51 protein-coding genes (2 of these 51 running past the window's edge) are annotated in these 57671 nt (G+C 61.3%); 37 read left to right on the top strand and 14 right to left on the bottom strand.

Annotated elements, in window-relative coordinates; translation table 11 throughout:
- On the bottom strand, positions 1–502 hold the beginning of the coding sequence (locus BM079_RS12465; RefSeq protein ID WP_245743030.1) for a pyridoxal phosphate-dependent decarboxylase family protein. 1121 nt of this gene lie to the left of the window's left edge; the window shows 502 of its 1623 coding nt (coding positions 1–502); the start codon lies at positions 500–502; the stop codon falls past the left edge of the window.
- Between the two features lie 346 nt (positions 503–848).
- Between BM079_RS12465 and BM079_RS12470 the strand changes: the two genes are divergently transcribed.
- From BM079_RS12470 to BM079_RS12540, 15 genes are all read left to right on the top strand, one after another.
- Entirely contained in the window at positions 849–3059 is a 2211-nt protein-coding gene (locus BM079_RS12470; RefSeq protein ID WP_090134598.1) for a TonB-dependent siderophore receptor, read from the top strand.
- Positions 3060–3264: 205 nt separating this feature from the next.
- On the top strand, positions 3265–4434 hold the full coding sequence (locus tag BM079_RS12475; protein ID WP_245743032.1) for a hypothetical protein: 1170 nt from the start codon (positions 3265–3267) through the stop codon (positions 4432–4434).
- 147 nt (positions 4435–4581) lie between these two features.
- Positions 4582–5541: a TRAP transporter substrate-binding protein gene (locus tag BM079_RS12480; protein ID WP_090135011.1), complete on the top strand. Its 960-nt coding sequence runs from the start codon at positions 4582–4584 to the stop codon at positions 5539–5541.
- Between the two features lie 27 nt (positions 5542–5568).
- Complete coding sequence (locus BM079_RS12485) at positions 5569–6219, top strand: TRAP transporter small permease (RefSeq protein ID WP_090134600.1); 651 nt, start codon at positions 5569–5571, stop codon at positions 6217–6219.
- A complete protein-coding gene (locus tag BM079_RS12490) occupies positions 6216–7496 on the top strand; it encodes a TRAP transporter large permease (protein ID WP_090134601.1) in 1281 nt (426 codons plus the stop codon). Before BM079_RS12485 ends, BM079_RS12490 begins: the two co-directional genes overlap by 4 nt.
- Before the next feature lie 161 nt (positions 7497–7657).
- The gene (locus tag BM079_RS12495; RefSeq protein ID WP_090134603.1) at positions 7658–9160 is read left to right on the top strand and encodes a fumarate hydratase; all 1503 of its coding nucleotides are present in this window, start codon (positions 7658–7660) and stop codon (positions 9158–9160) included.
- Positions 9161–9266: 106 nt separating this feature from the next.
- Complete coding sequence (locus tag BM079_RS12500; protein ID WP_090134605.1) at positions 9267–9611, top strand: hypothetical protein; 345 nt, start codon at positions 9267–9269, stop codon at positions 9609–9611.
- On the top strand, positions 9608–10069 hold the full coding sequence (locus tag BM079_RS12505; protein ID WP_090134608.1) for a hypothetical protein: 462 nt from the start codon (positions 9608–9610) through the stop codon (positions 10067–10069). The genes BM079_RS12500 and BM079_RS12505 overlap by 4 nt, the downstream gene beginning before the upstream one ends.
- A gap of 137 nt (positions 10070–10206) precedes the next feature.
- Positions 10207–10623, top strand: a complete 417-nt coding sequence (locus tag BM079_RS12510; protein ID WP_090134611.1) for a hypothetical protein — start codon at positions 10207–10209, stop codon at positions 10621–10623.
- A gap of 159 nt (positions 10624–10782) precedes the next feature.
- Positions 10783–12141 (top strand): GntP family permease, encoded by a 1359-nt coding sequence (locus BM079_RS12515; RefSeq protein WP_217639690.1) that lies wholly within the window; start codon positions 10783–10785, stop codon positions 12139–12141.
- Between the two features lie 11 nt (positions 12142–12152).
- On the top strand, positions 12153–12923 hold the full coding sequence (locus BM079_RS12520; protein ID WP_090134615.1) for a glucose 1-dehydrogenase: 771 nt from the start codon (positions 12153–12155) through the stop codon (positions 12921–12923).
- Positions 12924–13000: 77 nt separating this feature from the next.
- Positions 13001–14017, top strand: a complete 1017-nt coding sequence (locus tag BM079_RS12525; protein WP_090134617.1) for an L-idonate 5-dehydrogenase — start codon at positions 13001–13003, stop codon at positions 14015–14017.
- A gap of 39 nt (positions 14018–14056) precedes the next feature.
- Positions 14057–15022: a C-terminal binding protein gene (locus tag BM079_RS12530; protein WP_090134619.1), complete on the top strand. Its 966-nt coding sequence runs from the start codon at positions 14057–14059 to the stop codon at positions 15020–15022.
- Positions 15023–15263: 241 nt separating this feature from the next.
- Complete coding sequence (locus tag BM079_RS12535) at positions 15264–16250, top strand: aldo/keto reductase (protein ID WP_090134622.1); 987 nt, start codon at positions 15264–15266, stop codon at positions 16248–16250.
- Between the two features lie 210 nt (positions 16251–16460).
- Positions 16461–17843 carry a GntP family permease gene (locus tag BM079_RS12540; RefSeq protein WP_090134624.1) on the top strand — a complete coding sequence of 461 codons (1383 nt, stop codon included), beginning with the start codon at positions 16461–16463 and terminating at the stop codon, positions 17841–17843.
- Positions 17844–17913: 70 nt separating this feature from the next.
- Here the strand turns inward: BM079_RS12540 and BM079_RS12545 are convergent, their stop codons facing one another.
- The 4 genes from BM079_RS12545 to BM079_RS12560 all read right to left on the bottom strand — a co-directional run bounded on the left by BM079_RS12545 (position 17914) and on the right by BM079_RS12560 (position 20947).
- Entirely contained in the window at positions 17914–18933 is a 1020-nt protein-coding gene (locus BM079_RS12545; protein ID WP_090134627.1) for a DUF3618 domain-containing protein, read from the bottom strand.
- Positions 18933–19403, bottom strand: a complete 471-nt coding sequence (locus BM079_RS12550) for a phage holin family protein (protein WP_090134630.1) — start codon at positions 19401–19403, stop codon at positions 18933–18935. Before BM079_RS12550 ends, BM079_RS12545 begins: the two co-directional genes overlap by 1 nt.
- A gap of 89 nt (positions 19404–19492) precedes the next feature.
- A complete protein-coding gene (locus BM079_RS12555; RefSeq protein WP_090134632.1) occupies positions 19493–19975 on the bottom strand; it encodes a hypothetical protein in 483 nt (160 codons plus the stop codon).
- A 324-nt stretch (positions 19976–20299) separates the two neighbouring features.
- The gene (locus BM079_RS12560) at positions 20300–20947 is read right to left on the bottom strand and encodes a TetR family transcriptional regulator (RefSeq protein ID WP_090134635.1); all 648 of its coding nucleotides are present in this window, start codon (positions 20945–20947) and stop codon (positions 20300–20302) included.
- 482 nt (positions 20948–21429) lie between these two features.
- Here BM079_RS12560 and BM079_RS12565 point away from each other — a divergent pair, with 482 nt between their 5' ends.
- From BM079_RS12565 to BM079_RS12595, 7 genes are all read left to right on the top strand, one after another.
- A complete protein-coding gene (locus BM079_RS12565; protein ID WP_090134637.1) occupies positions 21430–22023 on the top strand; it encodes a (2Fe-2S)-binding protein in 594 nt (197 codons plus the stop codon).
- Position 22024: 1 nt separating this feature from the next.
- Complete coding sequence (locus tag BM079_RS12570; RefSeq protein ID WP_090134640.1) at positions 22025–23014, top strand: FAD binding domain-containing protein; 990 nt, start codon at positions 22025–22027, stop codon at positions 23012–23014.
- Positions 23015–23029: 15 nt separating this feature from the next.
- Entirely contained in the window at positions 23030–25261 is a 2232-nt protein-coding gene (locus BM079_RS12575; RefSeq protein ID WP_090134642.1) for a xanthine dehydrogenase family protein molybdopterin-binding subunit, read from the top strand.
- A 310-nt stretch (positions 25262–25571) separates the two neighbouring features.
- Positions 25572–26249: a (2Fe-2S)-binding protein gene (locus BM079_RS12580; RefSeq protein WP_090134644.1), complete on the top strand. Its 678-nt coding sequence runs from the start codon at positions 25572–25574 to the stop codon at positions 26247–26249.
- Positions 26249–27232, top strand: coding sequence for an FAD binding domain-containing protein (locus BM079_RS12585; RefSeq protein WP_090134646.1), 984 nt, complete (start codon positions 26249–26251; stop codon positions 27230–27232). Before BM079_RS12580 ends, BM079_RS12585 begins: the two co-directional genes overlap by 1 nt.
- 25 nt (positions 27233–27257) lie before the next feature.
- Positions 27258–29489 (top strand): xanthine dehydrogenase family protein molybdopterin-binding subunit, encoded by a 2232-nt coding sequence (locus BM079_RS12590; protein WP_090134648.1) that lies wholly within the window; start codon positions 27258–27260, stop codon positions 29487–29489.
- A 113-nt stretch (positions 29490–29602) separates the two neighbouring features.
- Complete coding sequence (locus tag BM079_RS12595; protein ID WP_090134650.1) at positions 29603–30499, top strand: polysaccharide deacetylase family protein; 897 nt, start codon at positions 29603–29605, stop codon at positions 30497–30499.
- 8 nt (positions 30500–30507) lie between these two features.
- On the opposite strand, the gene BM079_RS12600 is transcribed toward BM079_RS12595, so the two are convergent.
- The gene (locus BM079_RS12600) at positions 30508–31434 is read right to left on the bottom strand and encodes an alpha/beta fold hydrolase (RefSeq protein WP_322787943.1); all 927 of its coding nucleotides are present in this window, start codon (positions 31432–31434) and stop codon (positions 30508–30510) included.
- Between the two features lie 38 nt (positions 31435–31472).
- A complete protein-coding gene (locus BM079_RS12605; RefSeq protein WP_090134654.1) occupies positions 31473–32075 on the bottom strand; it encodes a TetR/AcrR family transcriptional regulator in 603 nt (200 codons plus the stop codon).
- Positions 32076–32307: 232 nt separating this feature from the next.
- On the opposite strand from BM079_RS12605, the gene BM079_RS12610 reads away from it, so the two are divergent.
- The 6 genes from BM079_RS12610 (at position 32308) to copD (ending at position 37153) form a co-directional block, all read left to right on the top strand.
- A complete protein-coding gene (locus BM079_RS12610; protein WP_217639691.1) occupies positions 32308–33024 on the top strand; it encodes an SDR family NAD(P)-dependent oxidoreductase in 717 nt (238 codons plus the stop codon).
- Between the two features lie 181 nt (positions 33025–33205).
- On the top strand, positions 33206–33607 hold the full coding sequence (locus BM079_RS12615; RefSeq protein WP_090134656.1) for a DUF2946 domain-containing protein: 402 nt from the start codon (positions 33206–33208) through the stop codon (positions 33605–33607).
- A 91-nt stretch (positions 33608–33698) separates the two neighbouring features.
- Positions 33699–34565 carry a TonB-dependent receptor plug domain-containing protein gene (locus BM079_RS16780; RefSeq protein WP_217639692.1) on the top strand — a complete coding sequence of 289 codons (867 nt, stop codon included), beginning with the start codon at positions 33699–33701 and terminating at the stop codon, positions 34563–34565.
- 30 nt (positions 34566–34595) lie between these two features.
- Positions 34596–35855: a TonB-dependent receptor domain-containing protein gene (locus BM079_RS16785; protein ID WP_217639693.1), complete on the top strand. Its 1260-nt coding sequence runs from the start codon at positions 34596–34598 to the stop codon at positions 35853–35855.
- Positions 35856–35903: 48 nt separating this feature from the next.
- Positions 35904–36266: a copper homeostasis periplasmic binding protein CopC gene (copC, locus tag BM079_RS12625; protein WP_217639694.1), complete on the top strand. Its 363-nt coding sequence runs from the start codon at positions 35904–35906 to the stop codon at positions 36264–36266.
- Entirely contained in the window at positions 36263–37153 is an 891-nt protein-coding gene (gene copD / locus BM079_RS12630) for a copper homeostasis membrane protein CopD (protein ID WP_090134658.1), read from the top strand. Before copC ends, copD begins: the two co-directional genes overlap by 4 nt.
- 50 nt (positions 37154–37203) lie before the next feature.
- Here the strand turns inward: copD and BM079_RS12635 are convergent, their stop codons facing one another.
- The 3 genes from BM079_RS12635 to BM079_RS12645 all read right to left on the bottom strand — a co-directional run bounded on the left by BM079_RS12635 (position 37204) and on the right by BM079_RS12645 (position 40190).
- On the bottom strand, positions 37204–38421 hold the full coding sequence (locus BM079_RS12635; protein ID WP_090134660.1) for a GTP-binding protein: 1218 nt from the start codon (positions 38419–38421) through the stop codon (positions 37204–37206).
- 97 nt (positions 38422–38518) lie between these two features.
- Complete coding sequence (locus BM079_RS12640; protein ID WP_090134662.1) at positions 38519–39637, bottom strand: CobW family GTP-binding protein; 1119 nt, start codon at positions 39635–39637, stop codon at positions 38519–38521.
- A 109-nt stretch (positions 39638–39746) separates the two neighbouring features.
- Positions 39747–40190, bottom strand: a complete 444-nt coding sequence (locus BM079_RS12645; RefSeq protein WP_090135017.1) for a PACE efflux transporter — start codon at positions 40188–40190, stop codon at positions 39747–39749.
- Between the two features lie 120 nt (positions 40191–40310).
- Here BM079_RS12645 and BM079_RS12650 point away from each other — a divergent pair, with 120 nt between their 5' ends.
- The gene (locus BM079_RS12650) at positions 40311–41213 is read left to right on the top strand and encodes a LysR family transcriptional regulator (RefSeq protein WP_090134664.1); all 903 of its coding nucleotides are present in this window, start codon (positions 40311–40313) and stop codon (positions 41211–41213) included.
- A 5-nt stretch (positions 41214–41218) separates the two neighbouring features.
- Here the strand turns inward: BM079_RS12650 and BM079_RS12655 are convergent, their stop codons facing one another.
- Positions 41219–42940: an HD domain-containing phosphohydrolase gene (locus BM079_RS12655; RefSeq protein ID WP_090134666.1), complete on the bottom strand. Its 1722-nt coding sequence runs from the start codon at positions 42938–42940 to the stop codon at positions 41219–41221.
- A gap of 311 nt (positions 42941–43251) precedes the next feature.
- Between BM079_RS12655 and BM079_RS12660 the strand changes: the two genes are divergently transcribed.
- Together BM079_RS12660 and fauA are read left to right on the top strand one after the other, a co-directional pair.
- The gene (locus BM079_RS12660; RefSeq protein WP_090134668.1) at positions 43252–44190 is read left to right on the top strand and encodes a helix-turn-helix transcriptional regulator; all 939 of its coding nucleotides are present in this window, start codon (positions 43252–43254) and stop codon (positions 44188–44190) included.
- A 129-nt stretch (positions 44191–44319) separates the two neighbouring features.
- Positions 44320–46455 (top strand): TonB-dependent alcaligin siderophore receptor FauA, encoded by a 2136-nt coding sequence (fauA, locus tag BM079_RS12665; protein ID WP_090134670.1) that lies wholly within the window; start codon positions 44320–44322, stop codon positions 46453–46455.
- 185 nt (positions 46456–46640) lie between these two features.
- Here fauA and sstT read toward each other — a convergent pair whose 3' ends face one another.
- The 3 genes from sstT to BM079_RS12680 all read right to left on the bottom strand — a co-directional run bounded on the left by sstT (position 46641) and on the right by BM079_RS12680 (position 49297).
- On the bottom strand, positions 46641–47900 hold the full coding sequence (gene sstT, locus BM079_RS12670; protein WP_090134672.1) for a serine/threonine transporter SstT: 1260 nt from the start codon (positions 47898–47900) through the stop codon (positions 46641–46643).
- Positions 47901–48137: 237 nt separating this feature from the next.
- Complete coding sequence (locus BM079_RS12675; protein WP_090134674.1) at positions 48138–48587, bottom strand: hypothetical protein; 450 nt, start codon at positions 48585–48587, stop codon at positions 48138–48140.
- 86 nt (positions 48588–48673) lie between these two features.
- On the bottom strand, positions 48674–49297 hold the full coding sequence (locus BM079_RS12680; protein ID WP_090134676.1) for a VTT domain-containing protein: 624 nt from the start codon (positions 49295–49297) through the stop codon (positions 48674–48676).
- 154 nt (positions 49298–49451) lie between these two features.
- Between BM079_RS12680 and BM079_RS12685 the strand changes: the two genes are divergently transcribed.
- The 6 genes from BM079_RS12685 to BM079_RS12710 all read left to right on the top strand — a co-directional run.
- The gene (locus BM079_RS12685; protein WP_175489688.1) at positions 49452–51674 is read left to right on the top strand and encodes a tRNA(Met) cytidine acetyltransferase TmcA; all 2223 of its coding nucleotides are present in this window, start codon (positions 49452–49454) and stop codon (positions 51672–51674) included.
- A gap of 80 nt (positions 51675–51754) precedes the next feature.
- A complete protein-coding gene (locus BM079_RS12690; RefSeq protein WP_090134682.1) occupies positions 51755–53209 on the top strand; it encodes an aminoacyl-histidine dipeptidase in 1455 nt (484 codons plus the stop codon).
- A 324-nt stretch (positions 53210–53533) separates the two neighbouring features.
- Positions 53534–55645: a TonB-dependent receptor gene (locus BM079_RS12695; protein WP_245743034.1), complete on the top strand. Its 2112-nt coding sequence runs from the start codon at positions 53534–53536 to the stop codon at positions 55643–55645.
- A 21-nt stretch (positions 55646–55666) separates the two neighbouring features.
- Positions 55667–56605: an ABC transporter substrate-binding protein gene (locus tag BM079_RS12700; RefSeq protein WP_217639695.1), complete on the top strand. Its 939-nt coding sequence runs from the start codon at positions 55667–55669 to the stop codon at positions 56603–56605.
- Positions 56602–57621 carry a FecCD family ABC transporter permease gene (locus tag BM079_RS12705; protein WP_090134686.1) on the top strand — a complete coding sequence of 340 codons (1020 nt, stop codon included), beginning with the start codon at positions 56602–56604 and terminating at the stop codon, positions 57619–57621. The genes BM079_RS12700 and BM079_RS12705 overlap by 4 nt, the downstream gene beginning before the upstream one ends.
- Positions 57614–57671, top strand: partial view of a FecCD family ABC transporter permease gene (locus BM079_RS12710; protein WP_090134688.1) — the beginning only. Its footprint extends 968 nt past the window's final position; only the first 58 of its 1026 coding nucleotides appear in the window; it begins with the start codon at positions 57614–57616; the stop codon falls past the right edge of the window. The genes BM079_RS12705 and BM079_RS12710 overlap by 8 nt, the downstream gene beginning before the upstream one ends.

Raw genomic sequence — 57671 nt, forward strand, 5'->3', positions numbered from 1 at the left:
CGCCGCTGGTGAAGACGCCATCGGCGGCGTCACCAAGGCCGATGCGCGCCGTGGTCCAGTCGATCAGCTTCTGCTCGATCAGCGTGGCACCGGCGCTCTGGTCCCAGGTCTCCACTGCAGTGTTGAGCGGTGTGGCGATCGCTTCAGCGAGAATCGAGGGCAGGGTGACCGGGCAGTTGAGATGAGCGACGTAGCTCGGGTTGTGAAAATGGACCGCGTGATCAAGATAGAGCCGCTGAATCTCTTCGAGCCCCGCTTCGACATTCGGGAGTGGACGGTCGAGATCAATGGCGTCGAATTCGGGCTGCAGCTCGTCGGGCTCGACGCCGCTGAAGGGGCGCTGGTGTCGGCTCAGTGAGTGGTGTACCAGTGACACGCAGCGCTGCATGCCCAGGCGGTAGGCATCGAGAGAGTGATCGCCGAACAGGGTCAGCAGGTTTTCCGGCGCCGCCTCGAGGCGGCGCAAGGGTATGGCTGTGGCAAGCTCCGTGTCGTAGCGCACGACGTATCCTCCTGAAGTTGGGGTGGCGGCGTGACGCAGTCAGTCAATGAGATGGCCGCGTCGGCATAATCAATGAGAATGAAAATCATTAAATTAAGGCGCCGGTCAGGAAGACGCGCAAGTGCCTGTTTTCTGAACCGGATTGACAATTCTTTGCAAAACAACGCCCTAAAGAATTAAGTAAACGCTGAAGAAAGGCGTAATCATGCGGCTGAAAGGGGAAAAGGCAATTGCAAACGCTTGTTAATGAGAATTATTATTTTGTGCGGATGCGCTAAATAAAGACCAAAAGCTGACGCCGTAGTGGCGACGTATTTTTGTCGAGTCAGGGGGAGTTGTCTTACCAATGTTGTCAATCAAGTACTTCAAGGGATCCTTGAAATATCTTTCTCAGGCGCCGCTGCTTGCAGGCGTTGTACTGGGTGGATGGAGCGTCAATACCCTGGCCCAGCCCGATGATCAGGGCACGGACACGATGGTCATCACCGGCCAGAATCTGTCGGACGTCGATGGTCCGACACAGGGGTATTCCGTGCAGGGCAGTGATGCCGGCACCAAGACCGCCACGCCGCTGGCCGAAACCGCACGCACGATCAACGTGGTGACGCGCCAGCAGCTCGATGATCAGGGCATTACCAATATCAACGATGCGCTGCTCTACACGCCGGGTGCCTTCACCGGTCTGGCGGGCGCTTCCAAGCGTTCGGACGTGGTCTCGCTACGCGGCTTCCACGGGGGGGATGTCGACAATACCTTCCTGGATGGCATGCGGCTGCAATCGGACCCCGGTGCCTACTCGGCGATGCAGATCGATCCGTTCTTTCTCGAGCGTGTTGATGTGGTCAAGGGCCCGGCCTCTTCGCTGTACGGTCGGACCATGCCGGGGGGCATGGTGTCAATGACCACCAAAAAACCGCAGTCCGAGCAGCAGGGGCTCTTCCGGCTGTACGGCGGCAGTTTCGACACCTACGGCGCCGGGATCGATGTGACCGGCCCCTTGAGCGACCCCTCTCTTGGTGCTTATCGAATCACGGCACTGGGCAGCAGTTCGGATACCCAGTTTGATGTCGCAAAGCGCGAGCGCTACGCGATCATGCCGCAGATAACGCTGACGCCGACCGAGGACACCGACCTCACCCTGCAGGCCTATCTACAGCATGACCCCGCCGGCGACTATCACGGGGCGGTGCCCTATGACCTGAGCGTCAGTGGTTCACGCTTTGGCGGCACCGTTGATTCTTCCTGGTCGGACGCCGACCCGGCCAACGACGTTTTCAGGCGCAATCAGCGTATCTTCTCGTATCAACTGCAGCACCGCTTCAGCGACAACCTGACGTTCAACTCGCGCGCTCGCTATACCAACATGGATGTGGAGGTCGGGCAGGTCTATCAGGTCGGGTTCACCGGCAACGGCGCCGAGCTGGCTCGCGGTTATTCGGGATCGAATGAAGATCTGCAGGCCTTCTCGACGGACAATAACCTGCAATACGAGATCATGACCGGCGAGGTAGAGCACACCCTGCTGGCAGGGTTTGATTACCAGCGCCGTAAAAATGACGCTAAATTCTCTTCTGCACCGACACAGCAGGGTGCCAGCGTCAGGCCGCTGGATCCTTTCAACCCTGATTACTCCGGTAATTCGCTCTCTGGAGAACCAGGCGTGTACGCTGACGACACCCGCAAGGTGCAGCAGGGCGGCATCTATCTACAGGACCAGATGCGCTGGAACCGCTGGAACCTGACGCTTGGCGGGCGCCAGGATTTTCTGGATCGCGAATATCACTCGCACCTTTATGGCAACACCGATAGCCGCAACGACAAGTCGTTTTCAGGCAGTGCGTCCCTGCTGTATCGCTTCGATTCAGGCATCGCGCCTTATTACTCCTATAGCGAGGCCTTCAACCCCAGTCCCGATTCGTCGGTCGATGGCCTAGTGCCGGAGCCGGTCGATAGCCAGCAGCACGAAATCGGCGTCAAGTATCAGCCGCCCGGCACCGATGATCTTTATCAGATCGCGTTCTATGACCTGACCCAGGAAAACGTGCAGCAGCGCACGACTGTCAGCCCGGTGTCCTATATCAGTGCCGGCGATATTCGCTCACGCGGGGTTGAACTGTCCGCCAATGCAGCGCTCACTGACCGGCTGCGCGCGATCGCTGGCTACAGCTACAACGATATCGAATATCGTGACAGCGTCAGTCAGGACGGCGTCAATATCGAATCCGGCAATACCCCGGTGCTCTCGCCCGAACAGACCGCATCTCTGTGGATGCAGTACGACTTTCCGCGTGGTGTTCGTGGCGGCGTCGGCGGTCGCTACGTCAAGGGCAGCTACGCCAATGCCGACAATACGCGCAAGACCGGTGACTATACGCTGGCCGATGCCTTTGTCAGTGTTGATCTGGGCGAGTTCTCCAACGAACTCAACGGGGCAACGCTCAAGCTGAACGCGACCAATCTGTTTGACAAGAAGCATGTGACGGGCTGTTTCAGCGAAAACTATTGCTACTTCGGTGATGAGCGTCAGGTAACGGCCACGCTGGACTACCGCTTCTAGGCCACACGTATTCCGCTCATCGGTGTCATTGGCCCGGGCCAGCGGTATGACAGGGGAGGCAACGTGATATTGGCGTTGCCTCCTTTCGTTGGATCGGGCTCTGAACGGTTGCTTATGGGAGCGCTGTGTTCATTACCCGGGTTCTCCCTGACGCGAAAATGCCATACTGGAGACTTTATGTTATCCACACCCGGTAGGGCATTCGATGACCCGTTTTCTTGTGCTGGTGCTGACGGCCGCTCTGGTTGCCGGCGCGCTTTCGGCTGCCGCGACGGCCACGCCGTTTGAATCCCGTTTTCTGCGCGCCTCGGCTTCTGACGCGCTGCCCAAGACGGTGGCGCACTCGCTGACCCACGAATCCGAGGCGCTCAATACGCTTTTTCTGTCCTGGTCCGATGATCCGTCGCTGGTCTTCAACGGCGCGCTGGCGTTGTCGCGTCACGGCGATGCCGCCCGTCGGGTGCTCACCGAATACGGCTTCGATCCCGGCTTTCAGGACGTGCTCTCGCGCTTCGGGCCGGACGCTGTGTTGCCGGTGGTCTGGTTCCATGACAATACGATGCCCACCCTGAGCGCGCGCCACTGGGCCACACAGCGATATCGCAACGCCCGTGGCGCCATCGCTGGCTGGTGGAACGAAGAAAGCACGAGCAATGATGCCAGGGACGATTCCGTTGAGAACGACGCCGTTGAGAACGATGCCGCCGACTCAAAAACGGATGATGTGCGCGGCCTGACGCCTTACCAGCGTGGCCTCTACGCCGTCGCCTTCCTGCAGGAGGAGGGCTACGGCTTTCTCGATCAATTCATGGTGGATGAGCATGACGGCGTGCACTGGCTACAGGGCGAGCGGCTGGTTGCTGGCGTAAGCGATTTCTTCACCGGTGGCCTGCGCGATCTGGAGCGAACGATACAGGGCCCTGATGATGTCGGCCCGGCGGACATCGCCTGGGCGGGGGTTGATGTCGTCATGATGGCCGGAGCGGTCAAGTGGCTGCGGGCAGGCCGGGCGATGCGTGCCGGCGCTGTGGAGAGCCGGGTGGCGGCAGGGGCCAGCGGCGAGCTTCGAAGCAGTCGGGCGCTGGTGCCGGCCGGGCTTCGCTTTGGTCGGTTGTCGCGGCCGGCAAAACTGGCCGCCGTGGGTGCTACGGCCTGGGTGGTGGTGCGTCATCCGGATCTGATCAACGGGCTCGGCGCCAATCTGGCCCGCTGGCTGGGCTGGCCGGTGAAGCTGGGACAGTTCGTGCTGTGGTTTTCGATCGCGCTGCCGTTTTTGTGGCTGAGCAATCTGCTCTGGCGCTGGTTGATTCGACCCCTTTTGTGGATGTTGCTCACCGTGAGGCGAGGGTCCAGGCGGGTGGATACCAAGGTCTAATACGCTTTCTCCGCGAATGGCCGTATATGCACTCATGCCGGGCATCAGCTCCCACCGGGCCCGGCCCCTTCCTGGTCTGTTGCGGAGAGCACCACCATGTTTCATATCTCACTGGGTCGTTCACTGGGCCTGCTCGGCGCGGCCTGCATGCTCGCCATCGGTAGCCATGCCATGGCGGCTGATTCGCCGATCGTGATCAAGTTTTCACATGTGGTGGCGGACAGCACGCCCAAGGGCCAGGGGGCCTTGATGTTCCAGAAGCTGGTCAAGGAGCGTCTGGGCGATAAGGTAAAAGTGGAGGTGTACCCGAACTCGTCACTTTATGGTGATGGCAAGGAGATGGAAGCCCTGCTGTTGGGCGATGTGCAGATGCTGGCGCCTTCGCTTGCCAAATTCGACAAGTACAACGAATCCCTGCAGATCTTTGATCTGCCGTTTCTCTTTGATGATCTGGCCGCTGTCGACCGCTTCCAGGCAAGCGATGAGGGCAAAAAGCTTCTCACCTCGATGGAAGACAAGGGCATCATCGGGCTGGGCTACTGGCACAACGGCATGAAGCAGCTCTCGGCCAACAAGGCACTGCATGAGCCGAAGGACGCGCGTGGCCTCAAGTTCCGTGTACAGGCCTCCAACGTACTGGAAGAGCAGTTCAAGCAGCTGCGCGCCGTACCGCGCAAGATGAGCTTTGCCGAGGTGTATCAGGGACTGCAGACCGGTGTGGTCAATGGGGCCGAAAACCCCTGGTCCAACATCTACAGCCAGAAGTTCTACGAGGTGCAGGACTACATCACCGAGTCCAATCATGGCGTACTGGACTACATGCTGATCACCAATGCGAAATTCTGGAACGGTCTGCCCGACGATGTGCGCAGTGAGCTGACCGACATTCTCGATGAAGTGACCACCGAGGTGAACAACCAGGCGCGTGCCATCAATGATCATGACCGTCAGGCGATCATCGATGCCGGCACCAGTGACATCATCGAGCTGACACCCGAGCAGCGTGAAGAGTGGCGCGAGGCGCTGCGTCCGGTCTGGAAGAAGTTTGAAGGCCAGATCGGTGCCGACCTGATCAAGTCTGCTGAAAACGCCAACAGTGCGGGCTGACAGGGCGACGCCACGGGAGTCATGGCAATGAAGACACTGCTCAATCTCTGGAACCATCTCGAAGAGGGCCTGGTGGCCCTCTTTTTAACCGCCATGACGCTGATCACGTTTGTCTACGTGATGTTCAATAATCTCTACGTGGTGTTCTACGCCGGTGCCGATGCCTTTCCGGCGCTGGAAGGCCCCATGTTTGCCATCGGTGATGTGCTGCTCGATATCGCACAAAAGATGACCTGGAGTTCGGCGCTGACCCGTGCCTGCTTTGGCTGGCTGATCTTTCTGGGGATTTCCTATGGCATCCGTACCGGTGCCCATATCGGGGTCGATCTGCTGGTGCGCACCTTCAGTGCGCCTCTGCGGCGGCTCTGTTCGATCATCGTGCTGCTGGTCGTGCTGGGTTATGCGGTGCTGATGATGGTATCGAGCTATGACTGGGTCGCGGCACTGCATGGGGCCGGGCTCGGTGCGGAAGACCTCGACGAGTTTCACGTCATGCAGTGGCATATTGCGCTGATCGTGCCGCTCGGATTTGCGCTGGTAATTGCGCGTCTGGTAGAGGCCTTCGTGCTGACCCTACGCGGCGAACAAAACGGTCTGCAGATGGCGGATGAAGCCGCCGATGCGCTCAAGCTGGCGACCGATGTCCATCCGGACATCTCGAAGGAATCAAGGTCATGACCATCGCCTTTTTGTTTGTTGCCCTGTTTGTGCTGCTGTTTTTAAGCGTGCCGATTGCGGTGTCTCTGGGGCTCTCGGGGGCGTTGACGATTCTGCTGTTCAGTCAGGACTCGATCCGCTCGCTGGCGATCAAGCTGTTTGAGACTTCAGAACACTACACGCTGCTGGCCATCCCCTTTTTCCTGCTCTCTGGCGCCTTCATGACCAGCGGTGGTGTGGCGCGGCGATTGATTGATTTCGCCAATGCCTGTGTGGGGCATTTCCGCGGCGGTCTGCCGATTGCCTCGGTCATGGCCTGCGTGCTCTTTGCCGCGCTCTCCGGTTCCTCACCGGCGACTGTGGCGGCCGTCGGCTCGGTAGTGATCGCCGGCATGGTGCGCTCTGGCTATACGCAGTCGTTTGCGACCGGCATTGTCTGTAACGCCGGCACGCTGGGCATTCTGATTCCGCCGTCGATCGTGATGGTGGTCTATGGGGCGGCGACCGAAACCTCGGTAGGCAAGCTGTTCATGGCGGGTGTGGTGCCGGGACTGATGCTGGGCCTTCTGTTGATGATCGCGATCTACATCATTGCACGCATCAAGAACATGCCGGCCCTGCCGCGAGTGCCCTTGAAGGAGACGCTGGTGCTGGCGCGCAAGTCCTTCTGGGGACTGCTGCTGATCGTGATCATCCTGGGTGGTATTTATACCGGTATGTTTACACCGACCGAGGCCGCTGCGGTGGCCGCCGTCTATGCCGCCTTCGTGGCGCTGGTGGTTTATCGCGATATCAGCTGGCGCGAGTGCCCGAAGGTGATTCTGGAGGCGGCGAAACTGAGCATCGTCCTGATGTTCATCATTGCCAATGCCATGCTCTTTGCCCATGTGCTGACGACCGAGCAGATCCCGCAGGTCATCACCCAGTGGGTCGTGGATCAGCAGTTCTCGCCGATCGCTTTTTTGCTGGTGGTCAACATTATCCTGCTGGTGGCCGGCAGTTTCATGGAGCCTTCGGCGATCATCCTGATTCTGGCGCCGATCCTGTTCCCGATCGCCATGCAATTGGGCATTGATCCGGTGCATCTGGGCATCATCATGGTGGTCAACATGGAGATCGGCATGCTGACGCCGCCGACCGGACTCAACCTGTTTGTCGCCTCGGCCGTCACCGGCCAGCCGCTGACGCAGGTCATTCGCGCCTCGAGCCCGTGGCTGCTGTTGTTGATCAGCTTCCTGCTGCTGATTACCTACGTGCCCTTTATTTCGCTGGGACTGCCGGAGCTTCTGGGTATGTAGTCATCACTGCGTTTCCTTGATCCTCGCCCTGCCGGCTGCGTCGACTCGTCGCAGCCGGCAGACAGGCGTATGATGCTGACCGCCGAGGGCGCACTTCGACCGGGTGGCGCCTTCCTGACCGGCGCTGCATGAGAATCGAAAGGAACAAGGAAAACCGTGTCATGACCGTGATTCGCCAGAATGACCTGATCGACAGCGTGACCGACGCGCTGCAATACATCTCCTACTACCACCCGAAAGACTTCATCGATGCCATGCATCAGGCGTATCAGCGTGAGGAAAACCCCGCGGCGCGTGATGCCATCTCCCAGATCCTGATCAATTCGCGCATGTGTGCTACCGGCCATCGTCCCATCTGTCAGGACACCGGCATCGTGACCGTGTTTGTCAACGTGGGCATGAACGTGCAGTGGGACGCCGACATGAGCCTGGATGACATGATCAATGAAGGCGTGCGCCGCGCCTACAACCATCCGGACAACATCCTGCGCGCCTCGATTCTCGAAGATCCGGACGGTGCGCGGCGCAATACGAAGGATAATACGCCGGCGATCATTCACCACCGGCTGGTGCCGGGGGATCAGGTCGAGATCCATGTGGCCGCCAAGGGCGGCGGCAGCGAGGCGAAATCCAAGTTTGCCATGCTCAATCCCTCCGACAGCGTGGTGGACTGGGTGCTCGAGCAGGTGCCAAAGATGGGCGCCGGCTGGTGCCCGCCGGGCATGCTGGGCATCGGTATTGGCGGCACCGCCGAGCAGGCGATGAAAATGGCCAAGGAGTCGTTGCTTGATCCGATCGATATTCAGGATCTGCAGGCGCGCGGGTCATCAAACCGTGCCGAGGAGCTGCGCCTGGAGCTGTTCGAGAAGGTCAATCGCCTTGGTATCGGCGCTCAGGGGCTGGGCGGGCTGACCACGGTACTGGACATCAAGGTCAGGGACTGCCCGACCCATGCGGCCAACAAGCCGGTGGCGATCATTCCCAACTGTGCGGCTACTCGCCACGTGCACTTTCATCTTGACGGCAGCGGCCCGGCGGTTCTGCCGGTACCGGAAATCGACGATTGGCCGGAAATTGCCTGGGAAGCGGGCGAGGGCGTCAAGCGCGTCAATCTGGATGACATCACTCCCGAAGAGGTCGCGACCTGGTCGCCCGGTGACACGCTGCTGCTCTCCGGCAAGCTGCTGACCGGCCGTGACGCCGCGCACAAGCGCATGGTCGACATGATCTCGAAGGGCGAGCCGCTGCCGGTCGATCTCAAGGGCCGCTTTATCTATTACGTCGGCCCGGTTGATCCGATGGATGGCGAGGTCGTCGGCCCGGCTGGACCGACCACGGCCACACGTATGGACAAGTTTACCCGCACCATTCTGGAGGAGACCGGTCTTCTGGGCATGGTAGGCAAATCCGAGCGCGGACCGAGCGCTATCGAGGCAATCCGGGATAACGGTGCGGCCTACCTGATGGCCGTCGGCGGGGCCGCCTACCTGGTTGCGCAGGCGATCAAGGCGTCGAAGGTGCTGGCCTTTGAAGATCTTGGCATGGAAGCGATCTATGAGTTCGAGGTCAGCGACATGCCGGTGACGGTCGCGGTCGACAGTCGCGGCGACAGCGTTCATACGCTGGGGCCGGCCAAATGGCAGGAGATCATCGCTCGGCGTTGAGCCTGCTTTCGGAGGGATGTCGGTACCGCATCATAATATTTAATTTGATTAATGTTGTTGTATCTAATAAAAAGTGCTCCCTTCAGTCATGAGGGGAGCTTTCATTATGGGCATGGCGATATCGGGTATCGTGCTCAACTTTCTGTACATTCTTTATGTCAACGGAGTCATGCGTCATGACCCTTCCACAGGGAATATGCCGGATGGGGTCTGGCAGGTCCTGGTGGGCGTGTTGCTCATCAGCTGGCTGATCTCTCTTTCAGGGCTTGTCATGATGTGGCTGGGTAAAAAGCGCCCGGGCGGTATCGCTGCCATCGTGGGGGCCGTGATCTTCGTGCCTCTGGGGCTGGTCGCCATCATCGGTGCCCGTCGCGTCATGTCGAGCAATGACAGCGATACTCTGGCAGACCGTCGCGTCGCGGCCGGTCGGTCAACGGAGGAGAGGACATGACGATGTCTGCTGAGGGTCAGTCCACCACGGTTCATCAGTTTCGTGCCAATCGCTTTGGCCTGCTGATGAGTCTGGCCGGCATCATTTTGCTGGTGCTGAATGTCATGATGAGTGTCTCCCGACCCTATGTGGACATGCCTGTCTCCACCCTGACCCTGCCGCTTATCCTGATCGCTGTCGGTATCTGGCGTCATTTCACCCTTTACGCCGATATGCAGCCCGATCACATGAAGGTCAAACTGGCCCCTGCTCTGGGCTGGCACACTTTCCTGTACACCGAGATTGTTGAGGTTCGGCGCAAGGGGAATCTCTGTCGGATCTATTATCGTCGCCATGACAAGCCCGATGCCTCTCCGCGGCAGGTGAAGATGAAACTGATCGAGATGTCTTCTTCAGAGAGGGAACGGTTCATGTATGTCTTGAAACAGCGTCTGCCGGAAGGCGTGACCGTCAGCTGACGATGACATCAAACCCGGCATCCGAAGCGCCGCCTGCTGTCAGGCGGCGCGTTTGCGTGAGGCGTGCGGACTTAACGCGCCTGGAGGACGATGGTCTAATAAGCCCTCTTCACTCTTATCGTTCAAGCGAGGCAGTCATGGCCGGTCAGCACGGCAACAATGAGGAACCCGGGGACGCCCTGGGGTTCATGGCAAGGCTCAGCGGTGCCATGGTCGCGCCGGTTGCGGTCTATATGCTGCTGTGGCAGTTCGGGCTGGGGCTGGTCAACGAATACGCAGGCACTACCCATCAGGCCGCAAGGATCAGCATCCTGTCGGTGGCCATCCCGGCACTGGGAGTGCTGGCTTCGATCGTCATTGCCGGTCGTCGCTCCGGCGCCCTGGTGGGCGGTGCGGTCATGATGCTCTTTTTCCTGTATCTCTATCTCTCCTCGGCTGCGACGCTTGAATGGGGGCCGCCGCTCAAGACGCTTTTAGGGGTTGCCATCGCTGCCGCAGCAGGTCGCTGGTGCCCAACGATGGGCGAGGAGCTTTTTAAAACCTTCAAGCGCTGAGCGGATCGGATCTGTGCCGCTGTGATATTCCCCTTCCGTCTATAGACTTAAGTCTGATTCCGGGGGAAGTCCCCTCCTGTAATATGCCTCGGGATTGGCTCTCGCGGCCGTTACAAGAATGATTCAAGGGGATGTCGCATGGATGGTTGGACACAGACGATGACAGCAGGACCTCTGCTGGGGATTGCCGCGGCGGCCATAGCGGCGCTGCTGATATTGGTCATTCGATTCAAGCTGCACGCCTTTCTGGCGTTGATTCTGGTGAGTTTGATCACGGCTTTTGCCACCGGTATTCCGGTCGATCAGATCGTGCCGACGCTGGTCAACAACTTCGGCAAGACGCTGGGCGCGGTGGCGCTGCTGGTGGGCCTCGGGGCCATGCTGGGCCGGCTGGTCGAAAACTCTGGTGGCGCCCGGGTGCTGGCTGATCGCATGATCGAGCTGTTCGGTGAAAAGCGCGCTCCGCTGGCACTCGGTGTGGCGTCGCTTTTGATGGGCTTCCCGATCTTTTTCGATGCCGGCCTGATCGTGATGCTGCCGATCGTTTTTGCCGTGGCGCGCCGCCTGGGCGGGCCGATCCTTTTGTACGCCATTCCAACGGCGGCGGCTTTCTCCGTCATGCACGTGTTTGTACCGCCGCATCCCGGTCCGGTGACCGCATCGGAACTTTACGGGGCCAATCTGGGCATTCTGATGCTGGCCGGTCTCGTGATCGTGTTGCCCATGTGGTATGTCTCCGGTTACCTGTGGGGCAAGTTCTGCGCGAAACATTACAGCTTTCAGCTGGCCGAAAGCCTCTTTGGCAAGGTCGATAACGACGAGATCAAAAATCCGCCAACGGTAGGCACTGTCATCGGCATGCTGCTGCTGCCGCTGGTGCTGATCTTCATGAACACCGGGCTGGATTTTCTGCGCGCGGCCGGCATGGCCGATGCCGATCAGACCTGGTTTCAGGTGCTCACGACGCTGGGCAGCACGCCGATTGCACTGCTGATTTCGGTGCTGGTGGCCGCCATCGTGCTGGGCACACGTCGCGGTGAAAACGGCAGTGCCATCGAGAAGATTCTTGAAAGTTCGCTGGGTCCGATCTGTTCGGTCGTGCTGATCACCGGCGCCGGCGGCATGTTCGGCGGCGTGCTGCGCGCTTCGGGCATTGGTGATGCACTGGCGGATTCGCTGGGCGATCTCGGACTGCCGGTCATCGTGGCGGCTTATGTGGTGGCCGTTGTCATGCGTCTGGCCCAGGGGTCGGCGACCGTAGCGCTGGTCACGGCGGCCGGTCTCATGGCGCCTGCCGTTGCAACCGGTGATTACAGCACCATGCAGGTCATCGCGGTAACGCTGGCTACGGCGGCAGGCTCGGTCTTTGCCGGCCACGTCAACGACTCCGGCTTCTGGCTGGTGGGGCGTCTGCTGGGCATGGACGTACGTACCACGCTCAAGACCTGGACCGTTCAGCAGACCATTGAGTCCGTGGTCGGTTTCATCCTGGCCTATCTCATGTTCATTATTTTCTAAAGGACGTTTTCATGGCGGTGAACCCGTTTGACATCAGGGGAAGGCTGGCGCTGATTACCGGTTCTTCGCGCGGGCTGGGCTTTGCACTCGCTCAGGGCCTTGCCGAGCAGGGCGCCCGCGTCATCATTCACGGGCGCAGTGAAGACACGGTCAACCATGCGGTGCAGGCCATTATCGAGGCTACCGGCAGCGAAGCGTTCGGTGTGACCTTTGACGTTACGCAAAGCGAGGATGTCAGGGCGGCGTTGAACAGCGTGGTCGAGACGCACGGCGTACCGGACATTCTGGTCAATAATGCCGGGCTTCAGCGCCGCGCACCGTTTACCGAGTTCGATCCGGCCGACTGGGACGCGGTGCTGGCGACCAACCTTTCCAGCGCGTTCTATGTCTCCAATGCGCTGGGGCGCCACATGGCCGAGCGTGGCCACGGCAAGATCGTCAATATCGGCTCGGTGCAGTCGATGCTGGCACGTCAGACCATCGTGCCCTATTCGGCCTCCAAGGGCGGTGTCGCGATGCTGACCAAGGGCATGGCGGCGGATCTGGCGCGCTTTGATATCCAGGTCAACTGCATCTCGCCGGGCTATTTCAAGACCGATATGAACACGGCCCTGTGGCAGGACGAGGCGTTCAACAGCTGGGTCGAGAATCGTACGCCGGCCCAGCGCTGGGGCAATGTCCAGGAGCTGGTGGGCACGCTGGTCTATCTCTGCTCGGACGCCTCGAGCTTTGTCTCGGGGCAGAACATCTTCGTGGATGGTGGCATGACCTCGGTGGTCTGAGGGTTTACGCCAGGGGCCTTCGGGCCCCTGCGCTGTCTTTACCCCCTTGATTTTTGAGTGTGTAACGGAGCATGACGATGAAAGCACTGGTCATTCATGGCAAACAGGATCTGCGCGAGCAGGACTGGACCACGCCCGAGCCACAGGAAGGACAGGTGCGCGTGCGTATTGCCTGGGGCGGTATCTGTGGCTCCGATCTGCACTACTACCACGACGGGGCCAACGGCGCCTTTGTAGTGCGTGAGCCCCTGATTCCGGGCCACGAGCTTTCCGGTACCGTCGATCTGGACCCCTCCGGTGAGCTGGCGCCGGGCACACCGGTGACCTTCCACCCGGCGACCTTCGGCGAATGTCAGCCGGGTCTTGAAGAGCTGCCTCACCTGTGGCCGAAGGGCGCCTATCTGGGCTCGGCCTCTACCACGCCTCACACCCAGGGCGGCATGAGCGAATATCTGGTAGTGACGCGCGGCATGATTCGCGTTCTGCCTGAAGGCCTCTCGCTCAAACGGGCCGCGCTGACCGAGCCGCTGGCGGTGGCGCTGCACGGTATCAACGTGGCCGGCGGCGTCGAGGGCAAGCGGGTACTGGTCTGCGGCAGTGGCCCGATCGGGCTTCTGACGGCCGCCGCCGCGCTGGCGAAGGGCGCGCTTGAAGTGACCGCCACGGACGTTTTTGAAGGGCCACTCGAGCGTGCCCGCGCCCTTGGCGTGCACCACACCATCCGCATTGGCGAGCAGACGCCGGATGCCGAGGCCTATGATGTGGCGCTGGAGTGCTCCGGTGTGCCGGCCTCGATCGATACCGCCATTCGCGCCGTGCGTCGGGCCGGGGTCATCGCTCAGATCGGCATGATGGGCGCTGGCCCCCAGCCGCTGGAGCTGGCCACGCTGATCTCGAAGGAGGTTCAGCTTCGTGGCTGCTTCCGGTTCAATCAGGAAGTGGACGAGGCCATCGAACTGCTGGCCCGCGATGATCGATTTGACCAGGTCATTACCCATGAGGTGCCGGCCGGTCAGGCCGTGGAAGCCTTTGCCACGGCGAAGGATGCCCAGGTCTCCGGCAAGGTACTGGTGCGTCTCTGGCCACAGGACTGACGACACCGACGCAGGCAGGTGGCCCACGGGGGAGCTCGGATGCACATTGTCATTACTGATTGTGATCATGCTGGTGTCGACATCGAACGCGAGTGTGTCGAGGCCGCCGACGGCGGCCTGACGTGGTGCCAGGACACCACGCCCGATGGCATTATCGCTAACGCCGGTGATGCTCAGGGGCTGATCGTGCAGTACGGGCAGATCACTGCCGAGGTGCTGGCAGCGCTGCCCGGGCTGAGGGTGGTATCTCGCTACGGGGTTGGGGTCGATACCGTCGATGTCGAGGCGGCCACCCGCCACGGTGTGGCGGTGTGCAACGTGCCGGATTACGGCACCGAAGCCGTATCCGATCATGCGATCACCTTGGCCCTGGCCGTGCTGCGCGACGTCACCGGTCTGGACCGGCGCCTGCGCGAAGGCGCGCCGTCGCTGGAGCCGGCACAGCCGATCTTTCAGCTGCGCGGCCGTCGTTTTGGCGTGATCGGCGCCGGAGCCATCGGGATGGCGACGGCGCGCAAGGCGGCCGGTCTCGGGTTTGAGGTCGTGCTGACGGACCCGCGCCTGACCCCGGGAGACACCACGCCCGAAGGCTGGGCAGTGGTGTCGTTTGATACCCTGGTGTCGAGTGCGCAGGTCATCTCCCTGCACCTGCCGCTGACCGAGCAGACCCATCATCTGATCGATGTCGCCGCACTGGCTGCCATGCGTGACGATGCCATCCTGATCAACACCGCCCGCGGTGGTGTGGTGGATACCGACGCGCTGGTCGAGGCGCTGGCATCAGGGCAGATCTTCGGGGCCGGGCTGGATGTGCTGGAAGAAGAACCGCTGGCCGTGGGCCATCCGCTGACCCGGTTTGAACGCGTCATCCTCACGCCGCATGCCGGGTTTTATACCGAGGAGTCCTACGCTGAGCTCAAGGCGCGCACCGCGCAAAACGCGATTGATGTGATTGCCGGTCGGCGACCGCGCAATATTCTCAATCCGGAAGTGCTGGACGGATAAGATCTCATTGAAGTCGATACCAAAATCGTGGAGAAGCACATGGCGCTTCTCCACTTTTTTATGTCGGTCATTCCCTTGCTGTCAGTCATTCCTTCTACGTCGATCCTTCCCTTGCTGTTGGTCATCAATACCATCAGAGACTTGCCAAGCCCACCATCTTTGCCATGCTGTTAGCCGGCTAACTTGAATGTTAAATGGTGACTGAAACTGTTGGTCGCCATTCAGGCGGGGAGAACACTTCATGGACTATCGCAATCTGGGTCGTACCGGACTCAAGGTATCACCGCTGTGTCTGGGCACCATGACCTATGGCACGCCACAGTGGCGCGACTGGGTACTGGACGACCGACAGAGTCGACCCTTCATCGAGCAGGCGCTCGATGCAGGCATCAACTTCTTTGATACTGCCGACATGTACTCTGACGGCGCCTCCGAAGAGGTCGTGGGACGCGCACTGCGCGATTTCGCCCGCCGAGAGGAGGTGGTGCTGGCCACCAAGGTGTATAACCCGACCGGCAACAAGACCCCCAACGAGCGGGGGCTGTCGCGCAAGCACATTCATCATGCCATCAATGCTTCGCTGACCCGATTGGGCATGGATTATGTCGATCTCTATCAGACTCATCGCTGGGATTACGACACGCCCATCGAGGAGACCATGGAGGCACTGCATGAAGTCGTGAAGGCCGGCAAGGCACGCTATATCGGCGCCTCCAGCATGCACGCCTGGCAGTTTGCGAAAGCCCAGCACGTGGCGGAGAAAAACGGCTGGACGAAATTCTCCACCATGCAGCCGATGGTCAATCTCATCTATCGCGAGGAAGAGCGCGAGATGATCCCGCAGTGTATCGATCAGGGCGTGGGCGTGATCCCCTGGAGTCCGCTGGCACGCGGGGTGCTGGCCGGCAGCAAGCCGGTGGGCGGTGAAGGTCAGACCACCCGCGCCAAAAGCGATGCGCAGATGCGGGCCTGGAATCTCGGCCTTGAGCGCGACGTGCCGGTGATCGAGGCACTTCATGAGGTGGCCGGGGCGCGAGGCGTCTCGCCGGCTCAGATCGCGCTGGCCTGGCTTCTGCAAAAGCCGGGTATTACGGCGCCGATCGTGGGGGCCAGTAAATCCCATCACATGGATCAGGCTCTGGGAGCACTCGAGATCGCGCTGAGCCAGGCCGAAATCGACCAGCTTGAAGCCCCCTATGTACCCCATGAGGTCGTCGGGTTTGTCTAGGTCACCCTTTCAGCCAACGGTCGTTTGAATTAAAAGAGCCCCGGCGTCTGTCGGGGCTTTTGCGTAAAAGACATTTTGAATCAATAAAATACGCAAAAGGGTTTGGCATCATCTGAATGCATCCCTAGACTTTTTGCCGGCTGAAGGGCCTGCACCTGTCATCAAAACATTGAACCGCGCGCCCCGGCCGGGCAGCCATCAGGAGAGAGGATGGAAAACTGGAGTCAGACCATGTCGGCAGGGCCGCTGCTGGGGATTGCAGCGGGCGCCATTGCCGTGCTGTTGCTCATGGTCATCAAGTTCAGGGTGCATGCCTTTGTCACCCTGATTCTCGTCAGTCTGTTAACCGCTTTTGCCGCCGGTATTCCCGTCGATCAGATCGTGCCGACACTGGTCAGCAATTTCGGCAGTACGCTGGGTTCGGTAGCTCTGCTGATTGGACTCGGGGCCATGCTGGGCAAGCTGGTGGAGTCTTCCGGCGGGGCGAAGGTGCTGGCCGATCGCATGATTGCCATCTTCGGTGAGAAGCGCGCGCCCTTTGCACTTGGTGTGGCATCGCTGCTGATGGGGTTTCCCATCTTCATGGACGCCGGTCTGATCGTGATGCTGCCGGTTATCTTTGCCATCGCCAGACGCCTTGATGGACCCATCATCCCCTTTGCGCTGCCCGCCGCCGCGGCGTTTTCGGTCATGCACGTCTTTGTGCCGCCACATCCCGGGCCAGTCGCGGCCTCCGAGCTCTATGGCGCCAACCTGGGGCTGGTGATGCTGACCGGCGTGGTGATCGCCTTTCCGCTCTGGTATCTGTCGGGCCATCTCTGGAGTCGTTTTGCCGCCTCGCGCATCACGCTCGAGCAGGTGGCCGGCGGCATGTTCGGCGACAGCAACGAAGAAGAGGTGAGCAATCCGCCATCGATCGGGGCCGTGCTCGGCATGCTGCTGCTGCCGATGGCGCTGATCTTCATGAATACCGGGCTGGATTTCCTGCGCGCCGCCGGCATGGTCGATAGTGACGCCGGCTGGTACAAGCTCTGCTCGGCGCTGGGTGAGACGCCGATTGCGCTTTTGATCTCGGTGCTGGTGGCACTGTGGGTGCTGGGCGGCCGCCGCGGCCAATCGGGTACGGCGCTCGAGAAGGTGCTGGATTCTGCGCTGGGTCCGATCTGTTCGGTGGTGCTCATTACCGGTGCCGGCGGCATGTTTGGCGGTGTGCTGCGCGCCTCGGGCATTGGCGATGCGCTGTCGGGCTCGCTCGAAAATCTGGGCCTGTCGGTGATCATGGCTGCCTATGTGGTGGCGGTGCTGATGCGCGTCGCCCAGGGGTCGGCCACGGTAGCGCTGGTGACGGCGGCGGGGCTGATGGCACCTGCCGTGGAAGCAGGAGACTTCTCGACCATGCAGGTGGTCGCCATTACGCTGGCCACCGCGGCCGGTTCGGTATTTGCCAGCCACGTCAACGATTCAGGCTTCTGGCTGGTCGGCCGGCTGATGGGCATGGACGTGAAGACCACGCTCAAGGTCTGGACCACTCAGCAGACGCTGGAGTCGATGCTGGGCTTTGCCATGGCGTGGATCGTTTTCATGATCTTCTGAGACTCGATTCGCAAGGGGATCAAAAAAACGACGCTCTCGGGCGTCGTTTTCTATGGGCGAAGACCAGGGATCAGTTGCCGGGGCGCGTGCTGCCCGGAACGTGGTCCGTGGACAGCGTGCTGTCAAAGTGCGGTTCGCTGTCACTGTCATCGGTTGAGAAGGGCCTGCCTCTGTTCGATGACGTGTTGCGCTGCGGGTGGTCGCTATCATCGGAGGTATGCCTGTCGGTGGCTTCCTGAGCCTTGTCACTGGCGCGATCAAGCTGTTCGGAGCCCACTTCGCTGGCCCGATCCACCAGATGGTCACGGGTATCGCCCATGGCGCGCTGTTCGGCGCGCGAGGCGGGCAGCAGCGAGCCCAGCAGAGCGCCGGCTGCCAGACCCAGAGCGCCGGCGGCCACCGGGTTGTCATGGGCCATGTCACTCAGCCACGAGCCGGTATCACGCGCTTTTGAAGAGGCGTTATGCAAACGGTCGCTGGACCCCTGCTTCATGCGATGCATTCGGTCTCCGGCACCGCTTTTGAAGTTGTGCGCCCGTTCTCCAGCGCCATCCTTCACACTGCGTGCCTTGTCACCGGCGCCGTGCATGGCGTCACTGGCGCGCTGGCGCAGGCCGCCATCATCGTGCTGGCTCGATCGGCTCGAATAGTACTGATCGACCGACTCACCCTCACTATAGAGTGGCTCATCAAAGAGCGGCTCGTCGTAAAGTTCGTCATATTCATGCGTCTGCGGCGTGGTGTCCGCGGCCGCGTGACGCGCCTGCTTCTGGCGCTTGTCGTTGAACCGGGTCGGCACATCGCTACGGCTCGAACCCGAGCTCTGGGAATAGATCAGCCAGCCAATGCCCACGCCGATCATGGCCGCTGGCATCGGGTTGTCACGGATCGAGCGGCCCAGATTGGAGAAGTAGTCTCTGGCCGAGTCGCTTTTTACGTATTCCATGGCGCTGTGCATCATGTGGTCGGAGGAAAAGCGCTCCTGAAAGTCACTGAGCGTGTCATCCAGATGAGAGCGGGTCCTGTTGATATCGGCTTCGATCTCTTCGGGGCTGCGGGTATCCTGCTGATCCTGATTATGGTCGCTCATTATCTTGTCTCCTCATCCTTCTGGCGGCTGGCGTGTTCCTTGAGCATGGACTGATCCTGCTGCAGGTTGTCCACGGTGCGGTCCGGCGTCATGGCCTGAGTGCTCAGCGTGTCTCTGGCCTTTTTCATCATGCTCATGCCGATCAGGGCGACAACAGCGCCCACGATCAGGGCCGAAAGCCAGGGGGCCAGCACGTTGCTCAGACCCAGTACGACAGCGGCCAGCAGCACCAGAAGGCCTGCGTTGAGGACGGCACCGGCCACTACCATGGAGGCGATGGCCGCGCCGGCGCGCTTGATGTTCTGCTGCATCTCGGCCTTGCCAAGCGCAATTTCCTGACGGACCAGCGAGGTAACGTCGTTGAGCAGCGAGGAGAGCATCCCCACCATGCCGCGAGGGGTTTCACCGCTGTGCTCGTCGTGTCGACGCTCTTCGGGATTCGGGTCCTTTTGATCTGAAGGTTGTGTCATGATCGAACGCTCCCTGTTGATTGAAACACTATGGTGCTGGATGCCTGTTGAACGGGCCGGTTCTGTTGAACGAGCCGGTCAGGGGCAGCTCAACGATTGGAGCTTTTCAGAAAGCGCGACAGCAGAAAACCGCCGGCCACCATGCCACCGATAAACAGCGCCGGCTCGCGGCGAGAGAAGTCCTGAGCCTGTTTCAACAGGGATTCGCTGTTTTCATCGCGCAGGTGGTCCGCCAGCGTGTCGGTTCTATCGGCCAGACGATACGTGTAGTCCGCCAGCGATACCTGGTCCTGATCCTTGAACTGCATCGCCATGCTGCGCACGGCCTCGGAGAAGTTCGAGATATAGTCGGCCACGAAGCCCTTCTGGGCATCGGCGCGGCGCAGGGCTTCCTGGCGAGCCTGATCAGCGGTTTCCTTTGCTTTCTGCTGCGCCTGCTCACGATTCTGACGCGCCTGGCCATCGTCCTGGCGACCATTGCTCTGATGGGCATTGTCCTGAGCGCCATTGCTTCCTGCGCTGCCTTGCTGGCGGTTATCGCCATGCATGAAACGTTCATCCGTGTCGTTCATGAGGTGCACCCTGAAGCCGGTAAATTTAACCTGAATCAACCCTGCCAAAACCTCTGAATATCCTTTTTGATATCCACTTTGAAACAGTAGATTGAGCCGCCACTGCGTCAAGACAAAAAAAGACAATAAGTCAGTAAAAGGCAGAAGAAATTGTTATAAATGGTTTAAACATGATTCATGTTAAAAACGGTGTTGAGGCAGGGCATGACAGGAGCGGTCATCGCGTCACAGGACAAAAAAGGCGCTCGACAGTAAAAAAAGATGAAGGCCGGAAATTATTGAGGTTGATGGAAAAAATAAGCGTTGTCGCCAGGAAAAGCCCTGTCAGGAAACAGGGCCACGCTGCCAGATCACGATGCCTTCGATCAGGGTATTGACGACCATCTCACTGTCTCGGGCCAGCTCGAAGAGCGTCTGCTTCAATAGCCAGTCGGTAGCAGTGCCCTTGATGCAGGAGAGCAGCAGAGAGGCGGCCATATCTGCATCGAGCTCGCCTCTCAGGGTGATTTCGCCACAGCTCAGGCCACGCTCGAGAATATGACTGATGATGTCGCGACACTCACGCATGTGCAGGTCGAGTTTCTCGTTGACCCAGGCAAACTCCCCGATGAACTCGTTGCGCGAGTTGGTCAGCAACAGAATGCGTTGAAGCTGCTCATCACGTGACAGGGATTGCAGATCCTGAATCAGGGTCAGGCGCATGATGGACACCGGCGCCTGGGCACCCAGCTCGCACTGGGCCAGATGGTTGGCAAGGCGCTCCGGCATCTGGCGCTTGCGTTCGAGCAGGGCCGAAAGGATGCCGCTTTTCCCTTCGGGGAAATGCCAGTTCAGTGCCCCGCGAGTCACGCCGGCACGGGTGGCAATGTCATTGTGTGTTGTGCGGCTGAGTCCCTTTTCGATAAAGAGGTGTTCGGCGGCATTGATCAAAGCCTGGCGCGTCAGCTCTGCTTCTTCCTTGGTCTTTCTCATGGACGTCTTCTTGACGTAGACCCTGTCTCACGAAATGAGTAAACACGACTGCGTGGACAGGGCGTTTCACACAGGCGATCGCACAATAATGCATACATGCGCGATTGTATATTTGCAGTGTGTGATCATGAATAGATCATTGGTCTTTACCACGGATTTCAGCGTTTGAGCACGATGGTCCGGCCGGGTGGAGGTCTGCCCGGCAGTGGCCGGCTTGATGGTCTGAAATTCGTTACCTACCTTATTAACTCCTGACCGCATCCATAAGGCCCGTGACAACGCATCATGGCGCCATCCGCCGCCCTCCGTGACGGGCGACACGCAATACGAATCACCGATCCGATAGCCATAGCGCATGATCCGGTGCCCGACACGTCGGGTATCGCGGCCTTCGGACGATGCAGTGACCGTACTGCAGACAACAAGCAGTGACCGTACAAACAAGTAGTGATCGTACAAGACGACTGATGAGGATCTGACCTATGGCATCTGTTAACCGTCATTCGACGGGCGTGGGGTTTTGTACCCCCGGCGCCCAGGCAGAAATCGCCGAACGCCCCAGAGCCGCTTCCGGCAAAACGTCCGATACCCGCCGTATCACTCTGACCGTCAATGGGCAGCAGCACGCACTGCAGGTCGCGCCCAATGCCGTACTGCTGGATGTGCTGCGTGATGAGCTGAATCTTTTCGGCACCAAGAAGGGCTGTGACCACGGCCAGTGCGGCGCCTGCACCGTTCACGTCAACGGTCGCAGCGTCAACAGCTGCCTGATGCTGGCCTGCATGCAGGAAGGTGCCGAGATCGTCACCATCGAAGGACTGGCCGAAAGCGCCGGCTTCGAACAGGGTCACCATCCGGTACAGGAAGCCTTTCTCGAGCACGATGCCTACCAGTGCGGCTACTGCACGGCAGGGCAGATGATGACCGCCTCGGCCATCATCAGCGATGACAGCATCGACGGCGACGAAGCCTCGCTGCGCGAGGCCATGAGCGGCAACATCTGCCGCTGCGGCGCCTACAAGAACATTCTCGAGGCGGTACAGCAGGCACGCGGCAAGATGCGGGGAGGCCAGTAACATGCGCACGTTTGAACTTGAAAGTGTCGAGGCCATCGATCAGGCCGTTCGCCATCGCAGCGTTCATGACGGTCAGGCCTTTATCGCCGGGGGCACCACGTTGCTGGACCTGGTCAAACTCGATGTGATGCAGCCCGAAAAGGTGGTCGATGTCACCCGACTGCCGCTCAAGCGTATCGAGCTGCTTGATGACGGGCGTCTCAAGGTAGGCGCGCTGGTCTCCAATACCGAGCTGGCCCGACACGACATCGTGATGCGTGACTACCCGGTGCTCAGCGAGGCGCTGCTCTCCGGGGCCTCTACCGGTCTGCGCAACATGGCCACCACCGGGGGCAACGTCATGCAGCGCACGCGCTGCCCCTATTTCCGCGATCCCGATATGCCCTGCAACAAGCGCGAGCCCGGATCGGGCTGCTCGGCCATTGACGGCATCAACCGTAACCACGCCGTGCTGGGCACCAGCGATCAGTGCATCGCCACGCACCCCTCCGACATGTGTGTCGGCATGGTCGCCGCCGGCGCTACCCTGGTGCTGGAAGGCCCCGAGGGCCAGCGTGAAGTGGCTTTCGAGGACTATCACCTGCTGCCGGGGAACACGCCCGAGCGCGAGCACGACCTGAAGCCGGGCGAGCTGATCACCCATGTGATTCTCGACGCGCCGCGCGGCGGCGGTCAGCACTACCTCAAACTGCGCGACCGCGCCTCCTATGAATTTGCGCTCGCCTCCTGTGCCGCCATCGTTACCCTCGATGGCGACAGCGTCAGTGACGTGCGCCTGGCACTTGGTGGTGTCGCGACCAGACCCTGGCGCGCCACGGCTGCAGAAGAGGTCCTGAAGGGGCAGCCGGCCACGCAGGAGAATTTCGAGCGCGCTGCCGAGGCCGCCTTTACGGATGCTGTGGCCTACAGCCACAACGGCTACAAGATCACGCTGGGCAAGCAGGCGATTGCGCGTGCGCTCAGGGATGCCACCGCCGCCGCTCGCGTCTGATCACGGAGAGATCACATGACCACCGATACCGGAAAGACCCGCGAACACAATTTAAGCGCCGAGAAGCCGCGCATTGACGGCACGCTCAAGCTGACCGGTGGCGCCGACTACGCCGCCGACCGTAACCTGCCCAACCAGACCTGGGGGTATCCGGTCACCAGTACGATTACCAGCGGTAAGCTGGTGTCGCTGGAACTCGACGAGGCGCTGGCGATGCCGGGCGTGCTGGATATTTTCCATCACGACAATTTCGACCGGCTCAGCCGTTCACCCAATAGCTTCGCTGAAGAAAACCTGACCAGCGAACCGCGCCTGCCGTTCGAGGACAACGAGATCCACTATCAGGGCCAGTACATTGCCCTGGTGGTGGCCGACACCCTGAACCACGCCCGCGCGGCGGCCAGAAAAGTCAGGGCCAACTACGAGCGCAGCGATGATTTTCTGACCGATATCAGGACGCTGGATCGCGGCGAAGGCGACCTGCCCGGCGAAGAACAGTCAGGCGATGCCTCCTCGCTGGGGGATGCCGACTCGGCGCTCGAATCGGCCAGCGTCAGGCTCGATCAGCGCTACACGATCGCCCAGGAAAACCACAGCGTCATGGAGATGCATGCCTCGGTGGCGCAGTGGGAAAACGACATGCTGACCATCTACGAGTCCTCTCAGGGAGTGGTCTTCCAGCGCAACGCGCTGGCCAAAATCTTCGGCATTCCGCCCGAGAAGGTCACGGTCATTTCGCATTTCATCGGCTCGGGCTTTGGCAGCAAGCTTTTCATGTGGCCGCACGCCATCATGACCGCCGTCGCGGCGCGTCGTCTGGGCCGCCCGGTCAAGACGGTGCTGTCGCGACAGCAGGAGTATCTGGCCACCGGCTATCGCCCGACCTCGCTGCAGCGCGTGCGTCTGGGCGCCGACGACAGCGGCCGACTGCTCTCCATCCATCACGACGGCTGCAACGAAAGCTCGCCGGCCGGCAAGCACGATGACACCGTCAGCGGCGCCACGCCCAAGATGTATGACTGTGGCAATGTCGCTGTCACCAATCGGCTGGTCACGGTCAACAAGTGCCCGCCGTGCCCGATGCGCGCTCCCGGAGAGTCCTCCGGTAACTTTGCACTGGAAACCGCGCTTGATGAGCTTGCGGTCCAGCTCGACATGGACCCGCTGGAGCTCAGAAAGAAAAATTTTGCCGACAAGGACCCGGCTTCCGGCCTGCCTTGGTCGAGCAATCATCTCAGAGAGTGCTGGGACAATGCGGCCAGCCGCTTTGGCTGGGACAAGCGCAATGCCACGCCCGGTGCGATGAAAGACGGTGACGAGATCATCGGCTATGGCATGGCGACCCAGAGCTGGGAAGCGATGCGCCAGCACTGCAGTGCACGCTTCGGATTCCGCGCCGACGGTTCGCTGCTGGTCGCCTGTGGTACTCAGGACATCGGCACCGGCACCTATACCATCGTGGCACAGACGGCCAGCAAGCTGACCGGTATCCCCATCGAGATGATCGATGTGCGCCTCGGGGATTCCTCGCTGCCCTCCGGACCGCTGTCGGGGGGCTCGTTTGCCACGTCCACCGTGTTGCCGGCGGTTTCGGCGGCCTTTGACGAAGCGGTGTCGCAGCTCAAGACGCTGGCCACGGCCGAAGGCGGCGCGTTTGAAAATGCTGACACGGATGCCATCGAGTTCCAGGACGGCAGGCTCGTGCACGGCGGTCAAAGCGTTGACGTCACGCAGCTGCTCAAGGACAACCAGCTGGGGCTGGTGGATGCCGTGGGGTCTGCTCAGCCCGGCGACGAGCAGAGTCAGTACAGCTTCCGCTCCTTCGGCGCCGTGTTCGTGGAAATTCGCTGGGATCCGGGCATCTCGCGTCTGCGCGTGGCGCGCGTGGTCTCGACCATCGATATCGGCCGCGCCATCAATCCGATGACGGCACGCAACCAGGTCGAGGGCGGCATTGTCATGGGCATGGGGATGGGCCTGTTCGAGCAGGCCGAGTTCGATCACAGCGGCTATCCCTACAATAACAACCTGGCGGACTACATCCTGCCGGTGAATGCCGACATGCCGGAGGTGGACGTCGAGCTGCTCGACTATCCCGACTATCACCACAATGCCTTCGGCGCGCGCGGCGTCGGCGAAATCGGGCTGACCGGTGTGGCAGCCGCCATTTCCAACGCCGTTTATAACGCCACCGGCAAGCGCATTCGCGATATGCCGATCTCGATCGAGAAAATGCTGGCGTCCTGATCCCGAGCCAGATTTTTGTGTCAAAAGGCCGACCCCCGCAAGGGGCCGGCTTTTTGGGATCGATTTTTCCTGCTCCGAATAAATTGTCTGAACAATGACTGAAAGGTGCTTACTGGCAATCTCTTCACGCTCGGTCCAGGCTTGAATCGTTTGCCGGCAAACGAGTTGACCGGTCATCACTGATATTCCCAAGATTTCAGAGCGCCTCGAGGCGCCATCGCTGGCAGCTGGCACTGCCAGGACTCATATCGACCGTGACGAGACAGGGCGCGATACAACACCAATGCCCTGATGCAATGAGGAGTAACTCATGAGTGATCACCACAAGGGTGATGGATCGGGCGTCGAGACCTTCGATGCCCGCTCGCCGTCAAGGCGACGTTTTCTCAAATCCATGGGGGCCTCGGGGCTGGCAGCGGCCACGGCACCGGCCTGGGCGCAGATCGCTCAGGCGGGACAGTCGCAGGCCGAGCCCGTTGAACCGCGTGATGATGGCGCGCCCGCCGAAGGCGAGCAGCAGATCCGGCTCACCGTCAACGGTGTCGAGCACACCCTGAACGTCACCCCTAACGCCGTACTGCTCGATGTGCTGCGTGATCGTCTTGAATTGACCGGCACCAAAAAGGGCTGTGACCAGGGCCAGTGCGGCGCCTGCACGCTGCTGGTCAACGATACGGCGATCAACTCCTGCCTGTCGCTGGCCGTGTCACATGACGGTGACGAGATCACCACCATCGAAGGGCTTTCCAACGGGGACGATCTGCATCCGGTGCAGGCGGCCTTCTGGGAACACGACGCCTACCAGTGCGGCTACTGCACTTCGGGGCAGATCATGAGCGCCGTCGCCATTCTCAACGATGACAATATCGGCAGCGATGATGCCTCGGTACGCGAGGCGATGAGCGGCAACATCTGTCGCTGTGGCGCCTACAAGAACATTCTCGCGGCCGTGCAGGATGCCCGCGGCAGGATGAAGGGAGCGAGCTGATGCACAATTTTGACTATGCGCGGGCCGACAGTACGCGCCAGGCGGTCTCTTCCCACGGTCCCGATAAACAGGCGGCCTATCTGGCCGGCGGCACCACGCTACTGGATCTGGTCAAGATCGACATCATGCGCCCGGAGCAGGTGGTCGACATCAACCGGCTCGATCTCAAAAGGATCGAAACCCTGAATGACGGCCGTACCCGGATCGGGGCACTGGTGACCAACACGGCACTCGCTCGCGATGAGCGCATCGCAAGTGACTATGCCGTGCTCAGTGAGGCGCTGCTGTCAGGGGCCACTACGCAGCTGCGCAACAAGGCGACCACTGCCGGCAATGTGATGCAGCGCGTACGCTGCCCGTACTTCCGCGACGGGGTGTCAAACTGCAACAAGCGCGAACCGGGCTCGGGCTGTGCCGCCATCGAGGGCCATAACCGCAGCGTGCACGCCGTGCTCGGCACCAGCGAGCACTGCATCGCCACGCACCCCTCCGACATGTGCGTGGCGATGGCCGCCATTGGCGCCACGATCACCGTCGAGGGCCCGGAAGGGCAGCGCGAGATCGACTTTCTCGACTTTCACCTGCTGCCGGGGGATACCCCCGAGCGCGAGCACGCTCTGAAACCGGGGGAGCTGATCACTCACGTCACGCTGGATGCCCCGCTCGACAACAGCCGCTCTCACTATCTCAAGCTGCGCGATCGCGCCTCCTATCAGTTCGCGCTGGCCTCGAGCGCCGTGATCGTCACCCTTGAGGGCGACACCATTACGGATGCCCGTGTGGCGCTGGGCGGGGTGGGCACCAGACCCTGGCGTGCCCATGAGGCAGAGGCCGCCCTCAAGGGGCAGAAAGCGACCGAGGCGACCTTTCAAAAGGCCGCCGGCATTGCGTTCAAGAGCGCCACGCCCTATGCCCATAACGCCTTCAAGATTCCGCTCGGCCAGCAGGCCATCGTGCGCAATCTCACCACCCTGACCGCCTGAAGGCGCGACCAGACAGGAGAACGTCATGAGTGACAGCATCATTGGCGCCGGTGCTATTGGTTCCGGACCAAAGCGCATTGATGGCCAGCGCAAGGTCACGGGTGCAGCGCCCTATGCCGCCGATCATCATCCCGATAACGTGGCTTATGGCTACGGGGTCTTCAGCACCATCGCCAGCGGCACCGTTGCCGGGCTCGACCTGGACGCCGCGCGTCAGTCCCCCGGGGTGATCGACATCTTTCATCACGAGCATTTCCCCGAGTTGCACCGCTCGCCATCCTCCATGGCCCAGGGCAACAAGGTCGAGGAGACCCGCCTGCCGTTCGAGGACAACAAGGTGTATTACGAAGGCCAGTTCGTGGCGCTGGTCGTGGCCGACACCTTTGAAAACGCCCGTGCCGCGGCGCGTAAGGTCGGTGTGAATTACAAAAGTGACCAAGCGATTGCCAATCTGGATCAGGGCGTGACGGCGCACGGCACCCAGAAGGGGCAGGGCAATCATGAACGCGGTGATGCGGCGGGTAACTTTGACGGCGCCGCCCACAGCATCGATGTGACCTATACCACGCCGGTCGAAACCCACAACCCGATGGAGATGCATGCCTCGGTCGCGAGCTGGGAGGGCGATCGCCTGACCATTTTCGAGTCCTCCCAGGGGGTAGTGCAGCAGCAGGGGGCGCTTGCAAAGATCTTTGGCATCCCGCCGGAACACATTCGGGTAGAGTCGCCGTTTATCGGCTCGGGCTTTGGTGCCAAGCTCTGGATGTGGCCCCATGCGGTCGCAGCGTCCGCCGCGGCGCGGGAAATCGGCCGTCCGGTGCAGCTGGTCGTACCGCGCCAGCAGATGTTCACGACCACCGGGCATCGTCCTGAAACGTGCCAGCGCATGAGGCTTGCCACGGATGAGAACGGTAAGCTGGTGTCGCTGCGTCATGAGTCGATCAACACGACCTCGTTTACCGATCAGTATGTTGAAACCTGCGGCAGCGTGACCAAAAGCCTCTACTCGTGTCCGAATCTGACGGTCAGTCATGAGACCACGCAGGTCAATCGTGGCACGCCGACCTCGATGCGGGCACCCGGTGCGGCGCCCGGGCTCTTTGCACTGGAATCGGCCATTGACGAGATGGCCCTTGAAGCCGGCGTTGACCCGCTCGAATTTCGCATGAACAACTATGCGGAACGCGACGAGAGTCTGGATCTCGACTTCTCCAGTAACCACATCCGCGAGGCGACCGAGCGGGCTGCAGAGAAGTTTGGCTGGCATGATCGCAATCCGGACGTCGGCTCGATGCGCGATGGCCATGAAATCATTGGTTACGGCATGGCGGCCTGTAACTGGGAGGCCCTCAAGCGGGAATGTGAGGCGCGGGTGTCGCTGCGTGCCGACGGCACGGCGTATGTCACCTGTGCCACCCAGGACATCGGTACCGGCACCTATACCATCATTGCCCAGACCGTGAGTGATCTGACCGGGTTGCCGATCGAGAAGATTACCGTGCGACTGGGAGATACCAGCTACCCGAAAGGCCCCATCTCGGGCGGTTCCTGGACCACGGCCACCACGCTGCCGGCGGTGGCCGCTGCCACGCGCAAGGCCATCGAGGAACTCAAGGGGTATGCCACGAGCGGGAAGGGTGACTTTGCCGACGCGGCAAGCGACAGTCTCACGTTCGAGAACGGGCAGCTCACTCATGATGGGCAGAGCGTGGACTATGTCGACGTGCTCAAGGGGCAGAAGCTGGCCAGTGCCGATGGCCATGCTCATACCCAGGGGGCTGACAGCCAATACTCCTATCGCTCCTTCGGGGCGCACTTTGTTGAAGTGCGCTGGGACCCGGGCATTTCGAATCTGCGCGTCTCAAGAGTGGTCAGCGCCATCGATGTCGGTCGCGTGATCAATTCGATGACGGCACGCAACCAGGTCGAGGGGGCCATCGTCATGGGGCTGGGCATGGCTCACTTCGAGGCCACCGAGTATGACGCGCGCAATGGCCGACCGGTGAACAACAACTATGCCGAGTATGTGGTGCCGGTGCACGCCGACCAGCCGCCGGAGGTCGATGTAATCCTGCTCGACTATCCTGATCTGGAATTCAACGAATTCGGTGCCCGCGGCATCGGCGAAATCGGGATTACCGGGATGGCGGCGGCGGTGGCCAATGCGGTCTACCACGCGACCGGCAAACGCATTCGGGATCTACCGATCTTCAAGGAGAAGCTGATGGAGAACATTCCGGCCGTCCAGTCGGCCTGAGGTGTTCGCCATTGTTTGACTCTTGTGCCGGTGCCTCCGGGTGCCGGCATTGTCATGTCTGCGGCAGGGGCGGGTGAGGCCTGCGTGGTCATGGTCATCAACAGGAGCACGGCATGACGCTGAAACATCTGCGCCACCACGAGCGTTTCGACTACCGAGCGATCACTGATCGCGATGATTTCCGCTGGCCTGGCGATACCCGTCTGGCGGTCTATGTGGGCATCAATCTGGAGCATTTCGCCTTTGGCGAGGGGCGCGGCCCCGGCATTGCACCGCCGGCGCCGGAAGGGGAACCTGACGTGCTCAACTATGCCTGGCGCGAGTACGGCAACCGCGTGGGCGCCTGGCGTTTTCTGGAGATGCTGGAAGCGCTATCACTACCGGCCGGGGTGATCGCCAATACCTCGATTCTAGATCACTGCCCCGAACTGCTGGAGGCTTTCGTGGCCCGAGGGGACGAGCTGATCGGTCATGGCCACACCAACGCCGAGCGTCAGGGGCAGATGCCGCCGAGCGAGGAGGCCGCACTGATTGCCCGCTGTCGTGAGCGTCTGGCGAGCCACTTTGGCACCGCGCCCGAAGGCTGGCTTTCGCCGTGGATTTCGGAAAGCGATCGCACCCCGGACCTGCTGCAGGAGGCAGGCTTTGGCTACACGCTCAACTGGTCACATGATGACCGCCCCACCGCCATGCGCACGCGCCGCGGTCAGCTTCTGTCGATTCCCTATCCGCAGGAGTTGAACGACATTCCGACCATCTCGACCCATCGGGTCAGCATGAACGAGTTTGCCACCATGATGCGCGATCAGTTCTTCGAGCTGCTCGAACAGTCCCGCCACCAGCCGCTGGTCATGGGTATCGCCCTGCACCCCTGGCTGACCGGCCAGCCCTTCCGGCTGCGGCTGCTGCGCAGGGTACTCACCGATCTGGCCGGCCATCGCGAGGCCGAAGGTGTCTGGTGGACCACGCCCGGCCAGATTGCGCGTCATGTGTCCAGACAAGCCGTCTGATTCCGAAGTCATGCCACTGATGGGTAGAAAAACCGCTGGAGGGCGTCGGCGACGGCCTCTGGCTGCTCCTCGGGCTGGAAGTGTCCGCATGATGCAATGGTCTCGGCATGCGCATTCGAACAAAACGGCGCCAGTGACCCGCCCATATCCTTGATCGAGCCCTGATCGGCCCCAAGGCCCAATACAGGCAGCGCGAGCCGATGACCCTCTGTCAGTCGACGATTCTGATCGGCTGATAAAGCCAACGCTCGGTAATAGGCGAGGCCCGCTCTCATGGCACCGGGAGCGGTGAAAATACGCAGATATTCGTCCAGCGCCGTTGTGTCATGACAGGCCGGGTCAGCAGATTTTTCTCTGAAAAACCACTCAAGATAGGGACGCTCACGGCCTTCAAGTAAAATCTCCGGAAGATCCGGCAGGGCATGAAACGAGAAATGCCAGGTTTTCCACGAGTGATCAGAAGACGACGGCAGACTGGCAGGCAGCGTCACGCCCGGAATACCCGAGTCGAGAAGCGCCAGGGCGCGTATTTGTGTTTCGAAAAGGTGGGCATAGGGAAAGGCTACCCATGCACCGACATCATGTGCGGCCAGACAGTACTCTCCGAGGTCCAGTTCGACCACCAGATCGTGCACCCGATGCGCCACGGTTTGCGTGTCGTAACCACTCAGCGGCTTGTCGGTGTCGCCCTGGCCGGGCAGATCGATGGCCACGACTCGAAAGCTCCTGGCCAGATGGGCCATGACGTGTCGCCAGGCAAACCAGCTTTGTGGAAAGCCTGCCAGCAAAACAATCGCCGGGGCATCATGGGGGCCACATTCAACGTAGTGAAAGCGCAGACCGTTGGCCCGTTTGAAGTGATGAGAAAAATGAAGTGCTCTGGAATTCATGCAGGCTTCCTCGAAAGCAGTAGATATGGTCCGAACTCCGGACATTTCGGGGGCGTCAAGGGGACGCGCAGGTGTGCGGGAACCTACTCCAGAAGTCTGAGCGCCTGATTTACAAAGGCGGTGTTGTCATGGGTCAGATCACCGGCCCTACCGACCACGCGCATACCCTGAAACAGCGCCAACAGCAGGTCGGCCGTCGTCTCGCACTCAACATGTCTGGCGATCGAGCCATCCTGATGGCCTTCCGACACCAGCCGGCTCAGCACTTGTCGGCGTGACGTGAGCTGGTGACGCAGTATCGCTGCCGCATCACCAACCTGTTCAATTTCGGTGACGCCGGTCACAACCATGCAGCCCAGACGGCCGTCGTGCCCCTGACTCAGGTTCAGGTAGTACTCCAGCAGCGTCGCGATCCTGTCACGTGCATTGCTCAAGGGCGTGAGGCGCTGCTCAAGGTCCGCCTCACGCAGGGCGATGTAGCGTTCGAGTGCGCTGGCAAACACCCCTGCCTTGTCGCCATAGGCCTTGTAGATACTCCCCACCGTCAGTTTGGAGGCCGAAGTAAGCGTGCTGAGGCTGATACCGGCAAAGCCGGTGTGACTGAAAAGTGCGATGGCGGTATCAAGAAACCTGTCTTCGTCAAAGGCGCGAGGACGGCCGCGGGCAGGAGCTTTTGAAGATGACATGGCCAGGACTCTATTTTGGAAATGATTGTTTCCAAATTTAGGCGGAGACTTCCAGTCCGTCAATACTCTGGTGCATACAGGATTGATTTATGCTCCGTCATCCCTAGATTGTCATGATGGCGAAGCGCAGAAGCTGCGTTTATCAAGGACCGCCTCATTCAGGCCCGTATACCGCTACGTCGGCCTGTGGCCTGAGGCTTTCAAGCCCAAAAACTGACATGGTGAGACAGCTATGAAACACGATCCGCAGCGTCCATCGCGTGTGGCGATGATCTCCGGTGCCAACCGCGGCATCGGCGCCGCCATCGCTCGTCGTCTGAAAGAGGAGGGATGGCAGTTGAGTCTGGGCGTGCGTCGACCCGACGAGATCGACCCGGCGCTGACCGGCGATCAGGTACTGGTACATCAGTATGATGCATCGACCGATGCCTTTGATCAGGCGTGGGTCGAGGCCACGGTCAACCGATTCGGGCGGCTTGATGCGCTGATCAACAATGCCGGCGTCATGATCCCCAAAACGGTGATCGAGGCCGAAGATGCCGATATCGACACGATTTTTGACATCAACGTCAAGGCGCCGCTCAGGCTGGCGCGCGCGGCCTGGCCGCATCTGAAATCAACCGGTGCCGGCCGGGTGGTATCGGTCGTTTCGCTGTCCGGTCATCGGGTCAAGAGTGCGAAAACCGGATTGTATTCGATGAGCAAGTATGCCGCCCTGGCGCTGTCCCATGCCCTGCGCAAGGAAGGCTGGGAGGAGGGTGTTCGAGCCACGGCGCTGTGCCCGGGGATGGTCGCCACCGACATGGGCGAAGCGGCTGGCAACATTCCGCTGGAGCAGATGACCCAGCCCGAGGATCTGGCCCGACTGGTGTCGATGGCACTCAATATGCCCAATACGGCAAGCCTTGCCGAGCTCAACGTCAACGCCTCGCTGGATGATTATTATTAAATAAATACGACTGCTGAAAGGGGAGCTTCCTGGTCTAAAGTCGTGTGACGATATGCCCCGGCACCGTGTCGCGAGCGACGGGGAACTTTTGCTGTAGGATTCAAATGATCCATTAACTGGCGCGACTGACGGTCTGATCTTCGGCGCCAGCGAAGCATCCTGCAGTATTCGGGAGAGGGCAATGTCGCGCCGGTTCATGCATCAAAGCGTTACTCAGCGCCAGGCGGTCAGCCTGGCGCTGATGGCCATGATCATGATGTTTGCCGGGCCGCTGATCTCTCAGACAAGGCTTGTCGGTACCGAAGAACATCAGGGGCATCGCTCGGCCGCCATGACGCATTCGGTCATGATGTCTGCCGCCATGGCGAGCGAGCATCATCAGGCCAACGTTTTCAAATGGTTCGATCAGTGTGGCTACTGCTCGCTCTGGCAGCACTTTCCCGCGACCCCACCTGATCATCTCCCCCTGCTGCGCGATCATGGAAAACCGCCTTCTTTGGTGGTGATGCACACCCTGCGCGGCATGGCCACGGCACCGGTTTTTCCCCATGCACTATCGCGTGCGCCCCCCATGTTTTCCTGAAAACAAACAGGTCCTGTTCCTTGAGCGGCGTCGTCCAGCGACCGCGTCAGTACAAGGCATGAATCAATAATATCGTTTTCAAGGGAACATCATGTTCACGACCACGCACGCCCGTCGCTTGTCCGAACGGGGGCACCCCACGCATGTCCGCTGTAACCCGGTGCGCAAAACCAGGCTGACCGCCTGCATTGCCCTGGCCACCACGGGGACATGGATGACCGGTCCCGTCGGCGCGCAATCAATGATGCCGGATACGCCAGTTGAACCGGATCAGCAGCCCATGGTCATTACGGCCGTGGCGCTGAGCTCGCCCATTACCGTAGAGACGGATCCGGGCAAGCCGCGTCAGCCGGCGCCTGCCAGTGATGGTGCCGATTACCTCAAGACCATCCCGGGCTTTTCCTCGATCCGTAATGGCGGCACCAACGGAGACCCTGTCTTTCGCGGCATGTTCGGTTCGCGTCTGAAAATATTGACCAATGGCAGCGAGATGCTTGGCGCCTGCCCCGTGCGCATGGACGCCCCGACCTCCTACATTTCGCCTGAAAACTATGACCGCCTGACGGTGACCAAGGGGCCGCAGTCCGTACTCTGGGGGCCGGGTGCTTCGGCGGCCACGATCCGCTTTGAACGCGGGCCGGAAAAGTTCGATGAGCCGGGTATGCGAGTTGATGGCAGCGTCATGCTCGGCACCTACGGTCGTTTTGATCGACGTATTGACGCTGCGGCAGGCAATGGGGACGGCTATTTCCGTGTGACCGGCAACAAGTCTGAGGCCAATGATTACAAGGATGGTGACGGCAATGCGGTGCCATCTCAGTGGAACAAGTGGAACGGTGACTTTGCGCTTGGCCTGACGCCCGACGACGACACCTGGCTTGAGCTCAATGCAGGACGCGGCAACGGCGAGGCGCGCTACGCCGGGCGCGGCATGGATGGCAGCCAGTTTTTAAGGTAAACGGCCGGCATTCGTTTTGAAAAGGAAAACATGAGCGAGCACTGGCGTAAGCTGGAGATGCAGGCCAACTATGCCTACGCCGATCACATCATGGACAACTATTCGCTGCGTGATCCTGCTCCCATGGACATGGGTGGTGGCATGGACATGGGTGGTGGCATGGACATGGGTGGTGGCATGGACATGGGTGGTGGCATGGACATGGGAGGCGACATGAACATGAGCGATGCCATGGCCATGCGTCTGGATCGCCGCACGCGCAGTGCCCGTACTGCCTCGACCTGGGAGTGGGGCAATCTCGAGTGGATTGCAGGTGTGGACGCGCAGAAGCAGAACCATCGCAATTACGATGATACCGGCTGGCAGAGCGACTATGAGCAGCTCCAGTATGGCCTTTTCAATCAGCTGACATGGTTTGCCGGCGAGCGGGATCGCGTGATTGGCGGTTTTCGCCTTGATCGCTATCACGTCGACGATAACAACCAGGACACGGCCACTGCCGGGGACACTCGCCGAAAGACGCTGCCCGGTGGTTTTGTCCGTTATGAACAGGATCTGGCCTCGGCTCCGGTGACCTGGTATGCCGGCGTGGGCCATACCGAACGCTTCCCCGATTACTGGGAGCTCAAGCCCGGCCAGGATGGCCCTGATGGCAGCCTGAACGCCTTTGATGGGGTTGAGCCCGAAAAGACTACCCAGCTGGATGTGGGCGCCCAGTATCAGGGGGCGCGTACGCGTGCCTGGGTTTCGGGCTATGTCGGTTATGTGAATGATTTCATTTTGTTTGACTATGACGGCGCCAATACCCGGGTCGACAATGTTGATGCCACCATTGCCGGCGCAGAGCTGGGCGCGTCATATGACTTCACTGACAGCCTGACCGGTGAAGCCTCGATGGCCTACGCCTGGGGTCGCAACGTCACGGACGATGAGCCGCTGCCCCAGATTCCGCCGCTTGAAGGCAGGATGAGCCTGACCTACGAGCAGGACAACTACAGTATTGGCGCGCTCTGGCGGGTGGCGGCGGCGCAAAATCGTATCGCGCTCGAAAAGGGCAACGTCGTGGGTCAGGATCTTGGGGATTCCACCGGCTTTGGCGTATTTTCCCTCAACGGCGCCTACCGCTTTACTCAGGACATGACACTGAGCGCCGGCGTCGACAATGTGTTCGACAGTACCTACAGCGAACACCTCAATCTGGCCGGCAACGCCGGGTTCGGCTATCCCGGCAATACCCGTGTCAACGACCCGGGACGCATGTTCTGGACCCGACTCGATTTCAGTTTCTGATGTTTCAATATGGCGGCTGAATGGCAGCCGTCCACTGTGGAGAATGACATGATGAAAAAATATCTGATGGGTTCTGTCATGCTGGCAGCATTGGCGGTCAGCACCCAGACGTTGGCCCATGCCCACCTCAAGGACGCCGTGCCCGGTGAAAAAGAAAGCGTTTCTGCCCCGCAGGAGATCAGCCTGACCTTCAGCGAAGGCCTTGAGCTGGCCTTCAGCGGCGTTGACGTGGTGAATACCGACGGTGACTCGGTCACCCTTGAGGACGCTCGGCTGCAGGATGACGGCAAGACCCTAGTGACGCCGATCGGCGAGCCTCTGGACAGCGGCAGCTACGACGTGCGCTGGCATGTGCTGTCAATCGATGGCCACAAGACCCAGGGGCAGTACCGCTTCGACGTCGCGCCGTGATCGAGCCGGCCGGTGCGCTGCTGATCGTCCGATCTGTCTTCACGCTGACGGCACTGCTGCTCTGGGGTGGCAGTGCCTGTCTGCTGTTGATCGCGGATCAAACGCTGCGTGACGGGCTATGGCAGCGCCTGCGCCGCTGGGGCGTGAGCGCGGTCATGTTGGGCGGGCTCTCGACGCTTGCTACGCTGCCGATACTGACCGCCTCGATCGGCAGCGGCTGGACGGATGCGCGCTCGCCGTCCATGTTCGGGCTTGTCGCCACGAAGACGCTGGTGGGCAGCGCCTGGATCTGGCAGCTGGCAGCTTTTCTGGTACTTGGGCTGGTGCTCATTGTCCCGGGGATGCGATGCCCGGCAGGCATTGCGATCGCTACATCCCTGATGCTGGCCACGCTGACCGTATCAGGGCACACGGCAATGCATGAGGGGGCGATCGGTGTCCTGCATCGCTTCAACGACTGGGGGCACCTGCTGGCCGGCGGTTTCTGGCTGGGCGCACTGGTGCCGGTCGTGATGCTGTTGGGGCAACTGAGACAGCCGTCGAGGCGCTTGGGCGCCATTGATGCGCTGATTCGGTTTTCCACCGCCGGACATCTGGCGGTGGCGGTGGCACTGCTCACCGGTGTCGTCAACACCTGGCTGGTGGTGGGCACATGGCCGCCAGACCCAGACGTGCTCTACCAGCGGGCACTTTGGCTCAAGGTGGCGATGGTGGGGATTTTGATCATGATGGCGATTTATAATCGTTACCGGCTGGTCCCGCGGTTATCCCGGGAAACCGACGCGCTCGACACGCTGCGTCGGGTCTCTATCATGGAAATCGTTCTCCTGATCGGCGTGGTCACGCTGGTGGTCTGGTTCGGTACGCTCTCACCCGATCAGGGGTGATAGTGAGTCACCTGCGGGCATGTATGGCGCCGTACGCGGGCAACACCGGTTCAGGCCCAGGCGGGGAAGGGGTCACGAAGCCCGGCCGTCGCTGCCGGGAGGGGAACACCCCGCGGCAATTCGATCAGACACGCCTCCAGCGCAGCGCGAATGGCGTGCTCGTCCATGTGCTGACCGATGAACACCAGCTCGTTGCGACGATCGCCGTATTGCGTGTCCCAGTACTGCTGAAGGGTATCGCGCCAGCCCGGGTCATTCGGCCAGCGTTCTTCCGGCATGCCGGCCCACCAGTAGCCGTAGCGCTCGGTGCGAATGAACGCACCGGCCTGACTCATCATGCCAACGTGGTCCGGGCGGGTGGCGAGCCAGAACAGCCCCTTGGCACGCACCACGCCGCGCCAGCAGTCGCCATCCTTGATGAAATCATCCAGCCGCTGCGGGTCAAAGGGGCGGCGCGCGCGGAACACGAAGCTCTTGATGCCGTACTCTTCACTCTCCGGCATATGGCTGTCGGGCTCGTTGAGCTCGCGATACCACAGCGGGTGCTGACGTGAGCGCACGGGGTCGTAGAGCCGGGTATCGAGAAGCGCTTCGATGTCGACATCGGCGTAGTCGGTCTCGATGACATCGGCCCCGGCGTTGAGGCTTTTGACAATATCGCGCACGGCGACCTGCGTGGTCGGTGTGGCGTCGCTGATCTTGTTGAGAATAATGCGATCGGCGAACTCGATCTGATCGACCATCAGATCCACCAGCGTGCGGGCATCCGCCTCGCCGTTGACTTCGCCGCGGTCCTGCAGAAACTCGGTCGAGGCGTAGTCCCTGAGCATGCTGGCGGCGTCGACCACCGTGATCATGGCGTCGATGCGAGCGATATCGTCGAGTGAAAAGTCGTGTTCGTCGCGAAACTCGAACGTCGCTGCCACCGGCAGCGGCTCCGAGATGCCGGTGGATTCAATCACCAGCGCGTCATAGCGACCCTCGCGCGCCAGAGCGCTGACCGCCTCGATCAGATCGCCGCGAAGGGTGCAGCAGATGCAGCCGTTGGTCATCTCCACCATGGTTTCTTCGGTGCGTGACAGATGCGCTTCGCCGCCGCGCACCAGGTCGGCATCGATATTGACCTCCGACATGTCGTTGACGATCACCGCCACTCGCCGGCCTTCGCGATTGGCCAGCAGTCGATTGAGCAGGGTGGTCTTGCCGGCGCCAAGAAAGCCGGAAAGAATGGTGACCGGCAGCCTGTTGTCTGGAACCTGTGTCGTCATGAGTTATCTCGCAATGATATATCGTAACGTTTAAAAGCATGCACCGGTCATGAACAGGCCCTCACCATGCAGGGGCTGGCCTGTTCACGACTGACGATCAGCTGGCGAGAAAATCGCCCAGCGTCATCTCCAGCGTCTCGCGCGGGATATCACGGGTGATGAACACCAGCCGCGAGAAGCGCTCGCCGCCCGGCCACGCCTCGAGTTCGACCGGCGGATGGAAGAGATGCTGCACCCCGTGGATGATCAGCGGCCGGTCACGGCCCTCGATATCCAGCATGCCCTTGATGCGCAGCATGTCATGGCCCATGAGGCTGGTGATCATCGACAGCCATGCCTCCAGACGCGAGGCCCTGATCGGACGCTCGAACACGAAGCAGTGGGCACGGATATGCGCATCGTGGCGATTGGGATCAGGCAGCGGTGCCGCCGGCATCATGCCGGCCTGAACCTCGGCGTTATCGACGCTTGCAAACATCGCGCCGGGAGACAGCGTGGGCGAGTGCAGGGAGGCGTTCGAGGCGGCCTCGCCCAGCCAGCGCTGAATATCGGCGCTGCGCGCGTCCATGTCCTCGGGTCCCAGTCCCAATAGTTCATCGGCCTCGATACGGCCGTGATCGAGCAGCTTCTGGAACGCACTCGGATTGATCGCGGCGAGCCGCTGGCGCAGGGCGTCCAGCTGTTCTCTGGAAGCCACATCCTGTTTGGTGATCAGCAGCATGTCTGCCATCGCGGCCTGACGCAGCGCCTCTTCATGGCGGTCCAGCGTCACACTGCCACTGACGGCGTCCATGGTCGTGACGATGCCATCAAGCGCGTAGTGACGTGCAACTTTTGCCTCGCTCATCAGGGTATGCACGATCGGCGCCGGGTCGGCCAGCCCGGTGGTCTCGATGATCAGCCGGTCAAACTGGCGCTTGCCTTCCCGTGAAAAGCGCCATACCGCGTCCTTGAGCGTCCGGGCCAGGTCGGTGCGAATCGAGCAGCAGATACAGCCGTTGCTGAGCTCGATCTGCTCGCCGTCGGTGCTGGCGGAAAAGAGCTCATGGTCGAGCCCGATTTCACCGAACTCGTTGATGATGACCAGCGCCCGCGACATGCTCGGCTGACGCACCAGCTCGTTGAGCAGGGTGGTCTTGCCGCTGCCCAGAAACCCGGTCAGGAGCGTGACGGGAATGCGTCGTGCATCCGGTGGAGAAGTATCGAAATAGGACATGTCATTGCCTGAAAAAGCGGTGAGCGACTCGCGTCATCGGTCAATAATGTTACTTTATAACACTTTGGTCAACTCGATATCGCGATCAGCCGCTCACTGCCGGTAACGCTCAGGCATTGACTGGCGTGTCAGCCCTGCGCGCGGTCGGTACAGGAAAGACCACGTCATAGACCCAGTTGAAAACGAAGGCATATACCACATAGAACAGGGCCAGTGAGGTCACCAGCGGTGCGGCCTGGGCAGGCGTCTGGCCGAGATAGAGCGCAATCAGCGGCAGCAGCACGCAGATCAGCCCCAGCTCGAAGCAGATGGCGTGAAGCACTCGCATGACGACGGTCTTGTGCACATGGCCGCGCAGTCGCTTGAGCATGTGGTCCACGCCCAGGTTGTAGAGATAGTTCCAGATCGTGGCGACCACGGCGCTGATGACGCCGACCATGCCCATGTGGGTAGTGTCCAGAGAGAAGAGCAGGTGGCCCAGCGGGATGACGATCAAAAGCCCGATGATTTCAAACATCAGGGTGTGGCGAATACGATCGAGGGGAGTGCGCATGGTGTCGAGCTTCCGGTCAGTGTTGCCACGCACTATCATTCATGAAAGTGACAAACCCAAGTTGGAATCCATCTGTTTGGTTGATGGATTATCCGCTGATTATTTCTCGTAGAGCCTGTCATGACCCCGACGCTCGAACAGCTCAACGCCCTGGTGGCGACTGCCGATACCGGCTCCTTTTCCGCCGCCGCGAGGTGTCTTGGCAAGGCGCAGTCGCTGGTCAGCACCCATGTGGCCAACCTGGAGCTTGATCTGGGACTGACGCTTTTTGATCGTAGTGCCCGGCTACCGGTGCTGACCGCAAGCGGCGTGCGCATGGTGGCTGAGGCGAGAAGCGTGCTGGGGCAGCGCGAGCGTTTTCTGGGCGTGGCGCGTCGTCTCGAGGCCCACATCGAGCCGCGCCTGAGTCTGGCCATCGACGAGTTCTATCCCGAGCATCTGATCGGTGCGCTGATGCAGGATTTTGCCCGTCAGTATCCGAGCGTCGAGATCGAGATGCATTTTCCGCTGCTGGAGGACGTCGGTCGCATGCTGGAGTCCGGGCAGGCAGATCTGGGTGTTATCTGCCGGCCACAGCCGCTGTTTCCAGCACTTGAGACCCGTCCGCTGGGGCGCGTGCCACTGCGACTGGTGTGCGCTCAGAATCATCCGCTGGCGGCAGCGAGCAGCGTGACGCCGGAGGACCTGAGACAGCATCGTCAGCTGATTGTCGCCACGCGTGGTCAGCCCGGCTCGCGGCTGGCCGAGCGTATCGGGGCGGATGTGTGGTGGGTGGAGAGCCACTTCGTGATGCTGGAGCTGGTCAAGCACGGGGTCGGCTGGACACTGATGTCCGATCACGTCATTGCGGCCTCGCCGGCGCGGCCGTCGCTGGTCACGCTCACCGCACCGGCGCTCGAGCGCTGGGTGGCGCTCAAGCTGGGCTGGCATGCCGGTCGTGGGCTGGGTGTGGCCGGCAGCTGGCTGCGTGATCGATTTCTCGCCCAGCCTCTGACGCCGCCGATACCGCTCGAGCGCGGCTGAGTGTTTCAGTAGGGCGTCAGGCCAAAGCCTTCCGGGCGCATCAGGCCTTCCAGCGTTCCCAGCTGGGCAAAATCGACCCGGCTCAGGATGTCATTCATGGTGCGCCCGTCACGACCCAGATAACGCACCACACGCACGCGGCGTGGCTGGCCGCTGTCATCAAGCTCCATGACCCAGGCCAGGTAGCCGCTGGAAAACTTCACCAGGCTGCCGATCGGATAGAAACCGTGGCGCTGGATATAGCGCGTCACCCAGTGTTTATCGAAGCGCCCGGGGCGGTGATAGAGATAGCGATAGGCCTCGACGGCCGTTTTACCCCGCCGATCACCGCGGGTGCGGGTCATGGCGTCGACGGTATCGATCACCGCTGCCATGCGGGCGATCGGCGAGAGTACCGCCTCTTCGCGCCCTTGCGGATAGCCGCTGCCGTCCAGGCGTTCATTGATGCACTGGATCACGTCATGGCGCATGCTCGGCGAGAGCCGGTCGAGGCCCTCGAGTGCGGACAGCAATACGTCGACATGGCTTCGCAGGTAATGGCGCTGATGCGTATCAAGCTGTCCCTCGATCGAGGGCAGTGTATTGTCCACCAGCATCAGCTTGCCCATGTCATGCACCAGCGCAGCCATGACCGCATCGCGGGCCTGTGTGGCATATTCGGGTTCAGCACTGATCAGATCTCCCAGCCGTACAGCCACGTTCAGGGAATGCTGAATCCAGCCCGGCTGCCTGTGCAGGCAGTGCAGGGCGTAAAAGAGGTTCTGGCGCTGTTGGTTCAAGAGTGTCAGCAGGGTGTCGGCGCTATCGAGAAGACAGTGCGCCGGCAGCGGACGCTGATTCTGTAGGGCCAGCAAAAAGATATGCAGCTGACGGGCCACTTCAAGCAGCGCATCCACCATCGGCGTGGCCTGGCCCTTTTTCCGTTGCCGCTTCGTGTGACGCCTGTCGCCCGGCTCTCGGGAAGTATAAAGCGGCGAGGGAAAGCTCATGCGCCCGCCCGAGCCGGTACGATAGACCGCCTCGCGCTCGGTCTCGTTGACCATATACATCAGGCGCTGCTCGTGAGCACGCTCCGTGCCGGTAAAGACAACCCCAACGGCGGCGTAGTGCGAGCGTCCGGCCGGATTGACGTGGCGAATCCGGCCCATTGAGCTGAAAATTTCATCGTTGGGAAAGGACAGCTCGAGCCGGGCTATGGCCTCATCGGTTTTCAGCGATGCGCTGGCGGCCAGCGGTATTTCCAGCAGCGCGCCGCCGATGGAAATATTGCGCAGTCGCCCGGTAATGGGTGGCTGATCCTCATAAAGGGTCAAACCGGCCCTGACCTGCATCCCCTTCAGAAGACGCACCCGCTTGCTGCTGCGTTTGGACGTAGTATGTAACGCCTGTGGCAGCGAACACTGAATCTCGAGCAGATCGTTCTTGCGGACGACCTCAAGGGCCATGGCGTCAAAACGCAGCGTTTCGGTGTCGCCTTCGGCATTGAGCGTCAGCGACTGGTCGACAATCCCTGAAGCCTCAAGCGCCTGGGCATCCAGCAGAGCGAGCGACAGGATACGGCGCTCATGATTCAGCCCACCCAGCGTCACCGGATAACATATCGGTGATTCGCCCAAGCTGATTGACAGCGCATGAGTGTGATACCCCAGCGTGTCTATTATCCCGGCGATATGCTCGGTATCGCGGATCTCGATTCGTGGAAGAACCTCCGCCTCGCTTGTGTCCATCAATGGCGCCTGCTCAAGAGATAGAACGGTCGCGTGCCGGTGCGGCACGAGGTAGACACGTTATCGGCGGTAGAAGCCGATGCATTTAGATCAATGCGGTGTTCGATAGACAAAAGGAGGAAGCACCGGGTGCCAGCGTCCGATGCGAAACAGGACATCATGGGCGGGCCGGCGCTTTTATCTGTTGGGATATTTTCTGAGCTGCCTGGGCTATTTAGAGAGTAGTCATCGGTTACCTACTTCTAAAAAAAAATAAATATCATTAACATCAAAAGTGCCAATCATGACGCAATGACGACCGAGGCACACACGTGACGATCTCTCAACGCCATACGGTGGCGCACTTTTTGGGGTATGGGTATCGCTATAGCATCGATTACCGCTTTCCCAGGATTCCTGCCTCACAGCACGCAGCGCATACTCCTATCGCCAACGGCCGCGTCGAGGAGATAGAGCTGACGAGCGGCGTAGATCTGTTCATTTCCGATCTGGACGTTCAGCAGCCCTATCAGTCGATTTCGAAAGGTGCCACGTCATTGCTTGTGGTGGTCATGCTGGAAGGTTGCGCCCACTTCGATACCCACGACCAACAGCGCTGGATCACCGCAGGCGAGGCGTGCTGTATTCGGCTGGACGCCGGTTTAACCCTGAGCGCTTTTCATCCCGCCCATCAACGGCTACGCATTCTGTACTTGTCGCTCAACGCCGCCGCCATTCAGGCCTGGTATGGGACCCATTCACCGGCTGCAGCGCTGCACATTTGGGCCTTGAGTCCTGGCTTGAAATTCGCGTTGGAAGAAGTTGTCGCCTCCCCTGAAAAGGGCGATATTCAGCGCCTGAGCCTGCATGGACTGGCCCTGCAGGTCATTGCTCAGGGAATGGCACGGCCTGCTGCCCGGCCTGGCGAACAGGAGACGTCACACTACCAGCGTCTGGAGCTTGTTCGTCACTTGCTGGACGATGAGCCGACCCATGACCATTCGCTGCATGATCTAGCCAAACGAGCGGCAATGAGTCCCAGTACACTTCACCGCCACTTCAAGGCAACCTATGGGCTTACGCCCATCGATTATTTGCGCCAATGCCGGCTGGTGATGGCCAGGGAGCTATTGTCACGCGGGCAAAGCGTTCAGCAGGCAGCGCATGGCTGCGGCTATCGCCATGCCAGCAACTTCATCACGGCCTTCAAGAAAGTATATGGCGTCTCTCCCGGTGCATTAGCAGAAAGTTCCCCACCTACTGTGGATTGATCATCTCACATAACCCTTTGCATGGGTGGCATAACGCGCAAGGCGTTTTTGGTGAAATGATTCTCATTCCCATAGTCGAATTTCACTTCAGCGCACCAGCGATTTATTTCCAAACGGGAACTCTGCTCCATGTCACACCTACCTCGCCAGGCCCTTGCACTGCTTGTATGCGCTTATCCACTGGAGATTTTTGCCGACGAAACGCTCAACGATATCGTTGTCATCGGAGAGCGTACATCAACTACCAGCGAAGCCACAAAGCGCTATACGGTGCCAGTCACCCGAAGCGCTACCGGTCTGGCCCTGACCCCAAGAGAAACGCCCCAGTCCACTAGCGTGGTGACGCGCCAGCAGATCGACGATCAAGCACTTCAAACCACGGGAGATGTGCTCTCGCATAGCGCCGGCATTTCCGAGAACCGTGCCGATAGCAACCGCACGAGCTATTCGGCCCGAGGCTTTGACATTCGCAGCTTCCAGTTCGATGGGCTGAACATTCCCATTAACAGATTCTGGAACTTTGGCGATACCGATTGGGATACGGTGATCTATGACCGTGTCGAGGTGGTCCGCGGCGCTACGGGGCTTTTGACCGGCGAAGGCGAGCCATCCGCCAGCGTCAATTTCGTCCGCAAGCGGCCGCTTCCTGAGCCTGCTGTATCGTTCTCGACGGCGGCTGGTCGCTGGGACCGCCAGCGTATCAGCGCCGACGTATCGATGCCGCTGACCAGCGATGGCACTACGGGCGTACGCTTCGTCGCTGCCAAAGACCGTAAAGACAGTTTCATGGCCCACATGGAAGACGATCACGAAACCCTGTATGGCGTCATCAGCAGCGAACTGACACCCGGTACCCAACTGACCGCCGGGGTCGAATACCAGCACAACGAGACGCTTGGTGCCGGTGCCAGCCCTCCTCTTTTCTATGCGGATGGCGGCCGGACGGATTTTGACCGCAGCGCAGCCAACAATACCCCCTGGTCGACGTTCTACAACGAGACCACCCGCGTGTTTGTCGATGCAAGTCACACGCTCGATAACGGCTGGACACTGCGCGCCGCCATGAGCCATAACGACGGCAATTACGGTCTTGAATATCTGTATCGCGGTGGTTATCCCGACCGCGAGACCGGGCTCGGCATGTCGAATTCGTTTCTGAACTATCGTGGCAACCGCACCCAGCAGACCTTTAACTTCACCGCCGAAGGCCACTTCGATCTGCTTGGTCGTCAACACGAACTGGGGCTGGGCTGGGTGCGCAGCGAAGACGATTTCGAGATCAAACGGGCTGCTCCGATAGGCGATACGCCTGAGGTGGACAGCTACTTCAACTGGCATGGTAGCGTTGCCACACGCCCGCAATGGGGGGACTACAGCAGCTCCGATGACACGAATGTAACCCAGAATGGTGGCTATCTCGTGTCACGCTTCTCGCTCAGCGACCCTCTCAGCCTGATCATCGGCGCGCGTCTCAGCGACTGGGAACTGGACCAGACCTACTATGGGGATGAGCGCCAGTATCGCTACAGCAACGAGTTAACCCCCTACGCAGGCCTGGTTTACGATGTCAATCGCTGGGCATCGCTCTACGCCAGCTACACGGAAATTTTCCAATCGCAGAATGCGCGTTTCGAAGATGGCTCACTACTCGACCCCATCCAGGGGCGCAGCTATGAGGTCGGCGCCAAAACCAGCTTCTTTGGTGGCCTACTGGATGGCAGCGTTGCCCTGTTCCGTACCGAACAGGATAATGTGGCCGAGGCCATTCCCGGCGTCGAAGTTATCGGTCAGCCGGGCACCGCTGCCTACCGCAGCGTGGACGGCAATCGGGTCAACGGTGTCGAACTGGAGTTGGTAGGCGAACTGATGCCGGATTGGAACCTCAGTGCCAGTTATACGCTGGCCAATGCCGAGAATGCCGACGGCGAGCGCACCAATACCACGCATCCCCGCCGGCAGCTAAAGCTGTTCACCACCTATCAGTTACCCGGTGAGTGGCAGGGACTCACCATCGGTGGCGGTGCCCGCTGGCAAAGCGATACCTGGCGTGACGCACGTAGCCCGAACGGCAGGGTGCAGGTGGGACAAGGCGGTTATACGGTGGCGGACATGATGGCGCGTTACCGTTTCAACGAGGTGCTCAGCGCCCAGCTCAACGTCAACAACGTGTTCGACAAGCGCTACTACGAGCAGATCGGCTTCTACAGCCAGTACTGGCTCGGCGAGCCACGCAACGCTGTGCTTTCCCTGAACCTGGACTGGTAAGCGAGGGCGCAGTCCCGGGTAAAGGCCTTTGCCAATATCATCGAGCCGGCCAGCGCGCCCGGGCGACAGACTGCGGCTTCACGGTGGCTGTGAACCGCTCGTCCGCTGCCGCCTTGGCAGCCGGGAATGAAAGAGCCGCCCGAACGGGCGGCTCGAAGAGACACATACGGCGTCGATTCCGAGACTCAGGCCGCGTCGTTCCGGGTCTCGCCGTCCAGGCGTCGTTTGGCCCCCGGAGAGCGACAGGCTGCGGCGGTGAAGAGCACGTCGGTAGAGGAGTTGAGGGCGGTCTCGGTGGAGTCCTGCAGCACGCTGATGACAAAGCCGACGGCGACAATCTGCATCGCGACGTCGGCGGAAATGCCGAACAGGCTTGCCGCCATCGGAATCAGCAGCAGCGAGCCGCCGGCCACTCCGGACACGCCGCAGGCGGCGAGGGCCGAGACCACGCAGAGCAGAAACGCCGTCAGGAAGTCGACGCTCAGGCCCAGCGTGTTCGCCGCGGCCAGCGTCATCACGGTGATGGTGATCGCTGCGCCGGACATGTTGATCGTTGCGCCCAGCGGGATCGATACCGAATAGGTGTCGCGATGCAGGTCGAGGCGTTCGCACAGTGCCATGTTGACCGGAATGTTGGCGGCGCTGCTGCGGGTGAAAAAGGCGGTGATGGCGCTGCCCCGCAGGCAGGTGAAAACCAGCGGATAAGGGTTCCTGCGCGTATGGGCGAACACGATAAGCGGATTGGTCACCAGCGCCACGAACGCCATGCAGCCCAGCAACACGGCCAGCAGGTGAGCGTAGTTGGCAAGTTCCCCCAGGCCCGTATCGGCAAGCGTGTTGGCCACGAGTCCGAAGATGCCCAGCGGGGCAAAGCGAATGATAAAGCGCACCAGCCCCGATATCGCAGTGGAAAGATCACCGAGTGCATTGCGGGTCGAGTCGCTTGCCTGGCGCAGCAGCAGTCCCAGCCCCACCGCCCAGGCGAGAATGCCGATGAAGTTGGCTTCCATCAGCGCGTTGACCGGATTGTCGACGGCGCTCAACGCGAGATTGCGCAGCACCTCGATGATGTCGGAGGGCGGTGCGCCATCGGCGGGCGGGGCGTCGATCGCCAGTGTCGTCGGAAAGGCGAAGCTCGCCACGACCGCCACCAGCGCTGCCACCAGGGTGCCAACCAGATATAGGCCGAGAACGCCATGCACCTGCGTCGGGCGGCCGCGCTGATGTGCGGCGATTGCCGCCATGACCAGCACGAAGACCAGAATCGGCGCGATCGCCTTCAGGGCATTGATGAAAAGATCACCGAGTATGGCAAAGCGTTGCGCAATGTCGGGTGCCCAGAGGGCCAGCAGGGTGCCGGCGACGATGCCGATCAGAATCTGCGGGATCAGCCCCAGTCGGGGCAGTGATGCTCGTGGGGAGCGATGATCGGAACTGGCGGACATGGAGCACTCTTGTAGGCCGGAATATGTGATGCGCGGGCGCCGTGAAAAGCTCGCAGCGCCTGCGAAACGGCGCATTCTAGCACCGCCACGCCGACCATACGCCATTGCGTCTGTCTGCCGTTTAAATCGCTCCTGTCTGATGTTTTAACAGGGTGACTGCCCAGTGATCAGTGCCGTCCGATGGCTGGAATATGGCCCGCTACCGTGCAGGTTGCCCGGTGTTGCTCGGGGGCAGACCTACTTTGTCGACCAGGTGCGCCCGCCCGGTGGGTTGGCGTTGCCGTCCTCGCAGGTCATGCCGGAGCTTGAGTAGCTGCGCGAGCCATCATCATGGCGGCAGACGTTGGCCTCGCCCTGACGGACGCCGTCATAGCCGTTGAGCCGGTAGCTGTCGGGAACGTAGTTGCTGCGCCAGTGTTCGAGCTGTTCGGGCGGTAGAATGACGCCGACATCCACATCACGCACCGGATCAAACTGCTGTGGGTCGCGAATGCCAAACGGCGGCGGGCGATGAGGACGGCGATGGTCGATCCCCGGACCGCGATAGTCGACATCGGGACCGCGATGATCAAGGATCACCGCGTCACCGGCCAGGGCCGCTGGAAAGGGCCCTGCAAGCGTTACCGTGGCGACAAGACAGGCCAGAACATGGCCTGACAGGGCAGTCCTTGATGGTGTGCACGGCATGGCGTCTCTCCCTGTGACTGATCCGCAAAAGAGCGGGCCTGAATGGCCTTATCGGCGCGGCGGGCGCGTTCTGAAGCCCTTTTGCACTATAGCGCGTCCCGGGTGCGCCGGCGCACAAGGCGCCAGAGGACAGGCAGGAGCATGACGGCGGCCACGCCCAGAATGATGATTTCCAGGTGGTCGCGCAGAAAGGGCACGTTGCCCAGAAAATAGCCCAGCGACACCAGCCCGCCGGTCCAGAGCAGGGCGCCCATCAGGCTGAAGCCGGTAAAAACGATCCAGGGCATGTGACTGATGCCGGCCACAAACGGGGCAAAGGTGCGCACCAGCGGTACAAAGCGTGCCAGCATGACCATCTTGCCGCCGTGATGCGCGTAAAAGGCCTCGGTCCGGGCCAGATGCTCCCGGCGCAGCCAGCGCGAACGCTCATTGAAAAGCCGGGTCCCGTAGCGCCGCCCGATCCAGTAGTTGAGGTTGTCCCCCAGAAGCGCCGCCGTGGCAATGCCGGCGCCGGCTGCCCAGGGGTTCAGATGGCCGCTGCCGGCGATGGCGCCGGTAATGAACAGCAGTGAATCGCCGGGCAGAAAGGGCATGATGATCAGCCCCGTTTCGCAGAAGATGACTGCAAATACCAGGGCGTACACCCATACGCCATGGTCGGCCACCAGGCTCAAAAGGTGCTGATCCAGATGCAGGAAAAAATCGAGCAAGGCGACTGCCCCTGAGGATGAATGGCGGCCAATACTGCGCCCGGGGCAGGACAAAAGGCAATGATCGCCTGTGGCGCATGATCAGGTCACACTGATGGCTTTTATATGGCACGTCCTGCCGCGATGCTGTCGATGCGTTATTCGTGAGGTGGTCTTGTCCGACGATGATATGAACGCCCTGCGCCAGTGGCGCAGGACCCTGAACGCTGCCCGCCACCGCGGGCTCTTGTGGCTGTCCGGCCCGGCGGAAACGGTGCGCGCGCGCGCCGATGCCGTGCTCGAAACGCTGGCGCTGACGGAGGTTGTGTGGGTGGGCGCATCAGTGCCCGATGCCTTGAAGCACTCGATCGAGCCTCTGGTGATGAGAAAAGCCCGCACCCGGCTGGGCACCGAGCAGGGCGCGGTGGTGTTTGACGCCTTCGAAGGTTTTGATCCGGACGCCTTCGGCGCGCTGGCCGGTACCGTGCGGGCCGGTGGGCTGCTGCTGTTGCTGACGCCCGATCGCTGGGGAGAGACGCCGGACCCCGACTACGCTCGTCTGGCCGATCATCCGTTTGAGGTGGCGGCGCTGGCCTCGCGCTATCTGGCCCGGCTGGCACGTCTTCTTCTTGACGCGGACACCACGGTGGCGCGCTGGGCCGACGGGGAGGCGCTGCGTCTACCGGCAGCCGCCGCTGATGCACCGGTCGAGTCGGTACCGGTCGAGGATGAAGGCTGCCTGAGCCCTGATCAGGCCCGGGCGGTGACGGCCATCACGCGGCTGCGCCGGCGGCGCCCGCTGGTGCTCACGGCCGATCGCGGCCGCGGCAAGAGCGCGGCGCTGGGTATCGGGGCGGCGCGCCGGCTCATGGACAACGACACGCGCATTCTCATCACGGCGCCGCGCTTTTCAAGCGTGGCGCCGGTGTTCGAACGTCTCGCCGCGCTGCTGCCGGAAGGCGTTCAGCAGGATCAGCGCTTTCTCTGGCAGGGGCGCGAGGTCTGTTTTGTCGCCCCCGACCGGCTGGTGGATCACCTTGAGTCCTGGGGAGGCGATGGCAGCGTGCTGCTCATCGATGAAGCGGCGGCGCTGCCGGCGTCGCTGCTGAATGAGGCACTCAAGCACTTTCCGCGCGTGGTGTTTGCCACCACCGTGCACGGTTACGAGGGCAGCGGCCGCGGCTTTGCGCTGCGCTTTCGTGCTCGACTGGACCGGCTCACGCCGCAGTGGAAGGCAATGACACTCAGAACGCCGGTGCGCTGGGCGGACAATGACCCGCTGGAGCGCAGCGTCACCCGGCTGCTGATGCTGGCCGCTGAAGTGCCTGCCGAAGTTCCCATCGAAGCTCCCATCGAGGCTCCTATCGAAGTTCCCGCCGATCACGAGGCTGGGCCCCTCCTTTATCACCATCGCTTCGACCGGGACGCGCTGGCCCTTGATGAGAAGCGCCTTGAAACGCTGTTCGCGCTGCTGGTGCAAGCGCACTATCGCACCTCACCCGCGGACCTGCGCACCCTGCTGGATGGGCCGAACATCGGCATCGAGACGCTGGAGAGCAATTCAGTGGCGGGGCAGGGCCGGCTGCTGGCGGTGGCGGTGACCGTCGATGAGGGCGGCTTCGACGAGCGGCTGGCCGAGCAGGTGGCCCGTGGTGAGCGCCGCCCGCGCGGTCATCTAATGGCGCAGTCGCTGGCGCTGCACGCTGGCGTGGTGGCGGCCGCCACGCACCGGCTTCGACGCGTCATGCGCCTGGCCGTGCTGCCCGCGCGCCAGCGTCAGGGGCTGGGCCGGACCCTGATCGAGAAGGTACTGGAAGGCGCGCGCGCGGAGGACATGTCGCTGCTGGGTGCCAGCCTGGGCGCCGAGCCCGGTCTGATGGCCTTCTGGCAGCGCTGTGGGCTGGCCTGCGTGCGTCTGGGGCTGCATCCTGAAACCTCTACCGGTGAGCACCCGGTCATGATGAGCCGGGCGCTCAATGCGCGCGGCGAGGAGCTGCAGCATCGGCTGCGTGAGGCGATGCGCGCCCAATTGCCGGCGCTGCTGGCTTTTGAACTCTCCAGGCTTTCGCCGGCCGTGGTGGCGCAAACGCTCTCGGATCAGGCGGTGATTGCCCCTGAGTTGCCGGAGACCGCCCGCGCGCAGCTCGAGCGGCTGGCGCTGGGGCAGGCGCCGCTGGTGCCGAGCCGTCAGGCGCTGGCCTGGCGGGTGCATCAGGCACTGCGGGAAAGTGACCGGGCGGCCATTCCGCCCGAGCTGATCATCCTATGCGCCTTGCTGTGGCAGGGGCGCTCGCTGGCATGGCTGGCCCGGCAGGAGGGGCTGACCGGTCAGGCGCAGGCGATGGACTGGGTGCGACGCCAGACGCGCGCGCTGCTGGACCGTCAGGCACTGCCCTAGGGGCTCGGGGCTGAAGGGCCGCCGTGAATGGCGTATTCTTGAGGACAGATATCGAGTCATACCCCATCGGGAGAGTCTGCGTGAACGAACATCTGGACACACTGGAACCGACGCTCTTGTGGCGCCACTTTCGTACCTTCTGCGAGGTGCCGCGCCCGTCAGGCAAGGAAGACGCACTGGCCGGACGGCTGGAGGCCTGGGCCACCGAGAAGGGGTTTGAGCACGAGCGCGACGAGGCCGGCAACCTGCTGATTCGCAAGGCGGCCACGCCCGGTCACGAAGACCGCCCCGGCGTGGTGTTGCAGGGCCATCTGGATATGGTCTCCCAGGCCGCCCCCGGCGTGGCGCATGATTTTGATCGCGATTCGATCGACACCGAGATCCGAGACGGCTGGCTCTACGCCCGCGGCACGACGCTGGGCGCCGACAACGGCGTGGGCGCCTGCGCGGCGCTGGCGATTCTGGAAGATGAGCATCTGACCCACGGGCCGCTCGAGGCGCTGATGACCGTCGAGGAGGAGGCCTCGCTGGTCGGTGCGATCAATCTCAGGCCGGGTTGGCTCAAGGGCACCTGCCTTTTGAATCTGGATTCCGAGGACGAGGGTCAGGTCTACATCGGTTGTGCCGGCGGCGCCTCGGTGCGTACGAAGGTCGCGCTGGTCGATGCGCCCTTTGATGGCCCCATGGAAACGCTGGCCATCAGCGTACACGGCCTCAAGGGCGGCCATTCGGGGCTGGATATCCATCTGGGCCTGGGCAACGCCAACCGACTGCTGTCGCGCCTGCTGCATCGTCTCTGCAATTACGGTCTGCGGCTGGTCGATTACGACGGCGGCACCATGGGCAATGCCATCACGCGCGAAGCGAAGGCCACGGTGGCCCTGCCGAAGCAGCACCACGAGGCCGTGATGGCCGAAATCGAGCGCTATCAGACGATCTATCGTGAGGAGCTGGCCGGTCTTGATGACGGTGTGACCGTCAGCGTCGAGTCAGGCCGGGCCGAGCAGGCGCTGTCGAGTGAAGACACCTACCGCCTGATGGGGCTGATGCACGGTCTGCCCTATGGCGTGGCCGGCATGAGCCGCTCGGCGCCGGGCGTGGTCGAGACGTCCAACAATCAGGGCATCGTGAGTCTGAAGGACGGCACCTTTTCGATCCAGCTGATGGTGCGCTCGCTGCGAGATTCGGCCCGCGATGAGCTGGTGGCCCGCATTGCAACCCTGATGCGGCTGACTGGTTTTGAACCCGCCATCAATGAGGGCTATCCGGGCTGGACGCCGGCACCGGAATCCAAGCTGCTGGCGCGCTTTGAGCGGGTCCACGAGCGCGTTACCGGCCAGGCCCCCGAGGTTCGCGTCATTCATGCCGGGCTTGAATGCGGCCTGATCGGCTCAAAAAATCCCGGCATGCAGATGATTTCGTTCGGGCCCACCATCCGCGGGGCGCACACGCCGGATGAGCGTGTGGAGCTCGCCGCAGTGGAAAACTTCTACACCGTCCTCAGGGCCATGGTCGAGGATCTGGCGCGCCCCTGAGGTTCAGTTGCGGTCAGGTTACCCTGAAACGCCCGAGACCTGTCTCGGGCGTTTTTCCTTGATTGCCATCCCTGATTTATCAATTAAAACAGTAATTTATTTATGAGTATTTTTGGCCATGTGTGCAACGAAAGAATACACAGGCTCAAGGTTTTGGTGATTGTTCTTAACACATGACATTAATTATCATTCCCACCCTGCAAATGATCATAAGCAGGCTTCAATAGCCAATAATCATCGATCAGCAGGGAACAGAAGATGATAGCCAGAATAAAATGCATTACCGACTCGCCCCCGCAATGGTTAACAAAAACCGCATGGGGCGTGCTGCCATTCGTTCTTGTACTGCCGATGAGTGCCTCGGGCGCCGAGCAGAGTGACCCGGAAGACATGGTCATTACCGCCAGCCGCGTGGGTGCCGAGCAGGACGACTCGCCGCAGGTTGTCCGCATCCTGACCCACGAGCAGATTCAGCAGCAGCGCCAGCTGACCTCGGACTCCTCGGAAATTCTCAGCAATCTGCTGCCGTCCTATTCCCCGCCGCGTCAGAAAATGACCGGCAGCGGTGAAACCCTGCGCGGGCGTACGCCGCTGGTGATGATCGATGGTATTCCCCAGTCCAATCCGATACGTCCTACCGGGCGCGAGCTGCATACCATCGATTTTGCGATGGTCGATCACATCGAGGTGCTGCAGGGCGCCAATGCCACCAACGGTCTGGGCGCCAGCGGGGGCGTGATCAACATCATCACCCGCCGGCCGGAGCCCGGGTCGTTTACCCAGCATGTCGAGGCCCAGGTCACGACGCCGACTTCACAGCTCAAGTCCGAGACCACCAGCTACAAGACCACCTACGGTTTCAGTGGCAACAAGGGCCCGCTCGATTATGTCTTTGCGCTGGGCTATGAGGACCAGGGACTTTATCTGGATGGCGACAACAAGGCCGTCGGGGTGGATAACACCCAGGGCGATCTGATGGATTCGCGCAGCTACGATCTGCTGGCCAAGGGCGCCTGGTGGTTCAACGACAACCAGCGCCTGCAGCTGAGCTTCAACCATTACACCGTGCGTGGCCAGAATAACTACGTTGACGTGCCGGGGGATCGCACACGCGATATTGCAACGACATCCGAGCGCGGCGATCCGGAAGGAGAGGCGCCATACAACAAGGTCTCGACCACCGGCCTGACCTATGACGATTATGATCTGGCCGGCATGCACCTCAATCTGCTGGCGTTTTATCAGGACTACAAGGCGCTGTTCGGTGCCGATGATTCAGCCACCTTCCAGGACCCGAGCATCGCGCCGGTTGGCACGCTTTATGATCAGTCCTACGCCACCACCACCAAATACGGCACCAAGGCGTCGCTGACGAAGGATGATCTCTGGGACGATCGTCTCAAGCTCACCGTCGGATTCGACACCCTGTTCGACAGCTCTGAACAGTCCCTGCATCGTACGGATCGGACCTGGGTGCCCGAGGTCAACTACACCGATCTGTCGCCCTTCGTGCAGATGGAAGTCACGCCCATCGATTCACTGACCCTGACGGCCGGCGCGCGCTATGAGTATGCCAACCTGGATGTCGATGGCTATCGGACCGTGGCCTCCAACGAGGGCGGCGTGGATGTAGAGAGCGGCTCGCCAAGCTTCAACGAAACGCTCTATAACGCCGGCGTGGTCTGGCGTCCAATCGAGCACTGGAGCCTGTTTGCCAACTATTCGGAAGGCTTCGAGATGCCCGATGTCGGGCGTGCCCTGCGGGGTATCGAGGAACCCGGTCAGTCAGCCGATGATTTTGACAACCTGCGCCCGATCGTCACCGACAATATCGAAACCGGTGTGCGCTATGACGATGGTCGACTCGATGCCGAGCTGAGCTACTACGTCTCCTCTTCGGACTTCGGCAGCCGATTGGATACGAATGACAGTGATCAGTTCGTGCTGCAGCGGCAAAAGACCAAAATCGACGGCATCGATGCCACCATCGGCTATCAGTTCACTCCGAAGCATCACGGCTCGCTGAGCTACTCGCACATGCGCGGGCGTTATGACAGCGATGGGGATGGTTCACTGGATGGCAAGCTCGATGGCCTCAACGTCTCGCCGGACCGTCTGATCGCGCGCTGGTCTGCGCAGTGGTCTCCGGAGTGGTCAAGCATGGTGCAGGTCAACCACGCTTTTGATCGCAACTTTGATGAAAGCGCCAATGGCTGGGACCGTGACTTTGACGGCTACACCTTGGTGGATGCGGCCATCGGCCACAAGCTGCCGGTCGGTCAGGTCAATGTCGGCATTTCCAATCTCTTTGATGAGCGCTACATCACCTATTACTCGCAGAGTGCCTTGAACAGCCCGGATGCCGAGTACATGAACGAGCGCTATTTCGCCGGTCGCGGTCGCACGCTGACCGTCGGCTACAGCCTGAAGTTCTGAATCGGCAGGACAGGAGTTCTTATGCCGGACCCGGTTGATACGGCCTTTTCGATGGTTGGTTGCGCTCCGAGGCTGTCGCGCCGGCACCTGCTGGGGGCGATGCTCGCCCTTGGCATCATGCCCGTGCCGGCACTGGCTGGCTCGCGCCCGGTCCGGGTGGTGACCCTGTTTCAGGGCGCCACCGACAGCGCCGTAGCGCTGGGCATCACGCCGGTCGGGGTGGTGCGCTCCTGGCAGGACCCGCCGATCTATCCCTATCTGCGTCCTGCGCTGGCAGGCGTCACCATGGTCGGGCTGGAAACCCAGCCCAGTCTGGAAGACATCGCGCTGTTGTCGCCCACTTTGATCGTGGCCTCTCGCTTTCGTCATGAACGCATTGCGCCGCTGCTGGAAGGGCTGGCGCCGGTGGTCATGCTCGCGGATATCTACCGTTTTCAGACCACGCTGGAGGCCATGGGGCACGCGCTGGGCCGTGAGCGCCGGGCCGCGATCCTGATGATGCAGTATCGCGCCCGCGTAGTGGCGCTGCGTGCACGACTGGCGGCACACTTTGGCGCGCGCTGGCCGGTAACGGTGTCACTGATTGACATTCGTGCCGATCAGGTGCGCAGCTATCTGCCCGAGAGCTTTGCCGGACGGGTACTGAGCGATCTGGGCTTTCGCTGGAACGCCACCGCCCGTGAATCCAGCGGTGTCATGATCAAGCTGGGCGGCGTCGAAAGCCTGCCGGCGCTGGAGGCCGAGATGTTTTTTGTCATGCGCCACTCCGGGAGTCCGGCGGTGGCGGATTACGCCCGGCGGCTCATGTCTCACCCGCTCTGGCAGCGCATGCAGGCACCGCGTACCGGGCAGGTGGTCGAGGTCGATGCCGTCGCCTGGATTCTTTCCGGCGGGATGCTGGGCGTGCTGAACCAGCTCGATGAGATCGAGGCCTGGCTTGAGCGCGAGGCGGTGTCATGAGTGATACCACGCCCGAGCGGTCGGTGCAGGGTGTTGGTGTTTTGCTGTCGCTGACGGCGCTGCTGCTGGCGGCCATGCTGATGAGCCTGATGGCCGGGGCGCAGTGGTCGACGCCTGTCGCCGTATGGCAGGCGCTGTTTCATCCCTCGGGGCTGGTGGTAGAAGATCTTTTGATTCGTACCACCCGGCTGCCCCGCACGCTGGTGGCGGTGGTGGTCGGGGCGGGTCTGGCGGTAGCCGGTGCCCTGATGCAGACCCTGACCCGTAACCCGCTGGCCTCACCCGGCATCGTCGGCATCAATGCCGGCGCCATGTTTGCCGTCGTGGTGCTGGTGTCGATGTTTCCCCATGCCGCGCTCTGGGCCTGGTATGGCGGTGCGCTGGGTGGTGCGGCGCTGGCGGCGCTTCTGGTCTGGATGCTGGCCCTTCGAGGGCAGTCACCCGGCGGGCCGCTTCGGCTGGTGCTGGCCGGTGCGGCGCTGACAGCGCTTTTCAATGCCTTCAGCCAGGCCCTGCTGGTGATCGACCAGCAGGGCCTGGACACGGTGCTGTTCTGGCTGGCCGGTGCCGTCTCCGGCCGACCGCTGACACATCTCTGGCCGCTGATGGCTGTCACGCTGGTGGCCCTGATGCTCTGCTGGCCGCTGGCGCGCAGCATGAACGCGCTGGGCACCGGAGAGGCCATGGCCCGTAGCCTGGGCGTGCGCGTGTATCGTCTGCAGGGCGCCATCGTGGTGCTGGTCGTGGCGCTGGCCGGGGCCTGTGTGGCCATGGCCGGCAACATCACCTTTGTGGGGCTGGTGGTGCCGCACATGGCGCGTCGGCTGCTGCCCGCCGATCATCGGCTGTGGTTACCGGGCTGTGCACTGCTCGGGGCCACGCTGTTGCTGCTGGCGGATGTGGTCGGGCGCTGTGTGCTTCAGCCGCGGGAGGTGCCGGTCGGCGTGATGACAGCGCTGATCGGGGCACCGCTTTTTATCGTGATGCTGCGTCGTCAGGGGCGTCGTCATGGTTGAGCGCACGCTGCGCCTTGGGCGCTTTTCACGCCGCTTTTTACCGACCGCCT

The organism is Kushneria avicenniae (genome assembly GCF_900112585.1).
GTDB classification, from domain to species: domain Bacteria; phylum Pseudomonadota; class Gammaproteobacteria; order Pseudomonadales; family Halomonadaceae; genus Kushneria; species Kushneria avicenniae.

What these genes read in the sequence shown, in the direction of transcription:
- BM079_RS12575 (WP_090134642.1), top strand. Translation starts at nt 23,030, where the DNA reads ATGACCACCGATACCGGAAAGACCCGCGAACACAATTTAAGCGCCGAG.
- BM079_RS12610 (WP_217639691.1), top strand. Translation starts at nt 32,308, where the DNA reads ATGAAACACGATCCGCAGCGTCCATCGCGTGTGGCGATGATCTCCGGT.
- BM079_RS12510 (WP_090134611.1), top strand. Translation starts at nt 10,207, where the DNA reads ATGGCCGGTCAGCACGGCAACAATGAGGAACCCGGGGACGCCCTGGGG.
- BM079_RS12650 (WP_090134664.1), top strand. Translation starts at nt 40,311, where the DNA reads ATGACCCCGACGCTCGAACAGCTCAACGCCCTGGTGGCGACTGCCGAT.
- BM079_RS16780 (WP_217639692.1), top strand. Translation starts at nt 33,699, where the DNA reads ATGTTCACGACCACGCACGCCCGTCGCTTGTCCGAACGGGGGCACCCC.
- BM079_RS12705 (WP_090134686.1), top strand. Translation starts at nt 56,602, where the DNA reads ATGAGTGATACCACGCCCGAGCGGTCGGTGCAGGGTGTTGGTGTTTTG.
- BM079_RS12590 (WP_090134648.1), top strand. Translation starts at nt 27,258, where the DNA reads ATGAGTGACAGCATCATTGGCGCCGGTGCTATTGGTTCCGGACCAAAG.
- BM079_RS12560 (WP_090134635.1), bottom strand. Translation starts at nt 20,947, where the DNA reads ATGAGAAAGACCAAGGAAGAAGCAGAGCTGACGCGCCAGGCTTTGATC.
- BM079_RS12530 (WP_090134619.1), top strand. Translation starts at nt 14,057, where the DNA reads ATGCACATTGTCATTACTGATTGTGATCATGCTGGTGTCGACATCGAA.
- sstT (WP_090134672.1), bottom strand. Translation starts at nt 47,900, where the DNA reads ATGTCCGCCAGTTCCGATCATCGCTCCCCACGAGCATCACTGCCCCGA.
- BM079_RS12675 (WP_090134674.1), bottom strand. Translation starts at nt 48,587, where the DNA reads ATGCCGTGCACACCATCAAGGACTGCCCTGTCAGGCCATGTTCTGGCC.
- BM079_RS12700 (WP_217639695.1), top strand. Translation starts at nt 55,667, where the DNA reads ATGCCGGACCCGGTTGATACGGCCTTTTCGATGGTTGGTTGCGCTCCG.
- BM079_RS12470 (WP_090134598.1), top strand. Translation starts at nt 849, where the DNA reads ATGTTGTCAATCAAGTACTTCAAGGGATCCTTGAAATATCTTTCTCAG.
- BM079_RS12585 (WP_090134646.1), top strand. Translation starts at nt 26,249, where the DNA reads ATGCACAATTTTGACTATGCGCGGGCCGACAGTACGCGCCAGGCGGTC.
- BM079_RS12555 (WP_090134632.1), bottom strand. Translation starts at nt 19,975, where the DNA reads ATGAACGACACGGATGAACGTTTCATGCATGGCGATAACCGCCAGCAA.
- BM079_RS12525 (WP_090134617.1), top strand. Translation starts at nt 13,001, where the DNA reads ATGAAAGCACTGGTCATTCATGGCAAACAGGATCTGCGCGAGCAGGAC.
- BM079_RS12635 (WP_090134660.1), bottom strand. Translation starts at nt 38,421, where the DNA reads ATGACGACACAGGTTCCAGACAACAGGCTGCCGGTCACCATTCTTTCC.
- BM079_RS12500 (WP_090134605.1), top strand. Translation starts at nt 9,267, where the DNA reads ATGGGCATGGCGATATCGGGTATCGTGCTCAACTTTCTGTACATTCTT.
- BM079_RS12570 (WP_090134640.1), top strand. Translation starts at nt 22,025, where the DNA reads ATGCGCACGTTTGAACTTGAAAGTGTCGAGGCCATCGATCAGGCCGTT.
- BM079_RS12615 (WP_090134656.1), top strand. Translation starts at nt 33,206, where the DNA reads ATGTCGCGCCGGTTCATGCATCAAAGCGTTACTCAGCGCCAGGCGGTC.
- BM079_RS12495 (WP_090134603.1), top strand. Translation starts at nt 7,658, where the DNA reads ATGACCGTGATTCGCCAGAATGACCTGATCGACAGCGTGACCGACGCG.
- BM079_RS12565 (WP_090134637.1), top strand. Translation starts at nt 21,430, where the DNA reads ATGGCATCTGTTAACCGTCATTCGACGGGCGTGGGGTTTTGTACCCCC.
- BM079_RS12655 (WP_090134666.1), bottom strand. Translation starts at nt 42,940, where the DNA reads ATGGACACAAGCGAGGCGGAGGTTCTTCCACGAATCGAGATCCGCGAT.
- BM079_RS12515 (WP_217639690.1), top strand. Translation starts at nt 10,783, where the DNA reads ATGACAGCAGGACCTCTGCTGGGGATTGCCGCGGCGGCCATAGCGGCG.
- BM079_RS12540 (WP_090134624.1), top strand. Translation starts at nt 16,461, where the DNA reads ATGGAAAACTGGAGTCAGACCATGTCGGCAGGGCCGCTGCTGGGGATT.
- fauA (WP_090134670.1), top strand. Translation starts at nt 44,320, where the DNA reads ATGTCACACCTACCTCGCCAGGCCCTTGCACTGCTTGTATGCGCTTAT.
- BM079_RS12480 (WP_090135011.1), top strand. Translation starts at nt 4,582, where the DNA reads ATGCTCGCCATCGGTAGCCATGCCATGGCGGCTGATTCGCCGATCGTG.
- BM079_RS12490 (WP_090134601.1), top strand. Translation starts at nt 6,216, where the DNA reads ATGACCATCGCCTTTTTGTTTGTTGCCCTGTTTGTGCTGCTGTTTTTA.
- BM079_RS12640 (WP_090134662.1), bottom strand. Translation starts at nt 39,637, where the DNA reads ATGTCCTATTTCGATACTTCTCCACCGGATGCACGACGCATTCCCGTC.
- BM079_RS12475 (WP_245743032.1), top strand. Translation starts at nt 3,265, where the DNA reads ATGACCCGTTTTCTTGTGCTGGTGCTGACGGCCGCTCTGGTTGCCGGC.
- BM079_RS12600 (WP_322787943.1), bottom strand. Translation starts at nt 31,434, where the DNA reads ATGTCCGGAGTTCGGACCATATCTACTGCTTTCGAGGAAGCCTGCATG.
- BM079_RS12485 (WP_090134600.1), top strand. Translation starts at nt 5,569, where the DNA reads ATGAAGACACTGCTCAATCTCTGGAACCATCTCGAAGAGGGCCTGGTG.
- BM079_RS16785 (WP_217639693.1), top strand. Translation starts at nt 34,596, where the DNA reads ATGAGCGAGCACTGGCGTAAGCTGGAGATGCAGGCCAACTATGCCTAC.
- BM079_RS12580 (WP_090134644.1), top strand. Translation starts at nt 25,572, where the DNA reads ATGAGTGATCACCACAAGGGTGATGGATCGGGCGTCGAGACCTTCGAT.
- BM079_RS12550 (WP_090134630.1), bottom strand. Translation starts at nt 19,403, where the DNA reads ATGACACAACCTTCAGATCAAAAGGACCCGAATCCCGAAGAGCGTCGA.
- BM079_RS12605 (WP_090134654.1), bottom strand. Translation starts at nt 32,075, where the DNA reads ATGTCATCTTCAAAAGCTCCTGCCCGCGGCCGTCCTCGCGCCTTTGAC.
- BM079_RS12545 (WP_090134627.1), bottom strand. Translation starts at nt 18,933, where the DNA reads ATGAGCGACCATAATCAGGATCAGCAGGATACCCGCAGCCCCGAAGAG.
- BM079_RS12595 (WP_090134650.1), top strand. Translation starts at nt 29,603, where the DNA reads ATGACGCTGAAACATCTGCGCCACCACGAGCGTTTCGACTACCGAGCG.
- BM079_RS12645 (WP_090135017.1), bottom strand. Translation starts at nt 40,190, where the DNA reads ATGCGCACTCCCCTCGATCGTATTCGCCACACCCTGATGTTTGAAATC.
- BM079_RS12505 (WP_090134608.1), top strand. Translation starts at nt 9,608, where the DNA reads ATGACGATGTCTGCTGAGGGTCAGTCCACCACGGTTCATCAGTTTCGT.
- copC (WP_217639694.1), top strand. Translation starts at nt 35,904, where the DNA reads ATGATGAAAAAATATCTGATGGGTTCTGTCATGCTGGCAGCATTGGCG.
- BM079_RS12520 (WP_090134615.1), top strand. Translation starts at nt 12,153, where the DNA reads ATGGCGGTGAACCCGTTTGACATCAGGGGAAGGCTGGCGCTGATTACC.
- BM079_RS12535 (WP_090134622.1), top strand. Translation starts at nt 15,264, where the DNA reads ATGGACTATCGCAATCTGGGTCGTACCGGACTCAAGGTATCACCGCTG.